The sequence below is a fragment of the Mariprofundus sp. EBB-1 genome, from assembly GCF_003665155.1.
Lineage (GTDB): Bacteria > Pseudomonadota > Zetaproteobacteria > Mariprofundales > Mariprofundaceae > Mariprofundus.
The window spans coordinates 1-53962 of record NZ_RCFQ01000019.1; the positions used below are offsets into that span (position 1 = coordinate 1).

Sequence of the window (53962 nt, forward strand, 5' to 3'; positions counted from 1 at the left end):
AACTATTATTATTTTTAATATTAACATGCGCCGCCAGGTCGGCTGTTATTTTAGATAGATGCACAGCAATAGTTGCAAGCGTGATAACGACCGCTATCTATCAGTGAGCGATAATGGCTGAGCTTATGGAACGAGCGCAGCCTCAATATCGGCAAGGAAAGGAAACCAGTCGATTAACCATGCTGCCACGCGACTGAAGCTGCCCAGGAAGATTAACGAACCTACAAAAATTAACAGTACGCCCGACAATTTTTCAATAATCATCAGGTGACGTTTGAAGCCCTGAGACCAGCGTAAAAATGCATCCGTTGCTAATGCGGCCAACAAAAAGGGGATGGCCAAACCCAATGAGTATGTCGCTAACAGCGCGATACCGCGCATCAGCTCAGCCTGAGCTCCTGCCACGGCTAGAATGGCTCCCAGAATAGGGCCGACACAAGGAGTCCAGCCAAATGCAAAAGCTGCGCCCAACACCAGTGCTCCCATACCATGCTTGGCATTGATGCCACCTGTATCAAAATGTGCATCCATCATCAGGAATGGGATTCGGATAATGCCGGTATAGTGAAAACCGAATACTACAATCACGGCACCGGCCACTTTCCCCAGCACGGCAAGATGCGACAACATCCATTGTCCTAGCAGCGATGCTGATGCTCCGAGTATAATAAAGACCAGACTAAATCCTGCTACAAACCAGATAGACTGCACTACTGCACGGCGTCGAACCGATGACGTTTGCCCATCCTGCTGACGCAGGTCGTTCACTGATACACCGGATATATAAGAGAGATAAGCCGGCACTAAAGGCAATACGCAGGGCGATAAAAATGATAACAGCCCTGCCAATAGGGCTCCTGCAAATGTTACTTCAATCATGAACACTCCATCATTTTATTTAAGTTAAGAATATATAAGCGAACCTTAGTCGGTTCATACAAGCAGAGCTTACCCTACCTCTGAATCAACCCACTCCGTATATTGCGCACTGCAATCACGCAGATCCCAGGTTATTTCCGGCAATTCATAAGGGTGCACTTGATGTAGCCATTCAAGCACTCTGTCTTTATGATTGATATTTGTTTTAATGCTCAGATAATATTCTTCTGCCTGCTCTACCTTACCTTTCCATCTGTAAGTGGAAATCCCAGGTCCTGTCATTTGTACGCAAGCGCACAGCTTCAGATCAATTAGCGTTGTAGCAATCAAACTGGCTTCAGAGCGTGAGCAGACACTGGTGTGAATAATACATATTTTTTGCATGGGCTATCTTAACGCTTGCTCAATATAATCTAAAGTAGATTGTTTACACCGCTCTATGACTATAATTAAGAACAGACATGCAATGCTGCGACTATTCTGGTGTCGGAACCTTGTTTGAGCTCGGCATGCCTGCTAGAAATGAGTGTGGAGGATCAACCCATGTCAGACAACATTGATAGTATTCTCGAAGAACATCGCTGCTTTTCACCACCGCAAGGGGACAAGGGCAATATCGCTTCTTTGCAAGCGTATCGTGCGCTGTGCGATGACTTCGCCAATGATTCTGATGCTATGTGGGAGCGTCTTGCTTCAGAACACCTGGATTGGAAGACACCATTCTCTAATGTCCTGAATCAAGACAACGCGCCATTCTTTCGCTGGTTTGAAGGCGGTACATTAAACCTGTCTGAAAACTGTCTTGATCGCCATGTTGCCGCAGGTCTTGGTGATCGCAACGCCATTATTTGGGAGAGTGAAGCTGGTGAGGTGCGTAAGATCTCATACCGTGCCCTATTGGCTGATGTTTGCCGCGCCGCCAATGCCATGACCACTCTCGGCATTGGTACAGGCGACCGCGTAGTAATTTATATGCCAATGATTCCGGAAGCCGCTATTGCCATGCTGGCCTGTACCCGCATCGGCGCTATTCATTCGGTAGTATTCGGTGCATTTTCTCCACACGCATTGAAAGATCGCATTGAAGATACCCAAGCTCGGTTGGTGATTACAGCCGATGGTGGTGGCCGCCGCGGGGGTGTGCATGCGCTTAAACCGAATGTAGATGAAGCCATCCATGAGGGTTGTCAAAGTGTTGAACACGTATGTGTGGTGCGCCATGCTGACAATGATATTGATATGTCTGGCAAGCGTGACATCTACTGGCACGAAATCCTGCAAGTTGAACCCGATCATTGCGAACCTTTAGCTGTAGATTCCGAACATCCACTATTTATTCTCTATACATCAGGCTCTACCGGCAAACCGAAAGGCATTCTACATAGTACGGCGGGTTATCTCTTGTGGGCGCGCCTCACCATGTTATGGACCTTTGATTTTCAACCAGAAAGTGATGTGTTCTGGTGTACCGCAGATGTCGGTTGGATCACAGGTCACACCTACTCGATTTACGGGCCGCTGGCCTGCGGTGGTACAACGGTAATGTATGAAGGGGTGCCAACATTCCCTGATCCGGGTCGCTTGTGGAAAATTTGTGAGGATCATGATGTCACTGTTTTTTACACTGCTCCGACTGCTATTCGCGCTCTGATTAAAGCCGGTGACGAATGGCCGAATCAATATGACCTTTCCGCTTTACGCATACTTGGAACTGTAGGTGAACCGATAAATCCGGAAGCATGGATGTGGTATCACAATGTCATTGGCAAAGCTAAGTGCCCGATTGTTGATACATGGTGGCAAACAGAAACGGGGGGCCACATGATTGCGCCTTTGCCATTTGCCACTCCGACCAAGCCCGGATCTGCTACACTGCCTCTGCCCGGCATTGATGTCGCTGTGGTCGATGAAAGCGGTGAGAATGTCAGTGGTGATGGTGGTTTGCTGGTTATACGAAAACCGTGGCCATCGATGTTGCGTGGTGTTTGGGGCGATGATCAGCGTTATATTGACACGTATTGGCATAAATTTGAGGGTAAATATTATTTCGCCGGCGATGGTGCCAGGTGTGATAAAGATGGCTATATGTGGATCATGGGGCGGGTTGATGATGTATTGAACGTTTCCGGTCACAGGCTTGGTACGATGGAGATTGAATCCGCACTGGTATCACACTCGGCTGTTGCTGAAGCTGCCGTTGTTGGTCGCCCACACGATATCAAAGGTGAAGCCGTGTGTGCATTTGTCACGCCGAAAGGCAATGTGGAGGATGCCGACGCGGCAGCCTTGGCTGCTGAACTGCGCATCCATGTTAGCAAAGAGATTGGCGCTATAGCGAAGCCGGATGATATTCGTTTCTCCAATAGTCTGCCTAAAACACGTTCTGGAAAAATCATGCGACGCCTGCTGCGGGATATTGCCGCAGGTCGAGAGATTACCTCGGATATATCAACGCTTGAAGATCAAAGTGTAGTTCAACAATTACAAAGGCCAAGATAACCGATGGCAGCCTTATTCCTTTTGGTGTTCAGCTGAAATCGCGTCATATTTTTCATCATCCGGTCGGCACCTTTCCAGCTGGTGCGCGTTGGTACTTGGCTGGTATTGCAGTGTTCACATTGTTGTGTCTGGCTATGCATTTATCGATTCAAACAGATGCTCAGCAACGCGCCGAATTGCTGGTGCAGGCCTGGGCTAAGACAGCAGATGTTCAAGTACACGATATCCGTTATCACCTGCTTCGTAATGCGTTAATTCTTAAAGATATTCATACTGAGCGAGGTGGCGATTCCATTACCATCAAGCATATTTTATTACGCACGAGCCCTGAATCATTGAACAGTACCAAGCCACAGATAGGGCAGGTGGAAATATCAGGTATTGAAGCGGAACTTCATCAGAATCAAGTGACCCATGCATGGCAATTAAATCAGTCACTGATGCAGATATGGCAAGCTGCTTCTTCACTGCAAGTCCGAAACGGCCATCTTGCACTGCATCTTCAGCAGCATGATAGCACCCCTTTGGTACTGGAAAATATCTTCATCTTGCAGCACTTGCAGTCGCAAACACGAATGATCATTGCATCAGCCAGTCTGCAGCATGGTTTATTACAGTGGCAGTTGCATACCGATCGCGTCAGCAATGAATCGGATGGGCTATTCAGCTGGAAGCGTGTAAATACGCAACAATTGACGGATGCATTGGCGTTACAGCCGATGGGTGGGCAGCTTGATGGCGAACTTACTTGGCACCAGTCAGGGGCCGGGCCGCAATATCCTCTTAATATTCAGGGTGAAACTCATCTGAGTTTCGCCAATATGGTTTCAAACAACTCCGCAGAGCCCGGCAACAAGCAGCCCTTACATCACTTACGCTTTTCAGCAGCACAACAGGCAGATGCATGGAGCATCGATATCGATGCAAGCGCATGGCCTCTTGCCGCATGGTCATCGCTCATGCCGGGTCTTGGAGAGCGCCAGTTTATTGCTGGCCACATTGATGGTTCTACGCATTGGCAGGGAGCGCCCGGGGGATGGGTCATCAACGGTTCCAAAGGAGCTATACGCGATATTGTGTTTGCTCAACCAGTGCAGGGGGATGACAAATATAATCATTCTACTGCATGGTCCTGGAATGGCATCGATTACGACAGTTTTCATGTTGATACAAAGCAACAATATTTACACGTATCCCGCATGGCGTTGAACGATGGGAAGATGACGCTCAACACAGAAAGGGATCCAACAGCCGCAGCTCAGCGGACTCCTCAAACAGCTACGTTGTCTGATGGTTGGAATATCAGCATTGATGACATCCAGGTACACAATATGACCATGGATATTAAGCTGCCTGATGGTGATATAACACTGCAATCCCTCACCGGGCAAGGCGCATGGCCAAAACAACATGAGCTGAGCTTTGATCTTGCTACTGACAAGCAAGACAGTTCACCTGATCCAAAGTGGCGACTGCGTGGCAATGTGAGAAAGAATGAAGCGATGCACGCTACTGATGCTGAATTGACGGTGCATGCCAGAGATATTCCTATCACCAGCATGCGTCCTTTATTGCCTCTACGCATTGATGATAATAGTCCAGTCACTTTAGCGGGTAAGATGGATATGCGAAGCAATGTATCCGTGCAGCAAGGCATATGGCGCATGCAAGGAAAAGCCAGTGCCACAGATGTGCAGGTGTCGCATGCCGGTGATGTCTGGATGGCCGATCATATTAGCACCACATTCGGTCCCGTCGGTATGAACCTTGATATGCAGCACATTGATAAAATCAATGTTGAACAGTGGTTATATCTCGCAGCACTGGAACCATTACAACCGGTTCCTCAGGAGCAGGTCATCGCACCAGTGCAGAGGGCTTGGTGGGCCGCTGCCTTACGCAATAAAGGTATCCGGATTGATCAACTTCGACTGCAAGATGGTACGCTTAGTGTGGGTCAAAAAGAGTCCCGCTGGGCTGAACATTTTGATATTCAGCTCGATAATATGGCTATAAACAGCCGTGCAAAGGTTAAAGCCAAGGCAGAAGTAGGAGGGGGGCTGTTTGAATTAAGCGGTCAGTGGAGCGCATTAACTCAAACACAGCAGTTTATGGGCTCAGCCTCACTGCACCATGCATCACCGTTCTTTTTGCATTCATGGATGTTGGCATCAGGCATGCCGCGGCTTCTTCGTGGTCATCTGGATTTACAGCTAGATATTATTGAGGCCAGTGAGCCTGACAGTTATCAAAGCAGGTGGATGGTTCAGTTGCAGCGAGCATTATCAGAGACAGGCAATGACCAGACCGATCCTATGCTCGTTCGCACCGGTTATAATACGCATGATCTGATTCAGCGTTTAGGAGGTGAGCGTGAAATGATAAAGCTGGAGAATAGCATCGCTGGTTCCTGGCAGCAGCAGCCACTTAACTTTACTATGATCGAGCAATCCTTTTTGAGCACATTATATGATGCCTCACAACAGCAGCATTCTTCACAGGAACCATTGCACCAGCATGTTGTTCCTCAGAAGCCGACAAAGCCCTCTCTTCCTGCTGCAATAGGTTTAAATACGCAAACGCGTTTACATAATAAGAATGGCGTGCTGTCTCTGAATGAGCGTAGCCGTTTAATTAAAGTTGTACGTTATCTGCGTACAAAACCGGAGATGAGTATTGATTTGATTCCACGTTGGTCTGGAGAGAGGCTCGATGATGAAATGCTTGCTCGAATACTGCATACGCAACATTTGATCAAACGCTATATGGTGCATCGCAAGATTGATGAAAATCGCATTTTTCCGCTCTGGCCTGCCAAAGCAGATCATGATCAGGAAATCAGTTCAATCCAGATTAAACTCAACGCACAGCATTGATCAGATAGTTTCACCACTCTGGCGGCAACCTTATCCTGAATAAACATCATTTTTATTCGTCACTGTTAACCAGCTGAATGCATTGTAGTTACCGGCATTGGTTTTTACCTTGGATCCATTTACGCTCACTATAAATTAGCGAAAAATAATCGCAGGATGCTATCAAGTGAACGAAATCTCACTGTTATCTTAGTATCCAGAACACCTTTCGTACAAGCTGCTTGGCTAGGCCTTTTGTTGTGCTACACACTCAGGTTAATCCAAGTCCCCTCCCTCTCCATCCCCCCGATCAGGGGGTTGTGGCAAGAATGTCCGGTTATACATTCGCCCCTGATACTTTTTACAGATAAGCGTCTGTTCCTGTGAAATCGTATCCGGGGGATATTTATGATATATATCAAACTCAAACAGATGATTGTGCTGATGCTTGTTGCAGGCTTGATGGCCTGTGGTGGAGGAGGCGGAGGTGGCGCCACAGCAGGCGGCGGACTCTCGGGTACAGCCGCAACCGGTAAACCTATTGCCGGTCTCGTCTTCGTAAAAGATGCCAATGGCGTCGTGCAGCAGATTGGAACGCAGGTCAACGGTAGTTTCACCCTGAACGCAACCGGCCTTACTCCACCCTTATTACTCAAGGTAGTGCCGACCAATGGCAGTGCACCGCTATATTCTTATGCATCCAGCGTCACGCAAACCATCAATATCACACCGCTGACCAGTCTGGCTCTGTTTCTGGGCAACAATAAAGCGGATCTCGGAGCGTTATATGCCACATGGAATGGCACAGGCATCACCGCTGCAGCTATCGCCAGCGCACAGAAAACAGTCAATGCCAACTTTGCCAATCAGTTACGCGCTGCCGGTGTGAACCCGGCCAGCTACGACTTCATGACAACCCCCTTCACAGCCAACAGCACCGGTGTAGATGGATTCCTCGACACACTACGTCTTACGATCAATCAGCAGGCAGGCACTTTCACAACCAGCATCAATGCCGCACCATTGAGTTTTAATAAGCGTATCAATACGGCAGGCATCAATATCGGTGCCCCTGTTGTAGCTGAAACCATACCACCTGTTGTCACGGTTCCTGCGAATATCACGGTCGCAGCCGCGAAGGGAGCAACCACCGTAGCGGCCACACAAGCAACAATTGCGGCATTTCTGACTGCAGCCACGGCAACCGATAATACCGCAGTCGTTGGTCCGATTACGCATAATGCACCGGCGACCTTTCCTGCAGGTACTACAACAGTCACATTTTCAGCCGCGGATGCTGCAGGCAATACAGGTACAGCAACGGCCACCGTTACTGTGACCGTCAATGTAGTCCCGACTAATCCGACCATCACTTCACTGACGCCCGCCAGCGGTGCAGTAGGCAGCACGGTAACCATTAATGGAACAAACTTTATTTCAGCCACCTTTCCTGCAACCGCCGTTACTTTTGGCGGCAATATCCAGGCTACTGGTGCCAATATTGTCAGCCATACTGCCACCCAATTTGTCGTCAATGTTCCGGCAGGCGCACAATCCGGCCCCATCACTATTCAACATATTCCCAATGGACCATCAGTAAGCACGGCCAACTTTACGATTACGACGGCAGGTGGTGGCGCTCCGGCTGATGTCACTCCTCCAGTCGTAACCCCACCAGCAAATATCACGGTTACGGCAGCGCAGGGAGCAACCAGCGTACCTGCTACTCAGGCTGCCATTGCCACCTTCCTTGGTGCTGCAACAGCTACAGATAACGTGGCCGTAGTCGGGACCATCACCAATAATGCACCTGCCAACTTTCCTGTCGGTGTAACCACTGTAACTTTTTCCGTCTCGGATGCGGCACGCAATACCGGTACGGCTACTGCAACCATCACAGTTAATGCGGCTCCGCTTGTGGATGCCACGCCGCCAACAGTGACCCCACCAGCAAACATCACCGTCACGGCAGCGAAGGGTGCCACCAGCGTTCCCGCTACCCAGACTGCAATTGCCACCTTCCTAGGTGCTGCAACAGCTACAGACAATGTGGCCGTAGTCGGAGCCATCACCAATAATGCACCGGCCAACTTCCTGATCGGTGCAACCACTGTCACCTTCTCAGCCTCGGATGCGGCGGGCAACACCGGCACTGCGACTGCAACAGTGACCGTCAATGCAGCGCCAGCTCCGGGTGGAGCCAGTCCGTTAAGTGCTTTTTGCCCGGCCACGCCGAATAATGTGCCACCCACATTAAATGGTTGGAAATGGGCTAATCCATCTCCACAAGGTGCCAGCTTGTTAGCCGTTGCTGAAGGCAATGGTGTATTTGTTGCTGCTGGCGCAAGCGGACAGATGGTTCGAAGTACTGATCGTGTGAACTGGACTGTTGTGGATTCAGGAACTAGATCCAAAATCGACAATTTATCATGGGATGGTAATGTTTTTTATGCATTTGCGTCTAAATCATCTACAACCCCCGAGACTATTCTCAGTTGTGATGGTATCACATGGGCGAAGGTGCCATTTAATATTACATTTGACCCAGCTATACCAGTGCGTAGCCGAGCTTACAGTAACGTCGGAATTCATAGCCCTGTTTTTATCAATGGGAATTATTTTGCGACTGATGGAAGCTTAATATATAAAAGTACGGATGGCCTTAATTGGGCTGCAAGCCTCTTAAACTCACCGGTCAACCCGGGTTTGATCCTTCAGCTTGTTAGCAATGGCACAAACACCATTGTCGCTCTGGGCCGTGATGGTCTTTATACTTCAACGGATTCGGGGATAACATGGCAAAAGCCGGCAACGACCCCTGTTTTCAATTATACAGGGTATGGATTTGCTAAAAAATTGGTTTGGACAGGTAGTCAGTTTGCAATATATGTGAGTAAAACGGAGCTATCCACCAGTACTGACGGACTGACGTGGACACCGGTTGTCACCAATTCCGCAATTCCCGCCTTTAATGTCGTCTATCATCCGGAGATGATCTATTTCAATGGCACCGCTATCATGTATGGCGGTAATGACTTCACTCAGGTTACTTCCTATAACAACAATGCTGGCTTTTACTTGCTGGATGCAACCAATAATTGGATAGAAGGCGATTGGCACAGCACGAATCAGAGAGCCTTAACAAAGGTCAATGATGCTATAGTAACCTCCGCCAATACCCTGTTGGTAGTCGGTGATGGCGGCATGATTGCAGAACAAACCGGAGCCAGTGTACCATCACAGAATGCTGTAAATCGTAACTCATGGACCCGTCGCTCTGGTGATGCCACGCCCGGACTATTGACCAGTATCGCTACCAACGGTACGTCCTATGTCGCAGTTGGCACAGAAACAGATATTCTTTACTCCATTGATGGCATCACATGGACCAGACCAGTATTACCAACCTTTAAATTTGCAATTTGGAGCCCCGCTACACCAGTTACCGGGGAAATAGGTCAGGTGCAATGGACAGGCACACAATACGTTGCCTTAGGCGACACGGGTATGATCCTGACCAGTGTGGATGGACAAACATGGGTCATCGAGAAAAAACCCGGCACAAGCAATGCTTTACCGACCCCTGACGTCAGTACATTTTTTAACGGGACTTTATTCTGGAACAATTCATTTCGCTTAAGAACGCGTACCGCAGTCAACACATATGGAACAGTAGACCCGAGTGCTGGGGCTCCTTTAATTGGTGGTGCTGGAGTCATTGTGACATCTGGCTTTGCTGACAATGGAACACGCCTCGTATCGGTAGGTAACTATGGTATCACCACAACACTGGATGGCGTGACATGGGTTTCATCCTCATTGGCTAATATCCTCAATAGTGCCAATTTTGAATTTACCGGTGTCGCTTTTAATGGAGTCAAATTTCTGGCTATCGCGAATTACAGCGTGACTGATCCGATTACCAACATCACCACAGTCACTGAAAATGTATTACAGAGTCTGGATGGGTTGGCCTGGACTCAAATTACAACCTTCCCGAATGGAAAACCATTAACGCTGGGCAGCACGTTGCGAGGTCATGCCCGTAATATTCTGAAAGGGAGCAATGGCAAATTCATGGCTTTCGGCAGCACTATTGCCAATAGCAGCCCACGAGAAAGTCTGGATGGTATTACATGGACTGATTCAATTCTCCCTCAGGGATCTGCTAACAACTCCATTGATGCGCGTGTTTACGATCCTACTGGCAGCTATTGGAGGAGAAGCTGGGGGGACTTCATTAAAACCCCTACGCATGAGATTTTAACCGGCTTTAGAAATGGCATTCTGGTGAAGTAACTAGTAATACAACCCGGAAGTTCGTGAAAAAACAGTATGCTATAATTCATTGGTTTTAAGGCATTTCAAGCATTATTAAACTTTCACGAACTTACGGGTTAGCGTATTAGCAGAGGAATGCCTGATAATAGATTCCAGAGGTGGCCTCTGCGCCGCCTTGGGGCCTTTCCTGAGCAAAACAGTTGGTTTTAGTCTACAATCAAATATGGCTATCAATATGTATGGCTAAAACCGTGGGAGGATACTCACCTGAAGGCAATGGTATGATAAAATTGTGATCCAGACGCGCCCTATGCGTATGTCTCCGCTCTCTATATTGCTCACCTGTTCGACGCTTGGGTTGGCTGGCATGCTGGCGGCAATCTGGCTCGCCATGCAAATCCCGCTTCTGCAGGCTGAATTTCAGATAGACCCATCAGGCAACCGTTTAATGATTCACACATCTGAGTTAGATCATGAACCACTCCGGTCACTCGGAACCGGTACACAACATATACCTGCTGTCCCGGCACTGCTGATCGAAGATATGGATGCCTTGCCTGACTATGCAGCCAGACGGGATTTTCTGGACGGCCAACAGTTTCTGATCAACAGCATGCAACAAGGCTCCTTGCAGCTCACGCTGGATGACGGGCAAACCCTTTCACTACCGGTATTACAACGCGCCTTCACAGATTTACCGTTCATGTTCTGGTTCCAGATGATCAGCGGCTACCTCGGGCTCATCATCGGGTCTGCGGTATGGGCATTCAGCCGCCAGAAGCAGGCTGCACTACCGTTGGCCATCATGGGACTGGGTCTGGCGATGGCGGCCTGGTCGGCCGGCATTTACAGCACACGCGGCCTGGCGATGGATGCGAATTGGTTCCGTCTGCTCGGATCGATCAATCATCTGGGAGCTATCCTGTATGCCTGTATGATGAGCGCCCTGTTATGGCGTTATCCGTTGCCTATGCGCGGTGATAAATGGATTGGTATGACTGCTCTGTTTACCGCTTCCATGATCTGGGGGGCAGACACGCTGGCGCTCGGATCAACACCGAACATCACGTTTTTTATACCCTTTTTCATCGTGTTTTTGTCATCCATCCTACTGGCGGTTCGGCAATGGCGGGCATCGGCATGTGATCCAGTTGCTCGCGCAGCACTCGGCTGGCTATTGTTATCCGTATTTTTCGGCACCGTATTGTTCTCCGGCCTGTCCATGCTGCCCATGATGCTGACAGGGCATGCGCTATTGGGATCGCAGGGCTTATTGATGGGAGCGCTGGCACTGGTGCACCTCGGATTGGCGCTGGGCATTATCCGCTATCGCCTGTTCGATATCGGTCAATGGTGGTTTGCCGTCTGGAGCTGGCTAGTCGGTGGAATGCTGGTCATTGCATTGGATTTTCTACTCCTGTCACTATGGGTCTGGCCACAGACGCTGGCTTTGCCTGTCACCATGCTGATTGCAGGACTGATCTATTTTCCGCTCAGGCAGTGGTTGTGGCAACGGCTTATGCGTCATCCGGAGCCAGAACATGAATTATTCTATACACAGCTAGCTGCCATGTGTTCACAACCGGATAAAAATCTACAGATAGAAACAGACTGGAGTAGCTTGCTGGCAAGCATGTTTTCACCCATGGAAATCATCCCTCAAGCACACGCCTACGCATTACCGCAATTACTGAACAATGGCAGTCATTTACAAGTGCCTGCGCTTATTGACGAGAGTTCCTTGTTACTGGGTTACCCGGCTAAAGGTAAGCGCCTGTTCACCCAAGTAGATGTACGGATGGCCGAGCATTACATCACCATGGGACGCAATATGTTAAGCCAGATTCGTGAAAAACAGGCGGCCACCAGGTTGGAACGACAACGCATCATGAACGATCTGCACGACGAACTGGGTGGAAAGTTACTGGAGCTGAGCTATCAATCATCCGAATCACCGGTGCAATCACTGGCTCGTTCGGCCATTCAGGATATGCGCGATCTGGTTCATTCCAGCCATGAAGAAAACCTGGTGCTGGACCATGTGCTATCGGACTTGCGTGGTATGATTGCCAGCCAGACCGAGCTGGCTGATATTATGCTGAAATGGGGTAGTGCTATCGCGGATGATACAAACATCGCAGGCTGGCAGGCATTGCATCTGCGTCGCATCATAAAGGAAGCGGTGACCAATGTTATTCGACATGCTCAGGCCACAGAAATAGTCATCAGCATTGCACTCGAAGATGGTCTGTTGTTACTATCTATAGCCGATAATGGTGGTGGTTTGTACCAGACACAAAGCAAGGGGAGTGGCTTGATGAGCATGCGACAGCGAGCAGAAAAACTGGCCGGAGAAATTCGCTGGGAAAATCAACCGGAAGGTGGCTGTAAAGTGAGCCTGCAATGCCCCCTATCATGATTCAAACGGTACTCATACTTGATGACCAGCCTCATGCCAGAGCTTGGCTACGCACAGCTGTGGAAGCCAGCTTCCCACATGCACAAATGCATGAAACAGCGTCTCTGGCAGCGGCGCGTGAGGCTCTATTATCGACACCCTTCAACCTGTTTCTATGTGATCTGGGCTTGCCTGATGGTAATGGCCTTGATCTGCTTATGGATCCTTCCCTCAGGCACAAAGATATGATTACCGTTGTCTCCACCATTCATGATGAAGATGAATATCTCTTCCCGGCCCTCCGCTTTGGAATTCAAGGCTACATTCTCAAAGATCATCCGACTGAAGAGATCGCTGCCATGCTGGAACGAGCTGTATCCGGTGACCCTCCGGTATCCCCTGCCATCGCCCGAAAACTGTTACAATTCTTCCATCACCAGGGACAAAACAAACCTGAGATTCCTTTAAGCAAGCGTGAAGAAGATGTCCTGCGTATTGTATCCAAAGGTTACACTACAGCTGAAGCTGCTGGGCTGCTGGATATCAGCCAACATACGGCCCGCGAATATTTGAAATCCTGTTACCGCAAGCTGGAAGTCTCCTCTCGCTCGGAAGCTACTCTAGCAGCTATAAGACTGGGCCTGACCAAGGCGTAAGCATTACGGATGAATCGCTGTAATGCCAACGCTCCAGGAGTTTATCGGATGTCGAATGTTTGTTTGATCAAAGAAGTCTTCATGTAATACCTGCTGCAATTTTTGCCTGGATGAATTGTGAATGATGCAGACCTAGCAGGTCAGCTACACGGCGAATCAGCTGCTCTTCATAGGGGTCAATATGACCATCGGCCAACGCTACAGCCCACAATTCTGCCAGAATATCAATGCGTTCAGCGGTGTTAAAACCCTTTACCACGACGGATGTAAACTGGTGCATATCCAGAGCATCTTCGACCTGTTGTGATGCCTGTTCAATCAAGACATGAATCTCTGCATGGCTCAAGGCAAAACGCTTCTCCAGATGTTTGATGATTTCACTGCGCTCAGCATCCTGCAGTTTTTCATCCATACGCATGATTTCCACCATCAGGGCTGCGACCGCCAGCGTTACATCGTGTTTCCGCTCTTCTTGTGGGCTCTCTGCTGCTTTTTTCCACATCTGTTTCAGTTTTTGAATCATGCATTCTCCCAGTACGCTTTCGGCGACTCTAACCATCTCTTGTATGCATGCGAAACGGATGTTGTAAGAGATTAGGGTTCCATGAATCTCGGGAGTCCTAATCGACATACCACAATCGATAATCCGGATGCGTTTTTAAAGTGAGCGCATTGCCTCTTTATTCATATACGCGCGCTTTGTCATGTTGGTTTTGTAATGTTTTGATCAATGCAGCGACTTAGCCAGATATATCAGGAGAGCCGCTCATATGAAACATAAGAATATCCTATCCATTATTGCCTGCGCTATAACCGCTGTTATTTCGATCACTCCGGTCTATGCGCATGAAACACTGCATGCCATGGGTTCAACGACGGTCATGCCAGTCGTATCAGAGGCAGCAACAGCCTTTCACAAGGCCTATCCAGATATTTCGATCACGGTTTCAGGCGGTGGCTCCGGCGTTGGAATCGCTGCCATGATTCAACATACCGCACAGATCGGCATGGCTTCTCGCAACACTAGCCCTGAAGAGCAGGCTAAACTGAATGAGTGGGTGGATAATATCGTCATTGCCCGTGATGCGGTTGCTGTTGTGGTATCTAAAGAAGTCTATCTTGGTGGTGTGACACATCTGTCCCTGGCTCAGATTGCACGCATTTATCGTGGTCAGATCACAAACTGGAAACAGTTGGGCGGGCCGGATGCACAGATTCTCGCTATCGATAAAGAAGCCAGTCGTGGCACCAGGCATGTCTTTGCCGAGGCTGTGCTCGGCAATGCCCATGCTCGCGCGCCGGGCGCATCGTTAATTTCGGGCTCGAATAATGAAGAACAGGCGATTGTCGCACGCAGTCACCAGGCGATCGGCATGCTATCCAATGCATGGCTAAATGATCGGGTACGTGGGATTGCGATTGATATGGATGGTGTGGCGATCAGTCCAACGCTTGAGCAGATTCGTAACGGCCACTATCCGATTAGCCGTGGCTTGCATATTCTCATTGCCAAAGATGCATCTCCGGCCGCCCGCGCATTTGTGCAGTTCTTACTCTCTGAAAAAGGGCAGGGCATTGTTAAAAAGGTCGGTTATCTGCCTGTGCATTAATGGCATCATAGTATGATTCTACTTAAACCGGGGCTGTACCTGATAACAAGCTTCATAGCCTTGCTTGTACTGGCTGTGCCGTTCTTTCTGGTGCAGGCATCAGCGCCGTTCTGGGCATCTGCCGGCATCATGGTGTTAACGGGCACGGAATGGTTTCCCTATGAAATGCTATTTGGCATGTTACCTGCCATCATCGGTTCAACATGGGCAATCTTGATTGCGCTGTTTATCGCTATTCCATGCGGTGTTGCCACCGCCATTGTCACTACAGAATTGGTCTCTTCTTCACTGGCATCGGCTACGCGTATGGGTATGGAAGTGTTGGCTGCTATCCCTTCGATTGTTTACGGTTTGATTGGGCTGTGGTTACTGCTTCCTCTACTTCAGGCGTCATTTGATCTGTTGAGTGGGCATAGCCTGCTGGCTGCTGGCTTGATTCTGGCGTTAATGATTTTACCTCTGATTACCTTGATGAGCATGGATGCTTTAAAGCTGGTGTCGAGCACTCAGCGCGAAGCAGGGATGAGTCTCGGACTGAGTTGGGAAGCACTGCTATTTCGCGTCCTGTTGCCACAAGCCTGGCCAGCCATTCGGGGCGGCATTCTGTTGGCAATGGGGAGGGCACTTGGAGAAACGATGGCTGTAATGCTGGTGGTTGGTTCACTTGATCGCATGCCGGAACCGATCATGAATGTCCTGCAACCTGCCCAGACCTTAACCTCGCGCATTGGCCGTGAAATCGGAGAGGCTGCATTTGGCTCTATCCATTTCTCCGCACTGATGGCTTGTGGTCTGTTACTGGCACTGATCGGGCTGAGCATTTCCTTGTTTGCCCATACCAGAGTCGTTAAAGCATGATGTTTTGGAAAGCCTTGAGACAATACAGGGTAAAAGGATTGCTTATCCTGATTTCTTTGCCTGCACTGGTTCTACCTACTATTAGCCTTGTTTATATTTTATGGCAAGGGCTACCGGCTCTCAATTGGCAAACACTCAGTGGTGAAGGTGTGACTGGATTCGGGCTTGAGCATGGTATGTTTGGTCAAATATGGGGATCATTGCTATTGATGCTCGGAGCCAACGTGCTTGCGGCTCCCGCAGCACTGGGCCTGGCCCTGTTTTTTAATCTCTATGCCAATGACAACACACAACGAACGATCTTCACCCTATTGCATCTGCTTCAGTCTATCCCTCCTATTGTCTATGGTCTGTTTGGTTTGTTTGTCTTCGTTCATCTGCTGCATTTGGGGATTTCGCTTTTGGCAGGGATGATTATCTTAGCAATGATTATTTTGCCGTTGTTGGTGCTCAATGCCTTGCATGCTCTCAAAGCAATTTCAGTTGAGCAGACGGAATCAGCCCGCTCGCTTGGTTTGAATGATATGCAATTGATCTGCCGGGTATGGGCTCCGCTGGCATGGCCTACCATGCTCACAGGCCAACTGCTCGGCATGGCTCGCGCACTATCCGAAACCGCACCAATCTTATTCACAGCCACAGTTTTTTCGGGCGTGTTGTGGCCGAGCTCCATATTTGAACCTGTCACTACTCTGCAAACACACATCTTCTACCTGGCCCAGGAAGGCGGCAATGCACACGTCGTCAGCATTGCCTGGGGGGCAGCTACGCTGCTTATTGCGCTGGTCTTGTTGTTCAGCCTGACAGCACTTTTTTTACGACGAATCGATCAACACCACAGGATATCATAGCCATGCCTCAACAATTAAACAGAATAGAAACGGTAGTGAAACCAGTGAATACGATGGAGGTAGAGGCAAGCAGACTCTGCATTGATCACCTCTCCTTGCAGCTTGAAGGCAGGGCAATTCTCTCCAAGCTCAGTACAACACTGCCCGCCACCGGCATTATTGCACTTATCGGGCCTTCCGGAGCAGGGAAAAGTACCCTTTTGCGCTGCTTGAACCGCCTGTATGAACAGTGGCAGGGCGATATTACCTGGGCCGGCCAATCCATTCGCAACCGGGATACCGACCTGCTCAGACGTCAAATCGGCCTTATTGGCCAAAAACCAGCTGTTTTTCCCTGCTCAATACGGGACAATGTCATCTTCGGTTTATCGCGCCAGCAGCGCCGCGCTATTGCCGATGAAGAGATTTACAAAGCACTTCAACAGGCGGCACTCTGGCAAGAGGTTGAGCATCGATTGGGAGAGCCTGCTGAGCATCTGTCTGTTGGCCAACAGCAGCGCCTATGCCTGGCCAGAGCATTGATCCTCAAGCCCGACATGTTGATGCTTGATGAACCGACATCCGCCCTTGATCCCCGTTCGCGAGATATTATTGAACGATCAATGATGGAACTGGGCAGATCCATGCCGTTGCTATGGGTCAGCCATGACCTTGATCAGGCTCGGCGTATCAGCAATCACATCCTGTTTATGTGTGATGGAAAACTTATCGAACAGTCGGATACCGAAAGCTTCTTCAATCAACCGAAACGCATTGAATCACGTGAATTTATGCGTTGGAGCGTGTGCGACTGTTAATCCACATATGGGCCGCGCTGATAGATTGTTTCATGATGAGGCTGGCCGAAACACCACATCAAGCGGGCACTCCTGGAAGATTGCAATTCCACCTGTGCAACATCTTCGATAAAGGCAGCATCACCACTGGCAACACGTTTCCCATTGATCTCTGCACTGCCATGCACAACATAGATAAAACCACGGTGTCCGGCGACCAGCTTGCGCGTATATGAAGATTCTGCATCCATGATTATATCAAAATACTCAACGTCCAAGTGCAAACGAATGGCTCTCTCTGCATCAACAATGGCCCTGATCGTAACACCATTTTTCCGACTTTCGGGTATCATCTCTGATTGCAGTTGCTGATAATCAGGTTCAATCGATTTCAACCGTTTGGGGAGATTAATCCATAGCTGAATGCCATGTGCACGCTCATCTGGAAATTCTGAATGCACAATGCCGCGACCGGCTGTAAAGCGTTGCGCTCCACCGGCAGCAACAGTGCCCCGATTACCAAGCGTATCGGTATGTTTCATGCCACCATCGAATAGATAGGTGATGGCCTCGAACCCCCGGTGCGGGTGATTAGGAAAACCACCCCCTGAAATATCAAAATGATCCCATAACACAAATGGATCAAAGTTACGCAACCCTGCCACAGGCATTAGTCGCTTGACGCTCACGCCATCGCCTTCGGGTACTGTAATTGCAGATTGAATCGTTATGCTCATGCTAAACCTCTTTTTCAAGACTGAGTTGATATGCGTTATACGGGGCTCTGAAAGATTCGGTGCGCCTTCAGCAATCTTAAAGTGAATCTCGCTGGTGCAGAGCATCAAAATCCAGTACGGGCCCTTTTGGTACAATACGGGTCGGGTTAATGGACTCATGACTATAGTAATAGTGATGCTTAATATGTTCGAAATTAACTGTCCCGGCGATGCCCGGCTGCTGATACAGGTCGCGCAAATAGCCCCATAAATTTGGCATGTCGCAGATGCGATTGCGGTTACACTTGAAGTGGCCGACATAGACGGCATCAAAACGAACCAAGGTCGTGAACAAACGCCAATCGGCTTCAGTGATCTGATTACCAACTAAATAGCGCTGTCCGGACAATCTCTTCTCCAGTTTATCGAGTGCGGCGAACAGCTTGTCAAACGCCTCGTCATAAGGTTCTTGCGCGGTGGCAAATCCACATTTATAGACACCGTTGTTGATATCACTGTAAACAAAATCGTTAACCTTGTTGATCTCATCATGCAATCCATCCGGATAATAATCATGCATGTTGCCGGTAAGCATGTTGAAGGCAGAATTAAACATGCGGATAATTTCGGCCGACTCATTGGAGACGATGGTTTGTTGGTGCTTGTCCCACAAAATCGGCACAGTCACCCGCCCTGTGTAGTTCGCATCGGCCTTACTATACAACTGGTGCGCATGCTCAAATCCATACAATGGCTCGGCTGGATCGAACTGCCAGCCTTGATCCAGCATGTGCGGGTGAACAATGCTCACAGGAATCAGATCTTCCAGACCTTTCAGTTTGCGGAAAATGAGCGTGCGGTGAGCCCACGGACAGGCCAGAGAAACATAGAGATGATAGCGATTTGGTTCAGCTTTAAAGCCAGCTTTGCCTGCAGGGCCTGCTGAACCATCAGCAGTCAGCCAATTACGGAATTGTGCGGCCTTGCGTTCAAATCGACCTCCTGTGCTTTTGGTGTCATACCATTGATCGGTCCAGGTACCATTGACAAGCAGGCCCATTATATTGTCTCCAGTATCGGATAATCGGTGTAACCATGTTCATCGCCGCCGTAAAATGTAGCCTGATCGGCGTCATTGAGTGCTGCATCCTGCATAAACCGTTCGGGTAGATCCGGATTGGCCAGATAGGGGATGCCGTAGGCCACAATGTCGGCATCGTCATCGGCAATGACTGTATTGCCGCGTTTCTTGTCGTAACCGCCGTTGGCAATATAGAGGCCATCAAAATGTTGTTTGATCTGTTGCATATCGACACTGCTATCTGTTGCACCTGTCATCGAAACCTCAACCACATGCAGAAAGGCCGGCTTGAGAGCAGAGAGTGCCGTGGCGACATGGTTGAACAGTGCTTGCGGATCGGAGTCCTGCATATCGTTGAAGGCATTGATAGGTGAAATGCGGACACCCACTTTGTCTGCGCCGATTTCATTGCATACGGCCGTAGTGACTTCCAGTAACAAACGGGCGCGATTTTCAATGGACCCACCGTAAGCATCGGTGCGGCTGTTGCTGCCATCACGCAGGAACTGATCCAGCAAGTAGCCATTGGCCGAATGGATTTCCACGCCATCAAAACCTGCCTGCACTGCACAGGCTGCGGCATGACGATACTGTTCGATAATACCGTCAATTTCCTCCAGTTCCAGCGCTCTGGGGGTGATGAAATCTTTCAACCCTTCATAGGTAAATGCCTGACCTTCCGGCTGGATAGCAGATGGCGCGACAGGCGCTTCGCCCTGGTGAAAATCAGGGTGCGATACACGCCCGCAATGCCATAATTGCACAAAGATATGGCCACCCTTTGCATGCACGGCATCGGTTACAGCCTTCCAGCCGGCAATCTGCTCCTCGTTATAGATGCCCGGCGTAGCCGGATAACCGACGCCCTGCTCAGAAATTTGAGCACCTTCGGTGATGATCAATCCGGCACTGGCTCGCTGTTGATAATATTCAGCCATCAGCGGAGTGGGCGTGCCACCCGGTGCGCGGTTGCGTGTCATTGGCGCCATCGCCATGCGATTGCCTAGGGTTAGCGACCCCATTTGAACGGTCGAAAATAAAGTTGTCATACATGCTCCTTAAAAATATTTACTACAGAGGACGCAAAGGTTCGCAAGGGAGAGGCTATAAAAGAGATAGACATAACATCCTCTTACTATTTCAGGATGATAGCCGTCTATATCTTATTCTACTGTTTTACCTTTGCGAACCTTGGCGTCCTTTGCGGTTCAAGCCTTTCTTAAAATAGAAAACAGGGCTTTGGGGGACTCTTCGCAGTCCGGTGAGCCAAAATAGCTGTCGCGTGACTCGATCAGTTCAAAACCATTGGCAAAAAAACGGTGTATATCCGCTTCGTTATATCGGCAGGGAGGCCCCATCTCGCTGGTTTCATCCTTGTGAAAACATTTGAGTAGCAATAGGCCGTCCGGTGCTAATAGTTGTGCCATACTGTTCAGATAAGCTTGTTGGTCATTCGGATTCGGGAAGCAGTGGAAGACACCGCGATCAATAATCAGATCAAAGGAGCCGTGGAGCTGGCTATCCAACACATTATCGACCGTACAATGGATATCGACTTGTTCCTGTTCGGCCAGCACCCGTGCAGATGCTACGGCCGAGCTCGAGACATCGCTGGCGGTGACGCTGAATCCCATCTTTGCCAGTGCAACCGCCTGTGTGCCCGGGCCGCAACCTAGATCGAGAGCGGTGCCTCTGTTCAGGCTGCGATCTGTCAGTGTTCGGGCAAAGTCAGCATCCAGTTCAGGATAAAACCATGGTAGTTGTTCGGCTGATGTTTCCTGATAACGGGCTTCCCAGCCGGCTGCTGCCGGTGGGCTATATGTCGTTCCCCAACGGCCGTTATGAACGATTTCTGACAGGGGCTTACGCGTTCTGGAGGCGGCTTCCATGGGCTGGAAATCTGCATCGATTGTTGCGAGATCTGCAACATAGCCCAAGGCTGTGACGCTCATGATCTGTAAATTTTCAGGAATCGCGAGTGCGCTACTCAGGGCAGCAGAATCAAAGCCACCCATCTGATGGCTGGCAAGCCCCAGTGACTCTGCCTGTAAGCAAAGGCATTGGGTGGCCTGACCTGCATCATATTCTGCCCATCGGTTGGTCTTACCATTATGGGGAAATATCGGATCTGTTGTAGTCACGATCAGCACAGGGGCATGTGCTGCCCATAACTGATTCTTCGGCGCCAGTGCGTCCAGCACCAACTGCCAGCTGGCAGCATCATAGAAACGGTCAACGACAAGATATTGCCAGGGCTCTGCTCCAAAGCAGGAGGGCGCCCAGCGAGCGGCTTCCAGGCAGCTGGCCACCTGTTCGGCTGAAACCGGCTTCGCTGCATCAAAGGCACGCGTGCTCCAGCGCTTGGCAAACAACCGTTCAATCGGCGCCTGCACATTTATCCGTTGTTGTGCCATATGAACTCCTTGATATTTTTGAACCGCAAAGGACGCAAAGGAAATACTTAAGAAATGGGAGTATCCGCTCCAGATCATGTTTTGTTTGCTGGTTCGACTTAAATTTTAACTGCAAAAGTGCACAATGGATAAGCGAAACAAGGGGCAATACATTGTGTGCTCGCTTTATATTCCATGCCGTCGTATGTTATGAATGTATTCAGCACGCTATATATAATTTGCTTTTCCTTTGCGAATCTTTGCGTTCTTTGCGGTGAAAGCGTTGTTACAGGTTGTTATGTGATCCGTCGCAGAAGGGTGGGTTTTTCGTCTGCTTACACTGACATAGTGCAACTGTTTTTTTCTCAGTGATTTCAATCACCTCGGGGGTAAACGTCGTGCCTTTATGTGAGCCATCACAAAAGGGCTGATTGGCTGATTTACCACAGCTACACCAGTAATATGTACCAGCTTCAAGTTCAAGCACGGCGGGTTCTTTTGCTGCAATTGTTGCTTCACTCATATCTAACTCCTTTTATTTATCATTTGTGCATCATGAATAAGGCCGGGGCGAGAGGAGGAGGCCCCGGCCAGTTTCTTTCTGTTTAGATTATCGCGTGCTGGCAAGGCCAGTGTTTGCTATTGGCGAACACCCTCAATTGAGAAGAAGAGTTCGACGTTGTTAGCAACCGGACCGAGCATTGCAGCTTTTTTCATATTATAGTCGGAGAGGTGCAGAGTGGTCGAACCTTCAAAACCGCGACGGAATCCGCCCCATGGATCTTTACCGGCACCAACCTGTTTCACATCAAATGATATTGCCTTAGTTACACCGCGCAGGGTGAATTTTCCCTTCAGTACAGCAGTGCCATCGCCCTTATCTTCAAAGCTCGTACTGGTGAAGCTTGCCTTTGGATAGTTGGCAACATCAAAAAAATCAGCACTTCTTAAATGTTTATCACGTTCGGCATGGTTGGAATCGATACTGGCTACATCAATTTCTGTGCTTACGCTGCTGTTTGCAGGGTGTGCTTCATCATAGGTGTAAGAGCCGGTAAATGTGTTGAAGTTACCGATCAACCAGCTGTAACCCAGGTGTTTTACTTTGAACTGAATAAAGGCGTGCTGGCCTTTGATGTCAAATGTATAGTTTTCTGCGGCTTGTGCTGTTACGGTAAAGCCCAGTGCCAGTATTAGCGATAGTAAAAGTTGTTTAAGTTTCATGGTTGTATCTCCTTGGTTTTTTATTTTTTTCCTAACATACGCATTAACGTAGTATCTTTATCAATAAAATGGTGTTTCAGTGCTGCTCCCGCATGTGCGACCGCCAGTGCTATGACTGCCCATGCGATATAGAGATGAATCAGACCGATCAGATCAGCCTCTTCTTTGGTGAATGAAAAACTAGCCGGCACAGTGAACAGGCCGAACAGATCAATGCCGACGCCTTCTGCGGTAGGGATCAAATAGCCTGTTATGGTGATGCCAAACAACAACAGGTAGTGACTACGGTGAACGAGTAGAGCAATGCATTGTTCCCAGGCTTCTCCCATCAGGTTGGGACGTGTATTGCTTAACCTCCAGACCCATCGAAAGATCAAAGCAAATAGCAGTAACATGCCGATGCCTTTATGGATGTAGGGGGCATCGTGATACCAGCTGTCGTAATAGTTGAGCTCCACCATCCACAAGCCAAGGCCGAACATGCCGAAGATGATCAGCGCCATCAGCCAGTGCATAATGATGGCAATAAGGCCGTATGATGTTGATGTATTGCGTAACACGCTCTGTAGCCTCCTCTTTGTGCCCTTCTTTTTGGGTGGTGGAACTATGATGCGTGGAATGATTGAAGAAAAGTATAATAAACCAATAGACTTGATTAACAAATCGAATCGTATAGTTTTTCATGATGACGTTGGAACAGTTGCGTGCTCTGTGCGCTGTGGTCGAACAAGGAGGCTTTCACGCCGCCTCCGTTGCCCTGTTTCGCAGCCAGTCGGCGATCAGTATTGCGGTAAAGAACCTGGAACAGGAATTGGAGATCTCTCTGTTTGATCGCAGCTCTTATCGCCCTATCTTAACGCCAGAAGGGCAGGTGCTTTACGGCAAAGCCAAAAGTATTCTCTCCCGTTCGGATGAGATGAGCAGTATTGCGAAACACTTTGCAAAAGGTGCCGAAACTGAAGTCTCTATCGCTCTTGGGGCGATTGCTCCGGTAGAAGAGGTGTTGGAGGTCATCAAACAAATTTCTGAAACAGCGCCAGCCACGCGCATGAGTTTGCAGGTTGAAAATATGGGTGGCACGATTGAACGCTTGTTAGAAAAAGATGTCGATTTCGCCATTGCTGAGCGATTCATGCCAGTACCGTACACCGAAGAGGTGCGTCTCACTTCTACAGAGATGATCGCAGTAATCTCCCCTGACTTTCCTCTGGCAACTCATTATCCGGCTATCACCGTATCAGATCTGGAGCAGTATGTTCAAGTGGTGGTACGCGATACCAGTCGCAATCAACCCAGACGCTCAGCAGGTATTCTCGAGGGCGCAAACCAGTGGCTGGTCAACGATTTTGACATGAAGAAACGCATGATTCAATCCGGTGCAGGCTGGGGGCGTATGCCTAAACACCGCGTCGCAGAAGAGTTGCTTGATGGCAGTCTACTGCCGCTCTGTGGTAAAGAACTCGATCCGTTAAAGATCGATATCTATCTGTTCAGAAGGGCTAATGAACCCATGGGCCCTGTTGGCGAACGCCTCTGGCAACAATTGCAGTCCCGTATTTATATACCATAGTCCTAACGTATTTGGTGGATGCTAGTGCAAAGCGGTTTTGCTGTGCTATGCTTTCGGCATGATTCGCGGTGATAAACTTAGTAAAGTATATGGTACCACTACGGCAGTATCTTCCACAGATATACATGTGCGTGATGCTGCTATTACAGTTATTATGGGTGGTTCAGGTTCAGGTAAAACCACCCTGCTCAGGCTGTTGGCCGGATTAGAGAAACCAACTGCAGGTCATATCTGGTATGGTGATGAAGACCTCTGTACGATGACTGATAATCGTCTGTATGAACTGCGCGAAAGCATGGGGATGCTATTCCAGTACTCTGCCCTGCTGAACTCCTTAAATGTCTATGACAATGTGGCTTTTCCGCTGCATGAGCATACGGATCTGGATGAAGAGGTTATTCGCACGATGGTATCCATGAAACTTGAACAGGTCGGGTTACGTGGCTTTGAACATCTCATGCCTTCCGAATTATCCGGTGGGATGGCTAAGCGTGTTGCCTTTGCGCGTGCCATGGCGATGGATCCGAAAATCGTCTTTTTTGACGAACCGACATCCGGTCTGGATCCTATATCCGCAGGTGTAATCAGTACTTTGATTCGGGAGACATCAACCAAGAACCGCATGACATCGATTGTTGTTACCCATGATGTTGGTGCAGGCCTGTCTATGGGGGATAATGTTATTCTGTTGTGGCAGGGCCGTATTATTGCTGAAGGAACCCCCGATGAAATCAGACACAGCGATGATGAGCGTGTGCAACAATTTTTGGAAGGTCGGCCGGATGGACCGATTCCTTTTTCACGCAGTACAACCTCCTATGTCGATGACCTCACCCACAAACCGGGTACAGTGAGATTAGAATCATGAGTGATGTGACTTTTGTGCAACAATCAGCATTAGCCGTGTTTTTTGGCCGTCTCGGGCGCTCCACACTCTCTGGTATGGAGAAGCTTGGTGATGCGACCATGCTTGGTTTTCACGCCTTAGGCCTTATTTTTTCCAAGCCATGGCAAGGCAAACATTTTGTATTACAGCTTTATGCTTTGGGCGTTGGCTCCTTAGCCATTATTGTGGTTACGGGCGCTTTCACCGGCATGGTATTGGCGCTGCAGGGTTATTACACCCTGGCCAAATTTGGTTCAGAATCACTGCTTGGAGCAGGTGTAGGCATGTCGATTATCAGGGAGCTCGGGCCTGTGCTTGGGGCTTTTATGATTATCGGGCGGGCAGGTTCCAGTATTACCGCTGAAATTGGTATTATGCGTGTAACCGAGCAAACCGATGCGTTGGAAATGATGGCCGTAAATCCGAAGCGGCGCATTCTATTGCCGCGTATTGTGGCTGTAATCATCGCCGTACCGCTACTCGTCGCCATCTTTGATGTGGTAGGGATTGGTTCCGGTTACATCGTTGGTGTTGAGCTGCTCGGTGTGAATCCCGGCGCCTACATTGCCGAGTTGGTCGCCAAAGTTGGCATGCATGATATTTATGGTGGCTTGGTGAAGTCAGTCGTGTTCGGTTTTCTGATCGGCATGATCTGTTCATATATGGGTTACCGTTCGACCCCGACCACTGAAGGTGTTGCTCAGGCAACAACTCAGGCTGTGGTCATTTCATCAGTCAGCGTACTCATTGTCGATTACATATTAACCTCATTTTACCTGTAATAACGATGATGAGAGAAACGGGTTTGATGCAATTTAAGAATTTACTACAGTTTGACTATTCAACTGTAACTGGAGAATCAAATGCAAGCGTATAGACGTGTTGAAATGACTGTAGGTGTTTTTGTGATTGTCGGGCTACTTGCCATTAGTTGGTTGGCTATCAAAGTGGGGCAAGTCGGAGGTATTGGAGAATCCGGCTATACACTTATTGCCAATTTTGACGATGCTGGCGGCGTTCGCAAAGGTAGTGATGTGATGATGGCAGGTGTTGCTATCGGCCGTATCAACTCGGTAACACTCACGGATAATGATCATGCGACCATGGTGCTACGCATCAATGAGGGCATAAAAATCACTGAAGATGCATTCGCATCGGTGCGTACCAAAGGGATCATTGGTGATCGCTACATCAGAATCACGCAGGGTATGGATGATACAAGTCTTGAACCGGGCAGTGAAATTGAAGAAACAGAATCTGCGATCAATATTGAAGACTTGATCAGTAAGTATATTTTCAGCGGTAAGGAGTAAAGATTCCACTTCGGGTCACCAAAACCTGATGTAGTCTAAGCCTGTAATAACCTGTAAGTAGAGAACCAAGGAGTTTCTATGAAACACATTCAACTAATTTTTACCATGATCATCAGCATGCTTTTCTCTATGCCGGCATGGGCGGAGAGTGATGGTAACCCAAAGGCTGTAATAGAAAGCACCATCACCCAGATTATTGAGGTGCTCAATGCACGTGAAGATAAAACGACTATTTCCAGCAAAGACCGTGATGCGATCCGCCAAGCGATAGAAGGGCGCTTTGACTACAGTGACATGGCCATGCGCAGCCTGGGTAAGCCATGGAAAAAGCTGGATGACGCTGAAAAACTACATTTCACCGAGGTTTTTCGAGACCTGCTGGAGCGTTCATATGGTAACCGCTTAAGTGATTACAAAGGACAGAAAGTAATCTTTGCTGATGCGATCAGAAAAAATGATAAAGCACTGGTTAAATCCACTGTTGTGGATGGCACACGTGAAACGCCCGTCGATTATAAGTTGCATCAAACGAACAGTGGTTGGCAGGTCTATGATATCCGCATTGAAGGCACCAGTATGGTGCGTACCTTTCATCAGGACTTCAAATCCACACTTGGCGATGGCGGATATAAAGCATTAGTGAAAGCGCTGGAAGAAAAGGTCGCTAAATTAAAGGCTAAGGACGAAGGCTGAGTAAACCTCAGGTAACTACCAAACCTGGTAGTACATTCACGCGCGCGCTGGCTTCATGCCGGCGCGTAGTCCTTTTACTGCTCTTTTTTTTCACGGCCGGAGGAGCATGGCTGTATTGGAATGCCCCCTCAATAGATACCATGCGGCCAAATATTGAAAGTTATTTGCAACAGCAGCTTGAATTAAATGAACTGCGTCTCGGAGAGCTTTCTTTGCGCTGGGCGGGTTTTTTATGGCTGAAAGTTGATCGGCTGGATTTTACCAGTACCAATCATGGTATCGCCTATCATGATGGCAGTGCCAGTGTAAGAATTCCGCTAAGCGCCCTTTTTAATGGTGATATTGCACCGGATAAAATTTTGTTAAAAGATGGTGTTCTGGATATAGAACTGGATGACTCGGAAACCATCCTGCCTGAACAACTCACACTGGTAGATGTTCACGTGAATTGGCATATCGCAGCTACGCCAGCGCACCCTGACTGGCGCGGGGAACTGCCTGATGTAAACCTCACGCTTCATGCAAAGTCACGGATGATCAATGCCAAATCACCGGTATTTAAACTATCGGCACAATGGGATGATGATGGCCTTCCCGGCCAGTTAAATCTGCATTGTAACAACATTGACTGGCTACCTGAATCCATTCGCCGGCTTATCAACGGATCACCGAAGGCTGATTTGACGCTACGGCGCAAAGATCATCAGCGATGGGAGGTAAAGAGCTCCATTGTATCTCAGAGCCCCGTCAGTCTACGTTTAACACCAATTGGAGATATCTATCAGTTCGACAGGCTTTCAACAAAGCTACAGATTCAGATGCGCGACAACACAAAAGAAAGCGATGTATTCAAGCTGAAGCAGATCAATGTTGATGAATTGATATGGGCTTTGGGCGAAAGTAAAATTACTGCTCAGGGTCAGTGGAGTGATGGGACTTTACAAGTAAACGCTGCTTCCGACCTGCTACCTATGCCTCTGATCTGGTCATGGCTTCAGCCACTTGGCGATCCGGGCTGGCAGCAGTGGTTAAAACAGATGCAGCATGGCATTGCCAGGCAGGCACAGGCAGATCTTTCACTACGCTGGCCTGATCCGCTTCAGGTATGGCCAAACATTGAAACATTTAAATCGATGTCCTATAAAATAAAGACTGATATTGAAGATGCCGATATTGCATTAGGCATATCCAATGGCTTTTTGAGCAATACCCGCGCCACTGTTGAGGTAGATTCGGATGCCATAAGCGCAAAAATTATAGATACCATGCTGCCCAAAGATCTGGGCCACTCAAGCGGCAGCTTATCCATTCCACTGGACACCCTTTTACTGAATATTACAGGTTCCGCCAATACAGATGTAGCCAATTTGCTGCATTGGTTTGGTCCTGCTGAAGTCAATGATTGGCAATGGAACAAAGCACGAGCCAATAGTCAGTTTGAGTTGATGTGGGATCTCACTAAAACAAGTCCTAAAGAGGCCCGTATTACCTTGCACCCCGATGGTCTATGGAATATTAACGTGCTTAAATTTCCGCTTCAATTATCTAAGGGGGTTGTAAAGTGGGATATTAACAAAGGTATTTCATTAAAAAACATGCACCTCTCCGGCGCCCATATGCAAGGCATGTTCTCTTTTGATGCAGCAGCATCGTCTCGGACGGAGGTGTGGAAAATAACCTCTGTGCAAGCCCATGGTAGAAGTAAACTTGCCCCGCTTGCCGCACACTTTCAGTTGCCTCTGGCGCACGCTGGCGGCAGCGTCAATAGCAGCCTGCGTTTCCAGGATGGCCAATGGTTTGGCAAGCTCGATATGAAAGATGCAAGCTGGGAGCATTTACTAGGATCCAACAAGAAGAAAGGCGAACCCTTCGCGCTGCAATATCTTGGCTTGCTGGATATGAAGAGCAAACTCCCAACCATTCATATTAACAAGCTTACCAGTAGCGGAAATCACATCAAACTGCATGATGGGTCTGGCATCATCAATAACGCCGGCTTGCAAATGCAACTTAATGGCCTGCATACGCCTTCATTCAGCGGCAACCTTGATGTTGATGTGCCATTTGATGACGGCATGGCATGGAATATTGATGTCAAAGCGAGTTACCTCAACCGTAATGCTCTACCGAACACACTGGATCACTCTGAAAAGTTGATCGACAAAAACTGGGTGTTGCGTGCGAATATTGACCGCTTTGACTGGGATGATGCACGTATGAGTGGTGTACACCTTCGGCTGGCTTCCGACAAAGAGAGTATCGGGATTATGGAAGCAGCTCTGGTTCATACTTCGCAATTGGACATCATGGATGTTGATGCGCGTTTTACATTGCCGGGCGAGGGCAAGGTTGAACTGCGTAAATTTTCAGCCAGTTTTGAAAAACAGATATTAACCATTTCGGCAACGCTTACTCCCGAGACTGAGGGTGGTATGCGTTGGAAGGGGTTTGCAGAACTGCATGGCGATTTTGGCCATTTGATGAACAAGGGAGGCCTCTCCAGTCGTTTTTTAGAGGGTGATGGAAATTTGCTTTTCTCGGGGCAGGGCCTGATTTTGAAAGAGCAACCTTGGTGGGAGGGCTTGGATGGTCGTTTGCGTATGCGGGTTGATCAAGGGCGTATCCTGGAGGGAGGCACACTCACCACGCTGTTGTCTGCTATTAATCTGAGCCAACTGCCCGCCTTGCTCTTTGGTCAGCGTAAAGATCTATCAGGGCCCGGAATCATGTATGAACGTTTGCAGATGGAGGCGATTATGCAAAGTCAGAACATTCATATTCGCAATGTTGCCATGCGCTCAAGTGCATTTGATCTGGTGGGGCAAGGCAATATGAATGTCGATAACAATACCATTGATCTTTTTTTAATCGCCAAGCCGTTACAGAATCTGGATGCCTTACTGGCTAAAATACCACTTGTGCGGGATATTCTGGGTGGCAGATCACATAGCTTGATGCGTAAAGTATATCATCTGAGTGGTCCATTCACGGATGCAAAAGTGAAAGCAGTACGACCACGGGATGCTGGCCTATCTGACTCAGGTATCATTGAACGACTGTTTAATACCCCTAATAATTGGTTTGGCCCGAGTGAAAAAGAGCCACCTGTGAAAGGAAGTAAGTAAGATCTCAGTCATTCCGAATGTACATGCCGTTTTACCATTCTCTGTACCATGATTCGTTAACACGTTAAAGTTCTGCCCATGCGCATTTGCCATATTGGACTTAATCATAAAACAGCCCCCGTTGAACTTCGCGAACGTCTGGCGGTGGCCGAAACAGATATTGCTGATATTCTGAATCAGCGTATTCAACACCCTGCTATTCGTGAGGCTGCACTGCTCTCCACCTGTAACCGTGTGGAAATGACTGTGGTGACTCATGATCCTGATGCTGCCATTGCTGCGGTGCATGAATGGTTTTCTGCCACGGCAAAGATGGAGATAGAAGAGGTTCGTGAGCATCTCTATTCACACACTACCGATGCCGCTATTCGTCACCTGTTTTCTGTTGCCTCCGGATTAGACTCTCTTGTGTTGGGTGAACCTCAGATTTTAGGGCAGGTTAAAACCTCCTATGAACATGCCTTGACGGCAGGTACGGCAGGCCATGTGTTGCATCGTTTGTACCAATCTACCTTTGCGGCCGCCAAACGTGCCCGCAGTGAAACAGGTATTGGCAAACAATCGGTTAATATCTCCTCCTGTGCCGTTGAATTAGCGCGTCATATCTTTGGTGATCTGACTGGAAAAACAGTGCTGTTAATGGGCGCTGGAGAAATGGCCGAATTGGCCGCTCGCCATTTGCGCGGTAACGGCTGCACCGATATTCTGGTTGCTAACCGGACACTTGCACGGGCTCAGAATCTGGCTTTAGAATTTGAAGGTCATGCGCTAACCATGGAGCAGTTGCCCGAGTATCTTGATGCTGCCGATATTGTCCTTTCCAGTACTGGTGCATCTACCTTTGTGTTGTTGCCTGATGCCGTGAAGGCAGCGATGAAGAAACGTAAAGGCAAGCCCATGTTTCTGGTGGATATCGCTGTTCCTCGCGATATTGACCCGCGCATTAGCGATATTGATGGTGCCTACCTGTATGATATTGATGATCTTCAACAAGTCGTGCAGGGCAATATGGAAAACCGACAACATGAAGCGGATCAAGCACGCCTGCTCATTGAAGAAGAGGCGCAAGCATTTCTGCGATGGTTAAAATCGCTGGAGTCCGTGCCGTTGATTCGCACCATTCAACAACAGATGAATGTGCGCCGTCTGGAAGAGTTTGAAAAAGCCCAGCGCTATATGAAAGATTTTAATGATGAACAGTTGCAAGCTGTAGAGCAGTTCAGTCGTGCGCTGATGAAACGTTATATGCACCCGACACTTAGAACACTAAAAAGCCTGCCTGATGATATTGAGGGGGATCTGTTGATGGGCGCAGCCAATCGACTGTTTGATCTGGATAATCCTACTGTTGAATCAACAGCTTCAAATGACACATTGATCAGTGATAATATCGCTCATATTAAGGGGAATAATGAACACCCGTCTTCATGACATCCTGCATCGGCGTGATGAAATCACCAGTTTATTAGCCGACCCTGACATCACCTCCAACAATAAGAAGTTCACGCAGCTAAGCAGAGACTTTGCTGAGATTGAACCTGTTGCCGAGCATGCTGAAAAACACCTGCAGTTGGTTCAACAGCTACAGGACAATCAAGAGATGTTGGCTGATCCGGATTGTGATCACGAGCTTAAAGAGTTGATGGAAGAGGAAAACCTCGAACTGAAACAGGCTATTTTAGATAGTGATGAGCAGCTTACGCTATTATTACTTCCTAAAGACCCGAATGATCAACGCAATGCGATTCTGGAAATAAGGGCAGGCACCGGTGGTGATGAAGCAGCCCTGTTTGCTGCTGATCTGTTTCGTATGTATAGCCGTTACGCCGAAACCCAGGGCTTTAAAGTATCCATCTTATCCAGCAGTGAAATTGGCATTGGTGGCTACAAAGAGATTATTGCTCAGGTGACCGGTCAGGGCGTCTTTTCCCGCTTTAAATTTGAGTCAGGCACCCATCGTGTGCAACGCGTACCTGAAACGGAATCAGGTGGTCGCATTCATACCTCAGCCTGCACAGTTGCAATCCTACCTGAAGCAGAAGAGGTGGATGTGAATATTCGCCCTGATGATATTCGTATTGATGTGTACCGTGCTTCAGGCGCTGGTGGCCAGCATGTGAACAAAACCGAATCTGCTGTGCGTATCACGCATGCACCAAGCGGTCTTGTTGTGACCTGTCAGGATCAGGCCAGCCAACATAAAAATAAAGCGCAGGCGATGAAAGTGTTGCAAGCCCGTCTGTTCGATAAAGAGCAATCAGAAGCCAATGCAGAACGATCCGGTATCCGTAAGGATATGGTTGGATCCGGCGATCGATCCGAGCGTATTCGCACCTATAATTATCCACAGGGGCGACTCACCGATCATCGCATCAATCTGACACTGTACAAGCTCGATCAGATTCTTGGTGGTGATATGAATGAGCTGATTGACGCGCTATTGAGCCACCATCAGGCTGAACTGCTCGCTGCCCAGTGAGTCATGCAACAACCCTTCGCCAACTGATTCAACAAGCTTCAGCGTTATTAAAGCAGGTTAATTGTGATGCGCCTATGCGCGATGCTGAACTGTTGTTAATGTCTGTTTGGGGTATGCGTAGAACCGATCTTATTATTCGCGCTTCAGAACCTGTGCCTGAAGCGATTGAAACAGTGTTCAATGCACTGATTCAACGCCGTATGCAACGAGAACCACTGGCCTATATTCTTGGCGAGAAAGAGTTCTGGTCACGCCCGTTTCATGTCACATCTGATGTGTTGGTTCCCCGACCGGAGACAGAACATCTGATTGAAGCGGTGCTTGAATATTTCCCGGATCAGCAAGGCGCTTACAATTTTTGTGATATCGGTACCGGTTCCGGCATTATTGCGGTTACATTGGCTTGTGAATATCCAAAGGCGCATATCATTGCGACGGATATTTCTGAGTCTGCTCTAAGGGTCGCAACGGGCAACGCGATCCAACACAAGGTTGAAGACCGCATCACGTTCAAACAGGGCGATATGCTGCAAGCTATTGAACAGCGTAACGCGCATTTTGATGCCATTATATCCAATCCGCCTTATGTAGCGGAACATGAGATGGCCTCGTTGGAACAGGAGCTGTCTTATGAGCCTCGCAACGCCCTTACCGATGAATCGGATGGCCTTACGTTTTTAACCGATATTCTCAATACAGGGCCGGAATTTTTACAAACATCCGGTATGATCATGTTAGAAACCGGCCCATGCGGTCTGCCCGATACGCCGGAGACACTGATCTTCGAAAAAGTCATTCACGATCTGGCCGGTCATGCTCGCGGTGGCATTTACCGCTGTGTCTGATTCATAGATGGAAGAGTGGCTAAATATTGTGATTAGGCAACTGATTCTCTATAGCTTGCCTGTTCTCATTTCACTCACGCTTGTCGTGCTTATCGAATCACGTATGAGCAACAGGCCCATCCCGCATCCCTTTTACGCCATCTCATGGCGCGGTACCTGGTTGCCTTTGCTGGCTGCTCTGGCCTTTCATCGGGGCATGATCATTGCGCTGCCAAATACACTTGCCTCGGGTGTCAAAATATCATCGATTCGATGTCTGGCGCATGGTCTGCTTTGCCTGTTGGGTTTTTTGTTATTCAGCTGGAGTCTGGCGCATCAGATGCCAACCGGGCTACCTCCGCTGCATCACTGGTGGTCCAAGGTGCTGATGTTTTTCAATCTGTGCATGGCATGTTTACATCTCTTGCCTTTACCCGGCTTGCTGGCAGGAGAACTTCTGTTATCGACCCGTTGGGGTGAAAAAATCCCTGTATATTTCAATATCAAGCATGGCTGGATTGTCATAACGGTGCTCGCAGCATCGCCGCTGTTGGACTTACTGTTGGGTGCATCGGTGGTGTTCCCAATCTATGAATGGATGAGTAGCGCCGCCATAGCTATGGCGCGATAAACAGTCCGAATCATAATTGGCCTGATTATTGCTCGCTACAGATATGACATCATCTACCTTTGACCGAGAGTCAACTCTGGAGCTACTGCGGTTCAGCGAAGATTTACCATCGCTACCGGATCGTTTTGTAAAAATTCAGAATATTGCGCAAGATCCTGATTCCAATGCGAAAGATCTGGCCGAAGTTATTCGTAGTGATCAGGCCACTACTGTTATGATACTCAAGTTCGCCAATTCACCTGCATATAATGCTTCACACACATCAATCAGTGAATTGTCCAAGGCCATTGCCCGCTTAGGTACCAAAGAAACAGTCCATATCGCCACAGCTATGTCATTGATGTATGGCATGATTTTACCAACAGGCATGGCCAATATCCGGATTTTCTGGTCACATGCATTTGCCGTTGCACTAGTCGCAGAACATTTGGCGAAAACTGCCGATCCGGCGCAGCAACATGGCTCGCACGAAGTCGCGTTTATGGCAGGCCTGTTGCATGATATTGGCCGCGCAGCCTTGGGTATGCGTGTAGATTTCTCCTATTTTGAATGTGAAACAGGTCATCTGCACGAAGATGATTTGATCAAAGCCGAAGAAGAACACTACGGTGTTAATCATGCAGAAGCAGGTATGCATCTATTGCGCTTATGGGGTTTTCCAAACGAGCTATGCGAAGCCGTAGCAGAGCACCATCTGGCAGATAGTCCGACATTTCTTGCCAGGGTGTGTTATCTGTCCAATCAGTTCATCAATGCACATCTGCCCGAACGCACTGCATTTGATAATGTCGCTGACATTGTCTTTGAGAAATTAGAAAGCTCACCACCTGACATTTCAATACTGAACGCATAAAATAGTTTCAGGGCATCTAAAATTGCCGTAGTGCCTTACAAACCGTAACATCGGCATTATCTGTATTGTACTATTCGGCACGGAATAGATTCAGATGACAGACACAGCGGGAGAGTCGGGCAAACAACAATGGTATTGTGGAAAACGCTGCTCGACAGCAAGAAAAGAGCTTTAGCTTGGTCTCGCGAACAGGATACCCTGTATATCGTTATACTTGCTGTCGTGGTGGGCGTGTTATCCGGCTACACTGCGCTGTTGTTACGTTTCATGATCGAATGGGTCAGCCTGTTCTGGACAGGTGAACGCACTTGGGAAGAATCCATCGCAACGCTGCCATGGTATATATATTTGATCGCACCTACCGTTACCGGGTTATTGGTGGGTTGGATTACGGTTCGTTTTTTACCCGGTGGAGAACTGCGTGGAGTATCCGGTGTGTTGGCCGATATGGTGGAACGCAAAGCTCGCGTACATCCTCGCCAGCTGGCTACAGAAACGGTGGGTACAGCATTGGCCATTGGTGGAGGTGTCAGTCTCGGGCGAGAAGGCCCAACCGTTGCACTTGGTGCTTTGATCGCCTCGGAGCTTGGTCAGCGCCTCAATCTTTCTGAGCAGCAACTGCGTATTTTAATCGGCTGTGGTGTAGCCGCTGGTATTGCTGCCTCCTTCAACACCCCGATTGCCGGTGTATTGTTTGCGCTGGAAGTCATTCTTGCTGATTACGCCATCGCCACATTCAGTCCTATTGTGATCGCATCCGTACTGGCGACCGTGGTTGCGCGCTCTGAACTGGGGAATTTTCCAGCCTTCACTGTTCCGGAATACCACCTTATCAGTATCTGGGAAATACCGACCTATCTTATTATTGGCGCTATTTGCGGGCTGGTCGCCACGGTCTTCATTAAATCGATGCAACCTACCCGCGCATGGCTGGCAAAAATGATTCCTGACCGGCGCATACGTCCAGCCATTGTTGGCTTTCATATTGGATTATTAGGACTCATTTTACCGCAGGTCATGTCTATTGGTTACGGTACGGTAGAGGACATGTTACTCGAACGTATCCAGCCGGATATTCTCGGCTATGCCTTGCCTCTGGCTGCATTTCTGGCCATTGTGCTGATTGGTAAGCTGATCGTGACCGTACTGAGTGCCGCAGGCGGTTTCCCCGGTGGATTATTCGGCCCGGCCCTATTTATGGGGGCCACCGTTGGCGCCCTATTTGGTGATCTCGCACATGCCTTTTCACCCTCATATTCGGAAAGCTACGGTGCTTATGCTTTGGTTGCCTGCGGTGCGTTAACGGCCGCTGCACTGCACGCTCCACTGACCGTTATGTTAATCGTCTTTGAAATGACAGCAGATTATCACATTATGTTACCTTTAATGGCGGCATGCAGCGTGGCGACGATGGTAACGCGCTCTTTTAGCCGCGCTTCAGTATTTACTGAAGTACTGGAAGAGCGTGGCATTGATTCTAACTGGGGACTGGAGCAATCGTGGATGCGCTCGGTATCGATTAAAAGCATTCCGTGGCGCGCCATACCCAGAGTGTCTAAACACGCTCGATTAAAAGAGTTGAAACAGGTCTATACCGGTTCAGGAAAAGGCTGTGTACAGGTTGTCGATGATGATGGTCTGCTGGTCGGTATCGTTACCTTTGGAGATTTACAAAAATGGCTGATTGACCCCACGCTGGATCAGGTGGTTGTAGCCAGCGAAGTTGCCAATACCAATGTACAGGTGATTGCTGAATCTGACACCCTGCTGGATGCTATACATATCCTGGATCATGAAGAGTTTGAGCAGATGCCCGTGGTTGCTCATGACAACCCCCGCAAGGTGCTGGGGATGCTGTCCAGAAATGCTATTTTTTCGACCTATCACAAAATGATCGTCAAACATGGTGAAGGTAGTAACAGATAGTGCCAATTCTTACCGAGGCCAACACAACATGTTAAATCCTGCTCAACAACAAGCTGCCGAGGCTGGTGACGGCCCACAACTGATTCTTGCCGGTGCAGGTTCAGGGAAAACACGTACGATTGTGTATCGCATAGGGCATCTCATCGCAGATGCCGGTGTGGCACCGCATCGTATTCTGGCGGTCTCGTTTACCAATAAATCGGCGGCTGAATTAAAAGAGCGCCTGAGCCTGCTAATTGGCGATAACGGTGGCGGTGTGGTTTCCGGCACCTTTCATGCCATTTCACTGCGTTTCCTTCGTCGTTATGCTGATGCCTTGGGTTATCCGCTGGGATTTCAGATCATCGATAGTGATGACCAGAAAGCATTGATTAAACGCATTTTAAAAGCGCGTAATATTGCCACTGACCGCTTGCACCCATCCTACCTCATCAATTGGATTGAACACTGTAAACATGCAGGGCTTACGCCAGAGGAGACCCCTGAACACGGTTGGAACGGGATCAATATGGTTGAACTTTATGCCAGCTACCAGAGTGAATTAAAACGCCATGAGCGCATGGATTTTTCAGATCTTATTTTAAATGTTGTATTGCTCATGCGGAATCATTCCGATATCGCTACGGCCCTGAGAGCACGTTTTGATCATGTACTGGTGGATGAATATCAGGATACCAATCCCATTCAACATGAATGGCTGATCCATTTGTGCTCTGAACATAAGAATCTGACTGTTGTCGGGGATGATGATCAAAGCATCTACGGTTGGCGGGGTGCTGATGTGCGCCATATCCTTGAATTTGAACGCTTGTGGAGTGGTGCTACGCTGCATCGTTTACAAGAAAACTACCGCTCCAGCGCCAATATTCTCGCATTGGCCAATGCCGTGATTCGTGAAAATTCAGACAGGCATGAAAAAACGCTCAAAGCCACCAAACAGGCTGGAGAGAAGCCGGCCTGGAAAGTATGCAATGATGAATACGATGAAGCGCGCAAGATCGTGCAGCAAATTGAAGCGTGGCAAAAGCTTGGATATAAAAACTCAGAAATAGCTATTCTTTATCGCTCCAATCGCCAGTCACTTCCGCTTGAGCAGGTTTGTCGTGAAACCAATATCCCTTATCGTATTATTGGTGGCGTGGGTTTCTTCGAGCGTATGGAGATCAAGGATGCGCTGGCCTATTGGGCTCTGCTCAACCGCTGTGGTGATACCTTGCAACTGATGCGTATCTGCAACAGACCCAAGCGTGGTATTGGTGCAAAGGGGCAAGAGCAACTGCTTGCACAACTTTCCGCATCGGGCATGCAGGCATGTGAATGGCTTGATCTGTTAGCAACCGGTCAGGCTGAAGGCGCAGCCAAGAAACTTGCGCCGCTGGCTCAGCTATTGCTTGAAATACGCACTGAGTGTGATGGAGTGAACGATCATGCTCCGGCTGATCGCGGCCTCAATAAAGTTTTGCAGGCCTCTGGTTATCTAGACAGCCTCAATGCCATGGGTGAGATCGAGGCAGCCAGTCGCATCGATAACGTACGCACTTTGCAAGACTATATTGAAATTTCAATGTTGCAGGATCTAACACCGATCGAGTTCATGGATCGGGCTGCATTGCTGCAAAGCGCTGAAGGCATCAATGATAGTGATGAGGCTGAAGAGGTGGATTCAATTTGTATGATGAGTTTACATCGTGCCAAGGGTTTAGAATTTGATTGTGTGGTACTTCCCGGTGTTGAAGAGGGGCTGCTGCCGCATCAGCGTTCGCTGGATGAAGGTGAATCGGGCATCGCAGAAGAGCGTCGCCTGTTATATGTAGGCATTACACGCGCCCGTGATTATGTGCTGATCACCTCAGCCCGATTGCGCCGCTTTTACGGTGAAACACATTATCCATTGCCCAGCCGTTTCATCAAAAACTTGAGCCTTGAGCTATTGCATCAGCAGGATGCTGTATCTATGCCTGTTCAACATGAAGCAACCGCCGGTGGTATCAATATTGGTTCTAATGTTGCACATCCAAGTTTTGGTGAAGGTGTCATCCTGTCTCTGGAAGGGGCAGGGGATGGGGCACGAGTAACCGTACAGTTTCGCCGTTCAGGTACCAAACGCTTGATGTTAAAGTATGCGGCCTTAGAACTTGTTTAATTGTAAGGCTATTCACATAGCTGTTGTTTAAAATATTTGAATGACCCATCAGGAGAAATCATGTCCGTTACTATTTACCATAATCCACGCTGCTCCAAATCCAGACAAACATTGGCTCTGCTAGAGGAGCATGGTGTGCAGCCTGAAATCATCGAGTATTTGAAAACACCGCCATCTGAAGGTGAACTGGATCGCATCTTAAATATGCTCGGCAAAGAACCGCATGAGCTTATGCGTAGTGGTGAAGAAGAATTCAAAGCTCACATAAAGGATAAAAACCTGTCGCGCAACGAAGCCATCGCTTTAATGGTGGCTTATCCCAAAATAATTGAGCGGCCCATTGTTATCAATGGCGACAGAGCTGCCGTCGGCAGACCTCCTGAAAGCGTGTTAAACATCTTAAATTAACTGCTTTCTATTAATTTCTGCGCTTTGGCAACCACGGAACGCAATGCTTCAAGGGTAAATGGTTTGCTGATAAAATCATTAGGTGGACACTGATTATCCGGTGCCAAAGCACTCTCAGCATCGAAGCCCGAGGCCATTGCTACATAGATATCCGGCCTTATCTCTCGCAGCTTTTGTAAGCATTCCAGTCCACCCATCTGCGGCATGGTTACATCCAGCAATACCCAGTCGAAATCAGAGTCTTTGATAAACAGGTCAATCGCCTGCTGGCCATTGCATGCGGTCGAAACTGTCAAACCCAGATGTGATAACATACGGGTAGTAACCTGCAGCACGCTGGATTCATCATCTACCAATAACACGCGACCAGACAGTGCCCGCTTTAGATCACCGGCTACGCTGGAATGGGTATAAGGCGCACTATCAATTTCCGGAATCCATATTGTCATCGTAGTGCCTTTGCCCAATCGACTCTGAACTTCCATACCACCATCATGCGCACGCAAAATGCCAAGCAAGGCACTCAAACCCAAGCCACGGCCTGTAAACTTTGTTGTGAAAAACGGATCAAACATGCGCCCTGCCGTTTCGGCATTCATGCCCATACCATTATCCTGCACCATCAACACAGTATAATCGCCCGGTTTCATATCGACATCGACAAAACGCTTCACTTCATTCGCATCCAGAGATTTACGGCAGATAGAAATATGAATTTCTCCCGCCGCCTTGGTCCCGATGGCTTCTGATGCATTAATCACCAGATTCAACAACACCTGTTTCATTTGGGCGCGGTCAGCCATGATCCATGGTTGCTGCTTATCCACGTGCAGAAACAGTTCTGCATTTTTACTCTTGGATACTTCAAGCAGCGACAACATGTCTTCTATCAAGACTTGCATATTCAATGCTTCAGGGCGCATCACTGTTTTACCTGAATAATCCAACATTTGCCGACATAGATCGGTGGCGGTATGGGCGGCCGAGTCAACACAGGCCAATGTATCCTGCATGGATACAGACAGATCACCTTCCAGCTTGGCAAGTTCAATATTGCCCTGAATTACGGTTAGCAAGTTATTAAAATCATGGGCTATGCCACCAGCCATTACGCCCAGTGATTCCAGACGCTGTGAATGCTGAACCTGTTGCTCCAATGCCTTTTGCTCTATTTCTGCCGCTAGTTTTTCAGTGACATCAATCGCGAAACCAACAAGGCCAGTGCCATGTGCATCGTTATCGGCCAGATGTACCTTGATAAAATCAAATGTTCTTATTTGCCCGTCAGCACATGTCATCTCATCACGGCCATAAAAGGCTTGTTTATTTTCCAGGCAGATTGCATCTGATGCTAACGATTTCTCCACCATACTTTCAGGCAGCAATAGCGTATAATCATTGGATTGCTGTGCCTGCTTTTCCGAAACACCACAGATCTCTACCCATGCCCTGTTTAAAAATTGAATTTTCCGATTGCCATCTATCATCCACATGCCAATCGGAGAATGATCTAAAATCACCTGCATACGATTTTGTTGTTGCGTCAGTGCCCGATACGATTCTTCCAGCTGTATTTTGCGCCATTCAAGCTGGGATTGATAAATATGTGCGAACACCCAGTAAAAAAGCACCACAGACATGATTTGAAACAGTTGCATGCCCGAATACATAGTCTCAATTATCTCAAACGACTGCAATGCACTGATGAGCATCAGTTCAATCACAAATATGGCAACCCAGTAACGTGCCTTTTTCACCTGTTGCACAAAATAAGCGACAAAAGGAAAACCAGCCAACCAGTAGATGCCAGTGTTTTCAATGCTATCGAACAGTACCAACGCAGAGAATAAGACGAGTCCTGATGCCATCAGCGTATTCTCTACCTGCAGTAGATCTGCTCCCTGGCGAATACGCCAATAGCTGAATAACATCACCAGTGCCAACATCAATTCCAACGATGCAAGCGCCAAACAACATGATTGAAACCAATGTAAAAACACAAAGATGAGCAGTGTGATGCTGCTGATCAAATGTACCCAGGCGAATACTTGGCGTCTGTCTTCAAATATTGATGTTACATTGATGTTCATTTGCCCCTCATCATGATTTTCTATACTAGAAACGCTTATACTGCAATACTACGTCGCAACACAGTATCATCAGAATATATCAAGGAGAATGGATTTGCACGCATCTGAAGTTATCTCATTAAGCTGGATGATCTTTTTCTTCTTATTTGCAATAGCAGCATATTTCTTTGCTGACCGTGATCGCAATAATGACAGAATTGAATGGATGAAGGCTGTAATCTTTGCCAATATTATTGCAATCTCAATTCTTGGTGCCTTAACGCCTGAATTTATTGCCTATACGCTGGATATACCGTGGCGCACCAATTCAAGCCTGAACACGACAGTCACGATTGTTGGCTTAATCACCAGTTGGGCTATTATGCAATGGGCCGTAGAGTGGCTTGCAGGCTTGGCCGTTGTAGTGCTGCTCACGGGGGCGATCAGCTGGATTGCAGTCCATCTGATAGGCTTCTAAGTATTTCATATATCATGTCAGCCTACGCATAGTATTTCGATGATGATGTCCAATGCCATTGATATCCGTATCCCTGATTGGCTGATAGAGCTGGTCAGTAAATCTGATCATCATTATGCAACATCAAAAGCGCGTATGATGTTCGCAATATCTCTGGCTCAACACAATATTGACCATGGCACAGGCGGCCCCTTTGGAGCCGCCATTTTTGATATCAAGACCCATCAACTGATTGCTGTCGGTGTGAATCTTGTGGTTTCATCACACTGCTCCATCGCCCATGCCGAGATGATTGCCATCAGTATGGCACAGCAACAATTGGGCAGCTTTGACCTGGCCAATCTGAGCCAACAACCAGGAAGAGGTTTTGAACTGGTTACCAGTTGTGAACCCTGCGCCATGTGTTTTGGTGCCATCCCATGGTCTGGAATCAAACATCTGGTATGTGGGGCGCGTGATGAAGATGCTCGCGGAATTGGTTTTGATGAAGGTCCTAAAATGGATGCCTGGCGGCATGCTCTTGAGCAGCGGGGTATTACAGTGGAAACGGATATCTGCCGTCAAAGCGCTATCGACGTGTTGCAATATTACGCCACCCATGGCGGTGCCATTTATAATGCAGGGGAGAGCAGATGATCTATAACAAGCTTGGCAGAACGGGGCTGAATGTATCCTCCATCTGCCTGGGCAGTATGACCTGGGGCGAGCAGAACGATCAGACTCAAGGCTTTGCACAGATGCACTACGCCCATGATCAAGGTATCAATTATTTCGATACTGCGGAACTGTATGCCGTGCCGCCAAAGGCCGATACCTATGGTAAAACAGAAAGCATTATCGGAGACTGGTTTAAAGAGACAGGCCTCCGCGATAATATCATTCTTGCATCTAAAGTATGTGGCCCAACTATCTGGTGTCCGCATATCCGAGAAGGCAAGGCGCGTTTGGATCGCAAAAATATCATTGCCGCCTGCGAAGGATCGTTGCGCCGCTTGCAGACCGATTATATCGACCTTTACCAAACCCACTGGCCTGACCGCAATACCAACTACTTCGGCAAACTCGGTTATCAACATCAGCATGATGAATCAGGCGATATGATTGAAGAGACTCTGAGCGCCATGCAGGAACTGGTAGATGCCGGAAAAGTACGTCACATCGGCATTTCCAATGAAACACCTTGGGGTGCGATGCAGCATTTGCATCTCGCCGAAACCAAGGCGTTACCTCGCATTGCATCCATTCAAAACCCGTATAATCTGCTCAATCGCTCATTTGAGATTGGCTTAGCTGAAATATCCTGTCGAGAAAATATGGGGCTGTTGGCTTACTCCCCGCTGGCCTTTGGTGTGTTATCCGGTAAATATTTACATGGTAACCGACCTGCGAATGCTCGAATTACGCTATTTGAACAATATACCCGCTACAGCAATACTGAAGCTGATCAGGCCACGGCAGCTTATATTGAGATAGCCCGCAAACATGGGCTCGACCCGGCCCAAATGGCGTTGGCGTTTATCCGCCAGCAGCCGTTTGTCACCAGCACCATTATCGGAGCTACCGATATGCAGCAACTGGCTAGCAATATTGACAGCCATAGCATCACACTCACCGACGCATGTTTGGAAGAGATCGAAGCTGTTCATCGCATGCATCCCAATCCATGCCCCTAATATCAAACCACGCTTCCGCGCCACTGTTTATAGGCATGATGTCCGGTACATCTGCCGATGGTATTGATGTCGCCGTTGTTCGCAGTGGTGAAAAGCCTGAACTACTCCAATTCAATGAATTTCCCATGCCTGATAGCCTGAGGCAAACCATTTTGCATCTGGCAGTCCCTGAAAATGAAGAAGGCAATAGTGAAATTGATGCTATGGGTGAACTCGATCGTGCGCTTGGAAATGCTTATGCCGAAGCAGTGCTCAAGACATTAAAGCAAGCTGGCATCCATACCGATGAAATTGCAGCCATTGGCTGTCACGGGCAAACCATTCGCCATCGCCCTGAATCCTTACACCCTTTCACGCTACAGATCGGCTGTGCATCGACAGTGTCAGAGGTTACCGGTATCACATGCGTATCTAATTTTCGCAGCCGTGATATTGCCGCTGGTGGAGAAGGTGCTCCGTTGGTGCCGTTTGCACACCGACACCTTTTTGCATCCAATCAACACAATACAGCTATCGTGAATATAGGCGGCATTGCCAATCTCACATGGATAGATCAACAGGGCCATACGACAGGCTTTGATATAGGGCCCGGCAATATGTTGATGGATGCGCTCATGGTGAACATCAGTGCAGGTGAAAAAATATTTGATCAGGATGGCGCAATGGCCGCCAGTGGTCAGGTCTCTACTTTACTGCTGGCAAGACTCATGACGCATCCTTTTCTCAAACGCACGCCGCCCAAATCAACAGGTCGTGAAGCCTTTGGTGAAGATATAGTGCAACAGATCATCGGCTGGCCCGATCTGTCCGATGCTGATCGCATGGCTACCGCCTGCGCTTTTACTGCTGAAGCCATTGTCGAGAGCATGATGACGATGATAGATGCCTCATGCTCTGACTCACCAGCATCGGTATTGATCTGTGGTGGTGGCGCACGCAATAAACATCTCATGGCTCTGCTCACTGAAAAGCTAGCGCCAGCCAATGTGCAACGCACCGATGCGGTCGGTATCCCTGCCCAGGCGGTGGAAGCGATCAGCTTTGCACTATTGGCACGTCACACCTTGATGGGGACTCCCAATACACTGGCTGCAGTTACTGGCGCTAGCCACAACGTCTGCGGTGGTCAGATCACTCCCGGCAATAACTGGGCATCATTATTACAAACAATCCCTGTCTGGAATCAATGACAGAATCGTGCATATACGCCGGCAGCATAATATTTCATCGGGCCTTGTAGAAAAAATATTTCGTTCATTTATCCTTAAGATAACTACACTATGATGCGATACTGGTGACATAATTGTTTCTAGTGTGCTATGCATTTCACGAATGAGGTTTTAGATGGCATTGTTAATGGATTGGAAGATGAAGTACCTGTTTGCGTTTATATGCTCGGTTTGTTTTTTAATCGCAGGAGAGGCTCAGGCGCAAAATTTTACGCGTGAGCACGATGCGGTTGATGATTGTGCCGACAGTTCCGTTTCCTATGAAGAGACTTCAGGTCTGACGAGAGAGGAAACCATTCATTTAATGGATCAGGCGCTGTTGAACTCTCTGAATAAATATGAACGTTGCCAGAACAGGCAGTTGAATGCTGCTGTTGCTAATGATGCAGCAAATGACGCGGAGAGTGGCAGCGAGAGATCAACCGCCAGTTCTGAAATGACGGGGACAAGTAAGAGCGCCGATAGTGAGCGTCAGGATCAGGCGGCAGATGCTGATCCTGAAGCGTTGGATCAGCGTAAAAACGTAAAAATGAAAAAGGTGTTAGGCAGCGGAAAGGTGCCGGATGATATCCCTCCTGCTGATAATGATAGTGTGCTTGAAGAGCAAATTCGGCAGGCTGCCATCCATGAGACTGATCCTGTGATTAAAGAAAAACTGTGGAATGAATATAGGAAATATAAGGGTTTACCTGTTACGGGTAAGCATTAGGAGGGCGAAAAGCATGATGGTGTTTAAAAAGATGGTTTCGATTGTTATTGCCTGCTCTGTCTTGTTATCGGGCTGTGCGACAGGTACTGGCGGTTCACCCCATACTAAGGTGGGGCCACAACCCTCATCTGCATATGATAAAACGGCGGTGAAGGAAGAAGTCGCTCCAGCCATTGAGAAACCAAAGCTTGATATCATTGTGCCTGTCTTCGATCCGGGACTTCCTGATGATCCCGAAGATTATGAAGCTGAAGGTGTTTGGCCAGAACTGCGTCGCGCTGAAGCATCCCGTTTTGCCTACCAGATGAAATTGGCACTTGAAGAAACGGGAGCATTTGGAGCAGTTCGGGTGATGCCTGATAGCAGTGCAACCGGTGATCTGTATGTTGTAGGTAAGATTAATAAGTCAAATGGTGTGGATATCGATATTGATATCAATGTGTCTGATATCAGTGGAAAAAAGTGGTTTGATAAATCATTTGACCATGAAGTGGCCGCCGACTTTTACAATAATATAAGAAATAAAGGTAAAGATCCCTACGCGCCTGTGTTCAAGGAGGCCGCAGAAAAACTGGTGGAAGCGTTGAATGATCATAAGGATAAGCAGTTAACAGATCTGCAGGCGCTTACTGATTTGCGTTTCGGGGCAAATTTTTCTGATGATGCTTTCTCCCGATACATGCGTGTGAAAGGCAACAAGTTTACGCTGCTGGGATATCCGGATGCCAATGACAGCATGTTACGGCGAGTGAAGGCGATTCGGGTTAGGGATCAGTTGTTTATCGATCGTATGCAGCCGCATTACGAACAATTTAATCAGAAAATGGAAACCAGTTATGCATTGTGGCAAAAACAGAGTTTTGAAGAGGTGAAGGCGGCGCACAAGGCAAAAATGGAGTCGATCAGTAATGCTGCTGCTGGTATTGGTCTGATTGCACTTGCTGTGCTATCGGCTGTCGCTGGTGGAAACTCAAATTCCACCGGTGGTGTTGTGGCGGGAACAACCGGGGCTATCGTTGCCGGACAGGTTGGCATGGGTATGTTGGGTTCCAGCGTAAAGATGAATGAAGAGTCTAAGTTTCATAGAGATGCGTTAATTGAACTTGGTCAATCTATTGAGGGTGAAATGGCACCTCAGGTAGTTGAACATGAGCAGACTACGGCCAAATTAACGGGCAGCGCAAAGCAGCAGTTTTCTCAATGGAGAGCTTTTCTTAAAAGAATGTTTGAGCAAGAAGCCACTCCAGATGTTCAGCTTTAGCAGCCCCCTTTTCAGATGCTAGAAGAGAAACTACAACAAGCGAGTCTAGCCAGTCAAAAGCAGAGTCAGCGTATGCTATTGTTGGTTACATTGGTGCTTGTGTTCAGTGTTGTGGCTGTAGTGCTGATGACAATGATTGGATCTAAGATGCCAGAACCTGTTGCTTCGCAATCACCTTCAGTGTCCTTGCAAGCTCAGACACCGGTTCAGCAGCAGGCACCGATTCAGGATATGCATCAGCAGGGGATTCGCGAGGTTGTGATGAAGCGTTTGCAGGCCTTTGAAGAAGAGCAGGAGCCTGCCCTTGCGCGCGCGAATCTGGAGCAGTGGAAGCCGGAAGAAAATGCGGCACTGCATACACTGAAGGAAGATGTGCTCTCATCCTTTGCCAAAGGAGACTACGCCCTTGCAAGCCAGAGACTTGATCAATTGTCATTGCTGGCACAGCAGCTGTTAGTGGAATGGGGTGAGACTTTTGTATCGGAAATGTTGATGGCGGAGAATGCTCTCAAAAATGATGATTATGTCGCCGGTAAATTTCATGTGACAAAAGCACTATTGCTTAAGCCGGATGAGTCTGGAGCCAAGAACCTTCTGAAAAAACTGGAAGCGCTGCCTGAGCTGTTGGAACTATTGAAGCGTGCAGATGTAGCACGCATAGAAAATAATTTTGAGAAAGAACTGACGGTACTGGAACATGCATTTGCGATTGCCCCCGATCGGGGTGGCCTCAAACAGCGAAAAGAGATGTTGGCTGAAACATTGAAGGAGAGGACATTTTCGCAATGGATAAGCAGCGCATGGCAGGCACTGGAAAAAAACGATATCAACACAGCCAGGCTTAATTATCATCGAGCAAAACGTCTGTATGCCAAACGCGCTGAGTTGAAGTCTCTCAATGATGCCATCGCTAAAATCTCGGCAAGGCTTGATCTAAAGCAGTGGCTTAGCGTTGCAGGGCAGATGATCAGGCAAGATGAGTGGCTTAAGGCAGAGCGAATCTACGCGGAATCATTACAGCGACATCCTCAGGATAAAACGCTTCGAGATGGATTCCAGCTGGCCACGAAGGTGGTGAGTTTGCAAGCTGCCTTGAACGACTATATCACACGATCAGACAGATTATCGGCACAAAATATTTCTGACGAAGCAAAAGATACGCTGATCCAGGCAGAGGTGTTTGCGCGCAATAGTAAACGATTAAGTCTTCAAATTACGAAGTTGAAAACCTTGCTCGCAAAAGTGAATGTAAAAAGAGCTGTAATGGTGAAATCGGATAATAACACATATATTCTGGTACGCGGTGTCGGGAAGGTTGGTCTTACGCCCGGTCGTGAAATTCAGTTGAAGGCTGGAGAGTATACCTTTGAAGGTACCCGCCCGGGTTACAAATCCAAGCTTGTGCAGGTGCGTGTGCCGCTTGATGGGGCGATGATCAGGGTGGAGGTCATTTGTGATGAACGCATCTGAATCAGACAACCCAACGGGCGGAGAGAATCAGAGTTCCAGCCATGTAGCACGAATGACTGCCGAGCTATTGCAAGCCAAGGCCAGGCAGAGAAGACGATATATATTTGCCACGCTTGCGTTGATTCTAAGTCTGTTTGTTATGCTTGCGATTTTGGTGCTTTCCAATGCCACCAGCATAGATGTTGAGCCTGAAGAGGCCGGGCAGATTGCCAGCGTTCGGGTTGTAGATGGCGTGGGAAAGGCACTCGGTCATAAGGTCTATTCCTGGAGTGCAAATCCAACGATTGAAGTCTCTGCTACGGGGTTCAGGGCATCGCATAAAACCTTATCAGCATCTGAAATTGGCGGAACGGTAAGAGTTGAATTGCAGCCCTTGCCAGGAGAACTTCATATCATCACAGCACCGGAGTCAGATCAAACACGTTGGTTTGTTGATGATCGCATGGTGTCTGTTGGGGCGGCGTTCAAGCAAGATCTGTATGCTGGAAACTATAGCATTACAATCGATAGTCCCTACTACCTGATAAAAACGCTTCCCATTACAATCAAGAGAGCTGAGCAGTTGCAGCTGAGTGAATCTCTGGAAAAGGTTTCCGGTCAGTTTCATATCAGCACTGTTCCAGCCGGTGCCGAGGTTCATATCAATGACGAGCTGATTGGCAAGGCTCCAGTCTCTATCGCAAAGCAGGGCGGGGCGTATCAGATTGTGGTCTCCTATGGTGATTATGAGCCGATTACCGAGGCGGTAGAGCTGACCAATAGTGCAAGTGTGGTGGAAAGAGATTACAGGTTGCTTCTGAAAGGGGCTTATCTGGATGTGCATACCGCCCCTCAGGGTGGGCAGCTGTTGTTGGATGGAAAGGTGGTGAAGGCAGGACGTTTGCAGGTGAAGGCAGGGCTGGTTCATTCACTCAGATATGAAAAGGACGGTTACTTTCCACAGCATCGTAAGGTCTCTGCAAAATCGGGCGAGGAGAAAAGCATCGCTTTCAACTTGAAGGCAGAGATGGGCCTTGTACGTGTTGTCTCTAGTCCAATTGCGGTGGTGAGCATCGATGGCAAAGAAGTGGGAAAAACACCGTTGGAACTCGAGTTGTCTGCAATATCTCATCACCTGGTGATCCATAAAAAAGGTTACCGTTCGCACCAACAGATTGTTGTGCCAAGCAGCGCATCTGTGCAACGGATCAAGGTGGTCTTACCGACTGAAATAGAGGCCAAACTTGCAGAGTCACCTGCATTGATGCGCAATAGTGCAGGCATTGAACTTAAACTGTTCAAGCCAGATGATCTGTTTGTGATGGGAGCTCCGCGACATGAGAAAGGACAACGGGCCAATGAGTTTTTAAGAACGGTGCGCTTGACCAAACCATTCTACATTGCCACGCATGAGGTATCGCGCAGTCAATTTTCGCGATTTAAAGCTGTTGCCGGAGCCAAAAATGAACCGGTGACATCGATTAGCTGGATTGAAGCGGCAGCGTATTGCAACTGGCTTAGTCAGCAGGAGGGCATGGTTCCATTTTATGATATTCGGGCTGGTCGCTTGATCGGTTCGAATATCGAATCGGCTGGATACCGCTTACCAAGTGAGGCGGAGTGGGAGTGGTTATCCAGAAAAGCAGGCAAGTCAAAACAGACCAGGTTTGCCTGGGGTGATGACACTACGATTGCTCCGAAAGCGGGAAATATTGCGGATGAATCGGCCAAAGGTAGCACAGCGCGCTATGTGCCCAACTATTCCGATGGCTTTGCCGGTGTCGCACCAACAGGCAGTTTTCCTGTTGAAAGCATGGGTTTATATGATCTGACTGGCAATGTCAGTGAGTGGGTACACGATGTATATGCGTTGGTACCGAATGCCGGTGTGAAGGCAGAGGTAAACCCCTTAGGGGCGAGAATTGGTGATACCCATACCGTTAAAGGTTCAAACTGGCGTTCTGGCGGCATCACTGAACTTAGAGCGGCTTATCGTGAAGGTAAAAAAGCAGGGCGAGATGATATAGGGTTTAGAGTCGCAAGGTATGTTTATGGAGGAATCAATGGAGAAAAATAGACGATCCAGGACACGGTTCTTTATCCTTGCCATGCTCGGACTAGTGGCACTCGGCATGGCAGTAGGTGCTGCCAATGCTGCGATGCAGTCGATTAAGCTCAATTCAGCAGCAACATTTCCGGTGGATATATAAATGACAGATATGATAAAGAGCTTTATAGCACTGATTGTTAGTGCGATTTCCGTTCACCTCGCATATATCGGTTTTGTACGACCTCAAGCCGATTTGATTATGCAAATGGCCAAGCAGGCAGGGCAATCAGCACCGCGCGATATCCTTGTGATTATGAAAGATTATGAGCAGGAGATCTGCATTATCCTGATGATCTGGGCTGGTTATTTGATCTTGAGTAAATGCATGGCCATTCTCAAAGACCGCTATTTGTTCAGTGTCGATCTGCTCGATCAAAGTGAGCAGCAAGGTGCTGATCTCCATAGCGCGCTTACAAATTTAGAAAGCTTGCCGGTGGAGACCAAATCAACACCGCTGGTGATGACATTAATGGCCAGCGTGCGCCGATATCTGATCACCAGCGATGTGCAGAATACATCCGATGCGATTGATTCGAGTATTGAAGCGATGGCCATTCGGCAAGATGCGGGTAACTCCATGATCCGGTATTTGATCTGGGCTATTCCTTCGATTGGGTTCATCGGGACAGTGCGCGGCATTGGCGGAGCACTGGCTCAGGCCGACCAGGCCCTGGCCGGGGATATTGGTGGCATGACCAACAGTCTGGGGCTGGCCTTTAACTCAACCTTTGTGGCCTTGCTGATCAGTATCGTTCTGATGTTTATGCTGCATCAGCTACTGCGATTGCAGGATGGTCTTGTGGTGGATACGCAGGATTATTGTGAGCAGTTTCTCTTGAAACGGATTTCCGAGCAGTAGGCCCAAGCTGAAAATCCACCGTAAAACAGAAGGCTTTAATATTGCATTTTTGGATATTATGGCCTCAGGCCTTGGTGCGATTATCCTCGTGCTGATTCTGGTTAAACAGGATGTGGACAGATCCTCTCCTGAAACAGAATTGTTGAATGCGGATCTGGCCCGTATTGAGCAGCAGGATGCCGATCTTAAGCGTGCTATCGCCAGTGTTGATCAGGATAGTTTAAAAGCCGCTGCTGCAATCACCAAAGTGCAGGCGAAAATCTCAGATGTGAAATCCGAACTGATACAAAAAAGTGACCAGCTGTCGCAAAAAGCATTACAACTCTCGGCTGTAAAAAAGACGATAAAAAATGCGCCTAAAGCAAAAAAAGATGATGTTGTTCGCAGTGACCCCGGTGGTGAAGAAGATTATATCATGGGGATCAAAGTAGAGGGTAAGCGAATCGTCTTCCTTATCGATAGCAGTGCATCGATGACAGATGAAAAGCTCATCGACATCATCCGTCGAAAGAACAGTTCAGCGCTAGAGAAAAAAAGCGGGCCTAAATGGAAACGAACGCTACGTATCGTGCGTTGGTTACTTGCCCGCAGTCCTAAATCCAGTCAGCTGGCTGTAGTCACTTTTAATAAACAGGCAACAGCACTTGGCGGTGGCTGGTTCTCCAGTCGCGATGCGGCAGCACTTGGAACCGTTCAGCGTGATCTCAATACGCTAGTGCCAACAGGCTCTACAAATTTACAACGGGGGCTGAAAAAGTCAGTCGCCTTAAAGCCAACGGATATTTATCTGGTGACCGATGGCTTGCCTACCGATGGCATATCAAGATACGCCAGCCTCAATCCGTTTGCTGCTTGTGGCTCGCTATTGGGAAAATCCAATAATATTTCAGGGTTATGTCGCGTGAAACTGTTTCGCCAGAGTGTTGCGGATAGTGCACCGGGGCAAGGCACTAAAATCAATGTCATTCTACTGCCGATTGAGGGTGATCCGGATGCAGCACCTGAGTATTGGCGTTGGACTGCTGCAACGGGTGGTCTGCTGATTAGTCCGGCATCGAGCTGGCCATGAAACTACGCAGACACAATATTGAGATTTTTACCATCTCATTCCTGGATATTATCTCATCAGCCTTTGCGGCAGTGGTGTTACTGGTGTTGATCTCCAAACCCTTACCTAATCCTTTGGATCTGGGAGCAACTGAATCCTTGCTGAAGCAGGTGGTGTCGGCGGAGAGTCAGCTTTCTGATTCAGCCAGAGAGCTTGAAAAGAAACGTCAGGAACTGGCTCGCTTGCAGCAGATTAATAGCTTGCTGCAGGCTTCTGAGAAGGGCGCACGGAAAGAGATGGGCGATAAAACCAATCAGCTGGAGAAGCTCGATGGTGACCTTGATGGATTATCCTTGGTGCAATCATCTCTCAATAGAGCCTCCATCAGACCAAGTTCAGCGACGGTCAGGGATGAAGAGGTTGGCGGCATTCCTGTTGATAGCGATTATATTATTTTTATTGTCGATACCTCGGGCAGTATGCTTCAGATTTGGAATAGCGTGTCTAAGACCGTGCTTAATGTGTTGAAGATTCATCCCAAGGTGAAGGGATTTCAAATTATGAATGACAATGGCATGCCTCTGATCTCAAGTTATTCAGGTAAGTGGATTCGCGATACGCCGCAGCGGCGTAAGAGCGTGATGAATGTGTTCGGCGCATGGAAAAGTGCGTCAAACAGTAGTCCGGTTGAAGGGCTTGAAGTGGCGTTGAAAAAATATGCCAAGCCGAATATTTCACTGTCGATCTATATTTTTGGAGATGACTACACCGGTGCATCGTATGATGCGGTGATTGATAGTGTTGATGCGCTAAATCGCAATAAAATAACAGGGAAAAAATTAGCCAAAATTCATGCGGTCGGGTTCATGTCCAACTATGCCACCAATCGCTTCTCTATTCTTATGCGCGAAGTGACACAACGTAATGGTGGTACTTTCCTGGCATTGCCCTATGACCAGAACCGGGCAACAGGTATGCGTTTTCAATAAGCCCATGTAGAGCCCAAAAGTCTATTCATTCTCTCTAATACATCAGGGCGCTTTTAGCCTCTAATTTTTGAGATGCTTGTATGCTTGTATGCTTGTATGCTTGTGTCGGGGAATGGGGCCAAAACAAAATCAAAGGAAATCAAAGGAGAATCAAAGGGGT

46 protein-coding genes are annotated in these 53962 nt (G+C 48.3%); 35 read left to right on the forward strand and 11 right to left on the reverse strand.

Features of this window, described 5'->3' with window-relative positions; all coding sequences use genetic code 11:
* Positions 1 to 123: 123 nt before the first annotated feature.
* Positions 124 to 879 (reverse strand): cytochrome c biogenesis CcdA family protein, encoded by a 756-nt coding sequence (locus tag D8Y20_RS08740; protein WP_121542815.1) that lies wholly within the window; start codon positions 877 to 879, stop codon positions 124 to 126.
* A gap of 69 nt (positions 880 to 948) precedes the next feature.
* Positions 949 to 1263 (reverse strand): divalent-cation tolerance protein CutA, encoded by a 315-nt coding sequence (cutA, locus tag D8Y20_RS08745; RefSeq protein WP_121542817.1) that lies wholly within the window; start codon positions 1261 to 1263, stop codon positions 949 to 951.
* Positions 1264 to 1422: 159 nt separating this feature from the next.
* Here cutA and acs point away from each other — a divergent pair, with 159 nt between their 5' ends.
* The 5 genes from acs (at position 1423) to D8Y20_RS08770 (ending at position 13568) form a co-directional block, all read left to right on the forward strand.
* On the forward strand, positions 1423 to 3378 hold the full coding sequence (acs, locus tag D8Y20_RS08750; protein ID WP_121542819.1) for an acetate--CoA ligase: 1956 nt from the start codon (positions 1423 to 1425) through the stop codon (positions 3376 to 3378).
* Positions 3379 to 3473: 95 nt separating this feature from the next.
* Complete coding sequence (locus tag D8Y20_RS08755; protein WP_121542821.1) at positions 3474 to 6254, forward strand: hypothetical protein; 2781 nt, start codon at positions 3474 to 3476, stop codon at positions 6252 to 6254.
* A gap of 387 nt (positions 6255 to 6641) precedes the next feature.
* Positions 6642 to 10532 (forward strand): S-layer family protein, encoded by a 3891-nt coding sequence (locus tag D8Y20_RS08760; RefSeq protein ID WP_121542823.1) that lies wholly within the window; start codon positions 6642 to 6644, stop codon positions 10530 to 10532.
* A 298-nt stretch (positions 10533 to 10830) separates the two neighbouring features.
* Positions 10831 to 12933 carry an ATP-binding protein gene (locus tag D8Y20_RS08765; protein WP_161957607.1) on the forward strand — a complete coding sequence of 701 codons (2103 nt, stop codon included), beginning with the start codon at positions 10831 to 10833 and terminating at the stop codon, positions 12931 to 12933.
* On the forward strand, positions 12930 to 13568 hold the full coding sequence (locus tag D8Y20_RS08770) for a response regulator transcription factor (protein ID WP_161957608.1): 639 nt from the start codon (positions 12930 to 12932) through the stop codon (positions 13566 to 13568). The genes D8Y20_RS08765 and D8Y20_RS08770 overlap by 4 nt, the downstream gene beginning before the upstream one ends.
* A 79-nt stretch (positions 13569 to 13647) precedes the next feature.
* On the opposite strand, the gene D8Y20_RS08775 is transcribed toward D8Y20_RS08770, so the two are convergent.
* Complete coding sequence (locus D8Y20_RS08775; protein WP_121542829.1) at positions 13648 to 14091, reverse strand: TerB family tellurite resistance protein; 444 nt, start codon at positions 14089 to 14091, stop codon at positions 13648 to 13650.
* Positions 14092 to 14338: 247 nt separating this feature from the next.
* On the opposite strand from D8Y20_RS08775, the gene D8Y20_RS08780 reads away from it, so the two are divergent.
* From D8Y20_RS08780 to D8Y20_RS08795, 4 genes are read left to right on the forward strand one after another with little or no spacing between them, the layout of a single operon-like run.
* A complete protein-coding gene (locus tag D8Y20_RS08780; RefSeq protein ID WP_121542831.1) occupies positions 14339 to 15178 on the forward strand; it encodes a phosphate ABC transporter substrate-binding protein in 840 nt (279 codons plus the stop codon).
* Positions 15179 to 15190: 12 nt separating this feature from the next.
* Entirely contained in the window at positions 15191 to 16036 is an 846-nt protein-coding gene (gene pstC, locus D8Y20_RS08785) for a phosphate ABC transporter permease subunit PstC (RefSeq protein WP_121542833.1), read from the forward strand.
* Positions 16033 to 16887 (forward strand): PstA family ABC transporter permease, encoded by an 855-nt coding sequence (locus D8Y20_RS08790; protein ID WP_201265594.1) that lies wholly within the window; start codon positions 16033 to 16035, stop codon positions 16885 to 16887. Before pstC ends, D8Y20_RS08790 begins: the two co-directional genes overlap by 4 nt.
* 2 nt (positions 16888 to 16889) lie before the next feature.
* Positions 16890 to 17684: a phosphate ABC transporter ATP-binding protein gene (locus D8Y20_RS08795; protein ID WP_121542835.1), complete on the forward strand. Its 795-nt coding sequence runs from the start codon at positions 16890 to 16892 to the stop codon at positions 17682 to 17684.
* Here the strand turns inward: D8Y20_RS08795 and D8Y20_RS08800 are convergent.
* The 7 genes from D8Y20_RS08800 to D8Y20_RS08830 all read right to left on the reverse strand — a co-directional run bounded on the left by D8Y20_RS08800 (position 17681) and on the right by D8Y20_RS08830 (position 23637).
* Positions 17681 to 18400 carry a pirin family protein gene (locus D8Y20_RS08800; protein WP_121542837.1) on the reverse strand — a complete coding sequence of 240 codons (720 nt, stop codon included), beginning with the start codon at positions 18398 to 18400 and terminating at the stop codon, positions 17681 to 17683. The genes D8Y20_RS08795 and D8Y20_RS08800 overlap by 4 nt on opposite strands.
* A 76-nt stretch (positions 18401 to 18476) precedes the next feature.
* Entirely contained in the window at positions 18477 to 19439 is a 963-nt protein-coding gene (locus D8Y20_RS08805) for a glutathione S-transferase family protein (RefSeq protein ID WP_121542839.1), read from the reverse strand.
* Entirely contained in the window at positions 19439 to 20509 is a 1071-nt protein-coding gene (locus D8Y20_RS08810; RefSeq protein WP_121542841.1) for an alkene reductase, read from the reverse strand. The genes D8Y20_RS08805 and D8Y20_RS08810 overlap by 1 nt, the downstream gene beginning before the upstream one ends.
* 159 nt (positions 20510 to 20668) lie before the next feature.
* Positions 20669 to 21874, reverse strand: a complete 1206-nt coding sequence (locus D8Y20_RS08815; RefSeq protein ID WP_121542843.1) for a nitroreductase family protein — start codon at positions 21872 to 21874, stop codon at positions 20669 to 20671.
* A 265-nt stretch (positions 21875 to 22139) separates the two neighbouring features.
* Entirely contained in the window at positions 22140 to 22376 is a 237-nt protein-coding gene (locus tag D8Y20_RS08820) for a CDGSH iron-sulfur domain-containing protein (RefSeq protein ID WP_121542845.1), read from the reverse strand.
* Between the two features lie 116 nt (positions 22377 to 22492).
* Positions 22493 to 23077 carry a YceI family protein gene (locus tag D8Y20_RS08825; RefSeq protein WP_121542847.1) on the reverse strand — a complete coding sequence of 195 codons (585 nt, stop codon included), beginning with the start codon at positions 23075 to 23077 and terminating at the stop codon, positions 22493 to 22495.
* A 20-nt stretch (positions 23078 to 23097) separates the two neighbouring features.
* Positions 23098 to 23637, reverse strand: a complete 540-nt coding sequence (locus D8Y20_RS08830; protein ID WP_121542849.1) for a cytochrome b — start codon at positions 23635 to 23637, stop codon at positions 23098 to 23100.
* Between the two features lie 122 nt (positions 23638 to 23759).
* On the opposite strand from D8Y20_RS08830, the gene D8Y20_RS08835 reads away from it, so the two are divergent.
* From D8Y20_RS08835 to arsC, 14 genes are all read left to right on the forward strand, one after another.
* The gene (locus D8Y20_RS08835; protein ID WP_236075362.1) at positions 23760 to 24647 is read left to right on the forward strand and encodes a LysR family transcriptional regulator; all 888 of its coding nucleotides are present in this window, start codon (positions 23760 to 23762) and stop codon (positions 24645 to 24647) included.
* A gap of 58 nt (positions 24648 to 24705) precedes the next feature.
* The gene (locus D8Y20_RS08840) at positions 24706 to 25515 is read left to right on the forward strand and encodes an ABC transporter ATP-binding protein (RefSeq protein ID WP_121542895.1); all 810 of its coding nucleotides are present in this window, start codon (positions 24706 to 24708) and stop codon (positions 25513 to 25515) included.
* The gene (locus D8Y20_RS08845; protein WP_121542851.1) at positions 25512 to 26315 is read left to right on the forward strand and encodes an ABC transporter permease; all 804 of its coding nucleotides are present in this window, start codon (positions 25512 to 25514) and stop codon (positions 26313 to 26315) included. The genes D8Y20_RS08840 and D8Y20_RS08845 overlap by 4 nt, the downstream gene beginning before the upstream one ends.
* Positions 26316 to 26396: 81 nt before the next feature.
* On the forward strand, positions 26397 to 26846 hold the full coding sequence (mlaD, locus tag D8Y20_RS08850; protein WP_236075363.1) for an outer membrane lipid asymmetry maintenance protein MlaD: 450 nt from the start codon (positions 26397 to 26399) through the stop codon (positions 26844 to 26846).
* Between the two features lie 78 nt (positions 26847 to 26924).
* Positions 26925 to 27539: a phospholipid-binding protein MlaC gene (locus D8Y20_RS08855; RefSeq protein WP_121542853.1), complete on the forward strand. Its 615-nt coding sequence runs from the start codon at positions 26925 to 26927 to the stop codon at positions 27537 to 27539.
* Between the two features lie 140 nt (positions 27540 to 27679).
* The gene (locus D8Y20_RS08860; RefSeq protein WP_236075364.1) at positions 27680 to 30664 is read left to right on the forward strand and encodes an AsmA-like C-terminal domain-containing protein; all 2985 of its coding nucleotides are present in this window, start codon (positions 27680 to 27682) and stop codon (positions 30662 to 30664) included.
* A 78-nt stretch (positions 30665 to 30742) separates the two neighbouring features.
* On the forward strand, positions 30743 to 32095 hold the full coding sequence (gene hemA / locus D8Y20_RS08865; RefSeq protein ID WP_121542857.1) for a glutamyl-tRNA reductase: 1353 nt from the start codon (positions 30743 to 30745) through the stop codon (positions 32093 to 32095).
* On the forward strand, positions 32076 to 33143 hold the full coding sequence (prfA, locus tag D8Y20_RS08870; RefSeq protein WP_121542859.1) for a peptide chain release factor 1: 1068 nt from the start codon (positions 32076 to 32078) through the stop codon (positions 33141 to 33143). The genes hemA and prfA overlap by 20 nt, the downstream gene beginning before the upstream one ends.
* Complete coding sequence (gene prmC, locus D8Y20_RS08875; RefSeq protein WP_121542861.1) at positions 33140 to 33988, forward strand: peptide chain release factor N(5)-glutamine methyltransferase; 849 nt, start codon at positions 33140 to 33142, stop codon at positions 33986 to 33988. Before prfA ends, prmC begins: the two co-directional genes overlap by 4 nt.
* A gap of 7 nt (positions 33989 to 33995) precedes the next feature.
* Entirely contained in the window at positions 33996 to 34598 is a 603-nt protein-coding gene (locus D8Y20_RS08880) for a hypothetical protein (RefSeq protein WP_121542863.1), read from the forward strand.
* Positions 34599 to 34641: 43 nt separating this feature from the next.
* Positions 34642 to 35451, forward strand: a complete 810-nt coding sequence (locus tag D8Y20_RS08885; protein WP_121542865.1) for an HDOD domain-containing protein — start codon at positions 34642 to 34644, stop codon at positions 35449 to 35451.
* A gap of 129 nt (positions 35452 to 35580) precedes the next feature.
* Entirely contained in the window at positions 35581 to 37377 is a 1797-nt protein-coding gene (locus tag D8Y20_RS08890) for a chloride channel protein (protein WP_236075365.1), read from the forward strand.
* Positions 37355 to 39520 (forward strand): ATP-dependent helicase, encoded by a 2166-nt coding sequence (locus tag D8Y20_RS08895; protein WP_236075366.1) that lies wholly within the window; start codon positions 37355 to 37357, stop codon positions 39518 to 39520. Before D8Y20_RS08890 ends, D8Y20_RS08895 begins: the two co-directional genes overlap by 23 nt.
* A gap of 60 nt (positions 39521 to 39580) precedes the next feature.
* Positions 39581 to 39928 carry an arsenate reductase (glutaredoxin) gene (arsC, locus tag D8Y20_RS08900; RefSeq protein WP_121542867.1) on the forward strand — a complete coding sequence of 116 codons (348 nt, stop codon included), beginning with the start codon at positions 39581 to 39583 and terminating at the stop codon, positions 39926 to 39928.
* Here the strand turns inward: arsC and D8Y20_RS08905 are convergent.
* Entirely contained in the window at positions 39925 to 42018 is a 2094-nt protein-coding gene (locus D8Y20_RS08905) for a PAS domain-containing sensor histidine kinase (RefSeq protein WP_121542869.1), read from the reverse strand. The two genes, arsC and D8Y20_RS08905, sit on opposite strands and share 4 nt — an antisense overlap.
* Positions 42019 to 42112: 94 nt before the next feature.
* Between D8Y20_RS08905 and D8Y20_RS08910 the strand changes: the two genes are divergently transcribed.
* The 12 genes from D8Y20_RS08910 (at position 42113) to D8Y20_RS08960 (ending at position 53802) form a co-directional block, all read left to right on the forward strand.
* Positions 42113 to 42475 carry a hypothetical protein gene (locus D8Y20_RS08910; RefSeq protein WP_147434049.1) on the forward strand — a complete coding sequence of 121 codons (363 nt, stop codon included), beginning with the start codon at positions 42113 to 42115 and terminating at the stop codon, positions 42473 to 42475.
* A 39-nt stretch (positions 42476 to 42514) separates the two neighbouring features.
* Entirely contained in the window at positions 42515 to 43111 is a 597-nt protein-coding gene (locus D8Y20_RS08915; RefSeq protein WP_201265595.1) for a nucleoside deaminase, read from the forward strand.
* Entirely contained in the window at positions 43108 to 44148 is a 1041-nt protein-coding gene (locus D8Y20_RS08920) for an NADP(H)-dependent aldo-keto reductase (protein WP_121542873.1), read from the forward strand. The genes D8Y20_RS08915 and D8Y20_RS08920 overlap by 4 nt, the downstream gene beginning before the upstream one ends.
* Positions 44139 to 45338, forward strand: a complete 1200-nt coding sequence (locus D8Y20_RS08925) for an anhydro-N-acetylmuramic acid kinase (RefSeq protein ID WP_121542875.1) — start codon at positions 44139 to 44141, stop codon at positions 45336 to 45338. The genes D8Y20_RS08920 and D8Y20_RS08925 overlap by 10 nt, the downstream gene beginning before the upstream one ends.
* Positions 45339 to 45492: 154 nt before the next feature.
* Positions 45493 to 46086 (forward strand): hypothetical protein, encoded by a 594-nt coding sequence (locus tag D8Y20_RS08930; protein ID WP_121542877.1) that lies wholly within the window; start codon positions 45493 to 45495, stop codon positions 46084 to 46086.
* Positions 46087 to 46099: 13 nt separating this feature from the next.
* Positions 46100 to 47347, forward strand: a complete 1248-nt coding sequence (locus D8Y20_RS08935; protein WP_121542879.1) for a hypothetical protein — start codon at positions 46100 to 46102, stop codon at positions 47345 to 47347.
* Between the two features lie 15 nt (positions 47348 to 47362).
* Entirely contained in the window at positions 47363 to 48817 is a 1455-nt protein-coding gene (locus tag D8Y20_RS08940) for a hypothetical protein (RefSeq protein ID WP_147434050.1), read from the forward strand.
* Positions 48804 to 50873, forward strand: a complete 2070-nt coding sequence (locus tag D8Y20_RS08945; RefSeq protein WP_121542883.1) for an SUMF1/EgtB/PvdO family nonheme iron enzyme — start codon at positions 48804 to 48806, stop codon at positions 50871 to 50873. The genes D8Y20_RS08940 and D8Y20_RS08945 overlap by 14 nt, the downstream gene beginning before the upstream one ends.
* Entirely contained in the window at positions 50860 to 51006 is a 147-nt protein-coding gene (locus D8Y20_RS13615; RefSeq protein WP_153232660.1) for a hypothetical protein, read from the forward strand. Before D8Y20_RS08945 ends, D8Y20_RS13615 begins: the two co-directional genes overlap by 14 nt.
* Positions 51007 to 51765 carry a MotA/TolQ/ExbB proton channel family protein gene (locus tag D8Y20_RS08950; RefSeq protein WP_121542885.1) on the forward strand — a complete coding sequence of 253 codons (759 nt, stop codon included), beginning with the start codon at positions 51007 to 51009 and terminating at the stop codon, positions 51763 to 51765.
* Between the two features lie 49 nt (positions 51766 to 51814).
* Positions 51815 to 52834 (forward strand): vWA domain-containing protein, encoded by a 1020-nt coding sequence (locus D8Y20_RS08955; protein WP_147434052.1) that lies wholly within the window; start codon positions 51815 to 51817, stop codon positions 52832 to 52834.
* Positions 52831 to 53802 carry a hypothetical protein gene (locus tag D8Y20_RS08960; RefSeq protein ID WP_121542889.1) on the forward strand — a complete coding sequence of 324 codons (972 nt, stop codon included), beginning with the start codon at positions 52831 to 52833 and terminating at the stop codon, positions 53800 to 53802. The genes D8Y20_RS08955 and D8Y20_RS08960 overlap by 4 nt, the downstream gene beginning before the upstream one ends.
* The last annotated feature ends 160 nt before the right edge of the window (positions 53803 to 53962 follow it).

What these genes read in the sequence shown, in the direction of transcription:
- D8Y20_RS08740 (WP_121542815.1), bottom strand. Translation starts at nt 879, where the DNA reads ATGATTGAAGTAACATTTGCAGGAGCCCTATTGGCAGGGCTGTTATCA.
- cutA (WP_121542817.1), bottom strand. Translation starts at nt 1,263, where the DNA reads ATGCAAAAAATATGTATTATTCACACCAGTGTCTGCTCACGCTCTGAA.
- acs (WP_121542819.1), top strand. Translation starts at nt 1,423, where the DNA reads ATGTCAGACAACATTGATAGTATTCTCGAAGAACATCGCTGCTTTTCA.
- D8Y20_RS08760 (WP_121542823.1), top strand. Translation starts at nt 6,642, where the DNA reads ATGATATATATCAAACTCAAACAGATGATTGTGCTGATGCTTGTTGCA.
- D8Y20_RS08765 (WP_161957607.1), top strand. Translation starts at nt 10,831, where the DNA reads ATGTCTCCGCTCTCTATATTGCTCACCTGTTCGACGCTTGGGTTGGCT.
- D8Y20_RS08770 (WP_161957608.1), top strand. Translation starts at nt 12,930, where the DNA reads ATGATTCAAACGGTACTCATACTTGATGACCAGCCTCATGCCAGAGCT.
- D8Y20_RS08775 (WP_121542829.1), bottom strand. Translation starts at nt 14,091, where the DNA reads ATGATTCAAAAACTGAAACAGATGTGGAAAAAAGCAGCAGAGAGCCCA.
- D8Y20_RS08780 (WP_121542831.1), top strand. Translation starts at nt 14,339, where the DNA reads ATGAAACATAAGAATATCCTATCCATTATTGCCTGCGCTATAACCGCT.
- pstC (WP_121542833.1), top strand. Translation starts at nt 15,191, where the DNA reads ATGATTCTACTTAAACCGGGGCTGTACCTGATAACAAGCTTCATAGCC.
- D8Y20_RS08790 (WP_201265594.1), top strand. Translation starts at nt 16,033, where the DNA reads ATGATGTTTTGGAAAGCCTTGAGACAATACAGGGTAAAAGGATTGCTT.
- D8Y20_RS08795 (WP_121542835.1), top strand. Translation starts at nt 16,890, where the DNA reads ATGCCTCAACAATTAAACAGAATAGAAACGGTAGTGAAACCAGTGAAT.
- D8Y20_RS08800 (WP_121542837.1), bottom strand. Translation starts at nt 18,400, where the DNA reads ATGAGCATAACGATTCAATCTGCAATTACAGTACCCGAAGGCGATGGC.
- D8Y20_RS08805 (WP_121542839.1), bottom strand. Translation starts at nt 19,439, where the DNA reads ATGGGCCTGCTTGTCAATGGTACCTGGACCGATCAATGGTATGACACC.
- D8Y20_RS08810 (WP_121542841.1), bottom strand. Translation starts at nt 20,509, where the DNA reads ATGACAACTTTATTTTCGACCGTTCAAATGGGGTCGCTAACCCTAGGC.
- D8Y20_RS08815 (WP_121542843.1), bottom strand. Translation starts at nt 21,874, where the DNA reads ATGGCACAACAACGGATAAATGTGCAGGCGCCGATTGAACGGTTGTTT.
- D8Y20_RS08820 (WP_121542845.1), bottom strand. Translation starts at nt 22,376, where the DNA reads ATGAGTGAAGCAACAATTGCAGCAAAAGAACCCGCCGTGCTTGAACTT.
- D8Y20_RS08825 (WP_121542847.1), bottom strand. Translation starts at nt 23,077, where the DNA reads ATGAAACTTAAACAACTTTTACTATCGCTAATACTGGCACTGGGCTTT.
- D8Y20_RS08835 (WP_236075362.1), top strand. Translation starts at nt 23,760, where the DNA reads ATGATGACGTTGGAACAGTTGCGTGCTCTGTGCGCTGTGGTCGAACAA.
- D8Y20_RS08840 (WP_121542895.1), top strand. Translation starts at nt 24,706, where the DNA reads ATGATTCGCGGTGATAAACTTAGTAAAGTATATGGTACCACTACGGCA.
- D8Y20_RS08845 (WP_121542851.1), top strand. Translation starts at nt 25,512, where the DNA reads ATGAGTGATGTGACTTTTGTGCAACAATCAGCATTAGCCGTGTTTTTT.
- mlaD (WP_236075363.1), top strand. Translation starts at nt 26,397, where the DNA reads ATGCAAGCGTATAGACGTGTTGAAATGACTGTAGGTGTTTTTGTGATT.
- D8Y20_RS08855 (WP_121542853.1), top strand. Translation starts at nt 26,925, where the DNA reads ATGAAACACATTCAACTAATTTTTACCATGATCATCAGCATGCTTTTC.
- D8Y20_RS08860 (WP_236075364.1), top strand. Translation starts at nt 27,680, where the DNA reads ATGCGGCCAAATATTGAAAGTTATTTGCAACAGCAGCTTGAATTAAAT.
- hemA (WP_121542857.1), top strand. Translation starts at nt 30,743, where the DNA reads ATGCGCATTTGCCATATTGGACTTAATCATAAAACAGCCCCCGTTGAA.
- prfA (WP_121542859.1), top strand. Translation starts at nt 32,076, where the DNA reads ATGAACACCCGTCTTCATGACATCCTGCATCGGCGTGATGAAATCACC.
- D8Y20_RS08880 (WP_121542863.1), top strand. Translation starts at nt 33,996, where the DNA reads ATGGAAGAGTGGCTAAATATTGTGATTAGGCAACTGATTCTCTATAGC.
- D8Y20_RS08885 (WP_121542865.1), top strand. Translation starts at nt 34,642, where the DNA reads ATGACATCATCTACCTTTGACCGAGAGTCAACTCTGGAGCTACTGCGG.
- D8Y20_RS08890 (WP_236075365.1), top strand. Translation starts at nt 35,581, where the DNA reads ATGGTATTGTGGAAAACGCTGCTCGACAGCAAGAAAAGAGCTTTAGCT.
- D8Y20_RS08895 (WP_236075366.1), top strand. Translation starts at nt 37,355, where the DNA reads ATGGTGAAGGTAGTAACAGATAGTGCCAATTCTTACCGAGGCCAACAC.
- arsC (WP_121542867.1), top strand. Translation starts at nt 39,581, where the DNA reads ATGTCCGTTACTATTTACCATAATCCACGCTGCTCCAAATCCAGACAA.
- D8Y20_RS08905 (WP_121542869.1), bottom strand. Translation starts at nt 42,018, where the DNA reads ATGAACATCAATGTAACATCAATATTTGAAGACAGACGCCAAGTATTC.
- D8Y20_RS08915 (WP_201265595.1), top strand. Translation starts at nt 42,515, where the DNA reads ATGATGATGTCCAATGCCATTGATATCCGTATCCCTGATTGGCTGATA.
- D8Y20_RS08920 (WP_121542873.1), top strand. Translation starts at nt 43,108, where the DNA reads ATGATCTATAACAAGCTTGGCAGAACGGGGCTGAATGTATCCTCCATC.
- D8Y20_RS08925 (WP_121542875.1), top strand. Translation starts at nt 44,139, where the DNA reads ATGCCCCTAATATCAAACCACGCTTCCGCGCCACTGTTTATAGGCATG.
- D8Y20_RS08930 (WP_121542877.1), top strand. Translation starts at nt 45,493, where the DNA reads ATGGCATTGTTAATGGATTGGAAGATGAAGTACCTGTTTGCGTTTATA.
- D8Y20_RS08935 (WP_121542879.1), top strand. Translation starts at nt 46,100, where the DNA reads ATGATGGTGTTTAAAAAGATGGTTTCGATTGTTATTGCCTGCTCTGTC.
- D8Y20_RS08940 (WP_147434050.1), top strand. Translation starts at nt 47,363, where the DNA reads ATGCTAGAAGAGAAACTACAACAAGCGAGTCTAGCCAGTCAAAAGCAG.
- D8Y20_RS08945 (WP_121542883.1), top strand. Translation starts at nt 48,804, where the DNA reads ATGAACGCATCTGAATCAGACAACCCAACGGGCGGAGAGAATCAGAGT.
- D8Y20_RS13615 (WP_153232660.1), top strand. Translation starts at nt 50,860, where the DNA reads ATGGAGAAAAATAGACGATCCAGGACACGGTTCTTTATCCTTGCCATG.
- D8Y20_RS08950 (WP_121542885.1), top strand. Translation starts at nt 51,007, where the DNA reads ATGACAGATATGATAAAGAGCTTTATAGCACTGATTGTTAGTGCGATT.
- D8Y20_RS08960 (WP_121542889.1), top strand. Translation starts at nt 52,831, where the DNA reads ATGAAACTACGCAGACACAATATTGAGATTTTTACCATCTCATTCCTG.